The 57,671-nt window shown below is 71.4% G+C and carries 50 protein-coding genes (1 of these 50 only partly in view); 30 read left to right on the top strand and 20 right to left on the bottom strand.

Annotated elements, in window-relative coordinates; translation table 11 throughout:
* The 3 genes from ACIRFL_RS06295 to ACIRFL_RS06305 all read right to left on the bottom strand — a co-directional run.
* Positions 1–1,139, bottom strand: the 5' portion of a protein-coding gene (locus ACIRFL_RS06295) for a fumarate reductase/succinate dehydrogenase flavoprotein subunit (RefSeq protein ID WP_404024496.1). 814 nt of this gene lie to the left of the window's left edge; the window shows 1,139 of its 1,953 coding nt (coding positions 1–1,139); it begins with the start codon at positions 1,137–1,139; its stop codon lies beyond the left edge, outside the window.
* Positions 1,140–1,158: 19 nt separating this feature from the next.
* On the bottom strand, positions 1,159–1,980 hold the full coding sequence (locus ACIRFL_RS06300; protein WP_404024498.1) for a hypothetical protein: 822 nt from the start codon (positions 1,978–1,980) through the stop codon (positions 1,159–1,161).
* 92 nt (positions 1,981–2,072) lie between these two features.
* Entirely contained in the window at positions 2,073–2,366 is a 294-nt protein-coding gene (locus ACIRFL_RS06305; protein ID WP_404024500.1) for a hypothetical protein, read from the bottom strand.
* Positions 2,367–2,689: 323 nt separating this feature from the next.
* Here ACIRFL_RS06305 and ACIRFL_RS06310 point away from each other — a divergent pair, with 323 nt between their 5' ends.
* From ACIRFL_RS06310 to ACIRFL_RS06340, 7 genes are all read left to right on the top strand, one after another.
* Positions 2,690–4,885 (top strand): ABC transporter family substrate-binding protein, encoded by a 2,196-nt coding sequence (locus ACIRFL_RS06310; protein WP_404024502.1) that lies wholly within the window; start codon positions 2,690–2,692, stop codon positions 4,883–4,885.
* Between the two features lie 138 nt (positions 4,886–5,023).
* Entirely contained in the window at positions 5,024–6,940 is a 1,917-nt protein-coding gene (typA, locus tag ACIRFL_RS06315; RefSeq protein ID WP_404024505.1) for a translational GTPase TypA, read from the top strand.
* A 604-nt stretch (positions 6,941–7,544) separates the two neighbouring features.
* On the top strand, positions 7,545–9,173 hold the full coding sequence (locus tag ACIRFL_RS06320) for an ABC transporter substrate-binding protein (RefSeq protein ID WP_404024507.1): 1,629 nt from the start codon (positions 7,545–7,547) through the stop codon (positions 9,171–9,173).
* Between the two features lie 140 nt (positions 9,174–9,313).
* Positions 9,314–10,246 (top strand): ABC transporter permease, encoded by a 933-nt coding sequence (locus tag ACIRFL_RS06325; protein WP_404024509.1) that lies wholly within the window; start codon positions 9,314–9,316, stop codon positions 10,244–10,246.
* Complete coding sequence (locus ACIRFL_RS06330) at positions 10,239–11,189, top strand: ABC transporter permease (RefSeq protein WP_404024511.1); 951 nt, start codon at positions 10,239–10,241, stop codon at positions 11,187–11,189. The genes ACIRFL_RS06325 and ACIRFL_RS06330 overlap by 8 nt, the downstream gene beginning before the upstream one ends.
* 11 nt (positions 11,190–11,200) lie before the next feature.
* Positions 11,201–12,259, top strand: coding sequence for an ABC transporter ATP-binding protein (locus tag ACIRFL_RS06335; protein WP_404024514.1), 1,059 nt, complete (start codon positions 11,201–11,203; stop codon positions 12,257–12,259).
* A complete protein-coding gene (locus tag ACIRFL_RS06340; protein ID WP_404024516.1) occupies positions 12,252–13,400 on the top strand; it encodes an ABC transporter ATP-binding protein in 1,149 nt (382 codons plus the stop codon). The genes ACIRFL_RS06335 and ACIRFL_RS06340 overlap by 8 nt, the downstream gene beginning before the upstream one ends.
* A 228-nt stretch (positions 13,401–13,628) precedes the next feature.
* Here ACIRFL_RS06340 and ACIRFL_RS06345 read toward each other — a convergent pair whose 3' ends face one another.
* The 5 genes from ACIRFL_RS06345 to ACIRFL_RS06365 are packed head-to-tail and all read right to left on the bottom strand — an operon-like array spanning position 13,629 to position 19,503.
* Positions 13,629–14,621 (bottom strand): oligopeptide/dipeptide ABC transporter ATP-binding protein, encoded by a 993-nt coding sequence (locus ACIRFL_RS06345; protein WP_404024519.1) that lies wholly within the window; start codon positions 14,619–14,621, stop codon positions 13,629–13,631.
* A complete protein-coding gene (locus ACIRFL_RS06350) occupies positions 14,618–15,616 on the bottom strand; it encodes an ABC transporter ATP-binding protein (protein ID WP_404024521.1) in 999 nt (332 codons plus the stop codon). Before ACIRFL_RS06350 ends, ACIRFL_RS06345 begins: the two co-directional genes overlap by 4 nt.
* Positions 15,613–16,524: an ABC transporter permease gene (locus ACIRFL_RS06355; RefSeq protein ID WP_404024523.1), complete on the bottom strand. Its 912-nt coding sequence runs from the start codon at positions 16,522–16,524 to the stop codon at positions 15,613–15,615. Before ACIRFL_RS06355 ends, ACIRFL_RS06350 begins: the two co-directional genes overlap by 4 nt.
* Positions 16,521–17,585 carry an ABC transporter permease gene (locus tag ACIRFL_RS06360; protein WP_404024526.1) on the bottom strand — a complete coding sequence of 355 codons (1,065 nt, stop codon included), beginning with the start codon at positions 17,583–17,585 and terminating at the stop codon, positions 16,521–16,523. Before ACIRFL_RS06360 ends, ACIRFL_RS06355 begins: the two co-directional genes overlap by 4 nt.
* 43 nt (positions 17,586–17,628) lie before the next feature.
* Positions 17,629–19,503, bottom strand: coding sequence for an ABC transporter substrate-binding protein (locus ACIRFL_RS06365; protein ID WP_404024528.1), 1,875 nt, complete (start codon positions 19,501–19,503; stop codon positions 17,629–17,631).
* Between the two features lie 404 nt (positions 19,504–19,907).
* Here ACIRFL_RS06365 and ACIRFL_RS06370 point away from each other — a divergent pair, with 404 nt between their 5' ends.
* The 5 genes from ACIRFL_RS06370 to ACIRFL_RS06390 are packed head-to-tail and all read left to right on the top strand — an operon-like array spanning position 19,908 to position 25,452.
* Complete coding sequence (locus ACIRFL_RS06370; protein ID WP_404024530.1) at positions 19,908–21,530, top strand: ABC transporter substrate-binding protein; 1,623 nt, start codon at positions 19,908–19,910, stop codon at positions 21,528–21,530.
* Positions 21,531–21,536: 6 nt separating this feature from the next.
* Positions 21,537–22,460, top strand: a complete 924-nt coding sequence (locus ACIRFL_RS06375) for an ABC transporter permease (protein ID WP_404024532.1) — start codon at positions 21,537–21,539, stop codon at positions 22,458–22,460.
* Positions 22,453–23,430, top strand: coding sequence for an ABC transporter permease (locus ACIRFL_RS06380; RefSeq protein ID WP_404024534.1), 978 nt, complete (start codon positions 22,453–22,455; stop codon positions 23,428–23,430). The genes ACIRFL_RS06375 and ACIRFL_RS06380 overlap by 8 nt, the downstream gene beginning before the upstream one ends.
* Positions 23,431–23,435: 5 nt before the next feature.
* Positions 23,436–24,410: an ABC transporter ATP-binding protein gene (locus ACIRFL_RS06385; protein WP_404024537.1), complete on the top strand. Its 975-nt coding sequence runs from the start codon at positions 23,436–23,438 to the stop codon at positions 24,408–24,410.
* Positions 24,403–25,452: an ABC transporter ATP-binding protein gene (locus ACIRFL_RS06390; RefSeq protein WP_404024538.1), complete on the top strand. Its 1,050-nt coding sequence runs from the start codon at positions 24,403–24,405 to the stop codon at positions 25,450–25,452. Before ACIRFL_RS06385 ends, ACIRFL_RS06390 begins: the two co-directional genes overlap by 8 nt.
* A 128-nt stretch (positions 25,453–25,580) precedes the next feature.
* Here ACIRFL_RS06390 and ACIRFL_RS06395 read toward each other — a convergent pair whose 3' ends face one another.
* Positions 25,581–27,701, bottom strand: coding sequence for a prolyl oligopeptidase family serine peptidase (locus ACIRFL_RS06395; protein ID WP_404024539.1), 2,121 nt, complete (start codon positions 27,699–27,701; stop codon positions 25,581–25,583).
* A 201-nt stretch (positions 27,702–27,902) separates the two neighbouring features.
* Here ACIRFL_RS06395 and ACIRFL_RS06400 point away from each other — a divergent pair, with 201 nt between their 5' ends.
* The 4 genes from ACIRFL_RS06400 (at position 27,903) to ACIRFL_RS06415 (ending at position 31,862) form a co-directional block, all read left to right on the top strand.
* A complete protein-coding gene (locus tag ACIRFL_RS06400; RefSeq protein WP_404024542.1) occupies positions 27,903–28,097 on the top strand; it encodes a hypothetical protein in 195 nt (64 codons plus the stop codon).
* A gap of 55 nt (positions 28,098–28,152) precedes the next feature.
* Positions 28,153–29,016, top strand: coding sequence for an N-acetyl-1-D-myo-inositol-2-amino-2-deoxy-alpha-D-glucopyranoside deacetylase (gene mshB, locus ACIRFL_RS06405; RefSeq protein ID WP_404024544.1), 864 nt, complete (start codon positions 28,153–28,155; stop codon positions 29,014–29,016).
* Positions 29,013–29,438 (top strand): DUF6113 family protein, encoded by a 426-nt coding sequence (locus ACIRFL_RS06410; RefSeq protein ID WP_404024547.1) that lies wholly within the window; start codon positions 29,013–29,015, stop codon positions 29,436–29,438. The genes mshB and ACIRFL_RS06410 overlap by 4 nt, the downstream gene beginning before the upstream one ends.
* A gap of 195 nt (positions 29,439–29,633) precedes the next feature.
* Positions 29,634–31,862: a hypothetical protein gene (locus tag ACIRFL_RS06415; RefSeq protein WP_404024549.1), complete on the top strand. Its 2,229-nt coding sequence runs from the start codon at positions 29,634–29,636 to the stop codon at positions 31,860–31,862.
* A 350-nt stretch (positions 31,863–32,212) separates the two neighbouring features.
* Here the strand turns inward: ACIRFL_RS06415 and ACIRFL_RS06420 are convergent, their stop codons facing one another.
* Together ACIRFL_RS06420 and ACIRFL_RS06425 are read right to left on the bottom strand one after the other, a co-directional pair.
* A complete protein-coding gene (locus ACIRFL_RS06420) occupies positions 32,213–33,085 on the bottom strand; it encodes a tetratricopeptide repeat protein (RefSeq protein ID WP_404024551.1) in 873 nt (290 codons plus the stop codon).
* A complete protein-coding gene (locus ACIRFL_RS06425) occupies positions 33,082–34,113 on the bottom strand; it encodes a GNAT family N-acetyltransferase (protein ID WP_404024553.1) in 1,032 nt (343 codons plus the stop codon). The genes ACIRFL_RS06420 and ACIRFL_RS06425 overlap by 4 nt, the downstream gene beginning before the upstream one ends.
* Before the next feature lie 140 nt (positions 34,114–34,253).
* Here ACIRFL_RS06425 and fdxA point away from each other — a divergent pair, with 140 nt between their 5' ends.
* Complete coding sequence (gene fdxA / locus ACIRFL_RS06430; RefSeq protein ID WP_030929316.1) at positions 34,254–34,574, top strand: ferredoxin; 321 nt, start codon at positions 34,254–34,256, stop codon at positions 34,572–34,574.
* A 138-nt stretch (positions 34,575–34,712) separates the two neighbouring features.
* The gene (locus ACIRFL_RS06435) at positions 34,713–35,810 is read left to right on the top strand and encodes a bifunctional succinyldiaminopimelate transaminase/glutamate-prephenate aminotransferase (RefSeq protein WP_404024556.1); all 1,098 of its coding nucleotides are present in this window, start codon (positions 34,713–34,715) and stop codon (positions 35,808–35,810) included.
* Between the two features lie 194 nt (positions 35,811–36,004).
* Here the strand turns inward: ACIRFL_RS06435 and ACIRFL_RS06440 are convergent, their stop codons facing one another.
* Together ACIRFL_RS06440 and ACIRFL_RS06445 are read right to left on the bottom strand one after the other, a co-directional pair.
* Entirely contained in the window at positions 36,005–36,448 is a 444-nt protein-coding gene (locus ACIRFL_RS06440; protein WP_404024559.1) for an ATP-binding protein, read from the bottom strand.
* A gap of 323 nt (positions 36,449–36,771) precedes the next feature.
* Positions 36,772–37,773, bottom strand: coding sequence for a heavy metal transporter (locus ACIRFL_RS06445; protein ID WP_404024561.1), 1,002 nt, complete (start codon positions 37,771–37,773; stop codon positions 36,772–36,774).
* A 96-nt stretch (positions 37,774–37,869) separates the two neighbouring features.
* Here ACIRFL_RS06445 and dapE point away from each other — a divergent pair, with 96 nt between their 5' ends.
* Both dapE and ACIRFL_RS06455 read left to right on the top strand, forming a co-directional pair.
* A complete protein-coding gene (gene dapE, locus ACIRFL_RS06450) occupies positions 37,870–38,949 on the top strand; it encodes a succinyl-diaminopimelate desuccinylase (RefSeq protein WP_404024563.1) in 1,080 nt (359 codons plus the stop codon).
* Positions 38,950–39,093: 144 nt separating this feature from the next.
* Positions 39,094–39,852 carry a TIGR00730 family Rossman fold protein gene (locus tag ACIRFL_RS06455; protein WP_404024566.1) on the top strand — a complete coding sequence of 253 codons (759 nt, stop codon included), beginning with the start codon at positions 39,094–39,096 and terminating at the stop codon, positions 39,850–39,852.
* 566 nt (positions 39,853–40,418) lie between these two features.
* Here the strand turns inward: ACIRFL_RS06455 and folP are convergent.
* Positions 40,419–41,279 (bottom strand): dihydropteroate synthase, encoded by an 861-nt coding sequence (gene folP / locus ACIRFL_RS06460; protein ID WP_404024844.1) that lies wholly within the window; start codon positions 41,277–41,279, stop codon positions 40,419–40,421.
* Positions 41,280–41,432: 153 nt separating this feature from the next.
* Between folP and ACIRFL_RS06465 the strand changes: the two genes are divergently transcribed.
* Both ACIRFL_RS06465 and ACIRFL_RS06470 read left to right on the top strand, forming a co-directional pair.
* Complete coding sequence (locus ACIRFL_RS06465; RefSeq protein WP_404024568.1) at positions 41,433–41,786, top strand: DivIVA domain-containing protein; 354 nt, start codon at positions 41,433–41,435, stop codon at positions 41,784–41,786.
* Positions 41,783–42,370: a DNA-3-methyladenine glycosylase I gene (locus ACIRFL_RS06470; RefSeq protein ID WP_404024570.1), complete on the top strand. Its 588-nt coding sequence runs from the start codon at positions 41,783–41,785 to the stop codon at positions 42,368–42,370. Before ACIRFL_RS06465 ends, ACIRFL_RS06470 begins: the two co-directional genes overlap by 4 nt.
* 449 nt (positions 42,371–42,819) lie before the next feature.
* Here ACIRFL_RS06470 and ACIRFL_RS06475 read toward each other — a convergent pair whose 3' ends face one another.
* Positions 42,820–43,623, bottom strand: coding sequence for an enoyl-CoA hydratase/isomerase family protein (locus ACIRFL_RS06475; RefSeq protein WP_404024573.1), 804 nt, complete (start codon positions 43,621–43,623; stop codon positions 42,820–42,822).
* Between the two features lie 373 nt (positions 43,624–43,996).
* On the opposite strand from ACIRFL_RS06475, the gene ACIRFL_RS06480 reads away from it, so the two are divergent.
* A complete protein-coding gene (locus ACIRFL_RS06480; RefSeq protein WP_018544333.1) occupies positions 43,997–44,164 on the top strand; it encodes a DUF3117 domain-containing protein in 168 nt (55 codons plus the stop codon).
* Positions 44,165–44,481: 317 nt separating this feature from the next.
* Here the strand turns inward: ACIRFL_RS06480 and ACIRFL_RS06485 are convergent, their stop codons facing one another.
* A complete protein-coding gene (locus ACIRFL_RS06485; protein WP_404024846.1) occupies positions 44,482–45,180 on the bottom strand; it encodes an O-methyltransferase in 699 nt (232 codons plus the stop codon).
* Positions 45,181–45,413: 233 nt separating this feature from the next.
* Here ACIRFL_RS06485 and sigE point away from each other — a divergent pair, with 233 nt between their 5' ends.
* From sigE to ACIRFL_RS06510, 5 genes are all read left to right on the top strand, one after another.
* Entirely contained in the window at positions 45,414–46,127 is a 714-nt protein-coding gene (sigE, locus tag ACIRFL_RS06490; RefSeq protein ID WP_388703696.1) for an RNA polymerase sigma factor SigE, read from the top strand.
* Positions 46,124–47,080 carry an anti-sigma factor family protein gene (locus tag ACIRFL_RS06495; RefSeq protein ID WP_404024576.1) on the top strand — a complete coding sequence of 319 codons (957 nt, stop codon included), beginning with the start codon at positions 46,124–46,126 and terminating at the stop codon, positions 47,078–47,080. The genes sigE and ACIRFL_RS06495 overlap by 4 nt, the downstream gene beginning before the upstream one ends.
* A 554-nt stretch (positions 47,081–47,634) precedes the next feature.
* A complete protein-coding gene (locus ACIRFL_RS06500) occupies positions 47,635–49,317 on the top strand; it encodes a trypsin-like peptidase domain-containing protein (RefSeq protein ID WP_404024848.1) in 1,683 nt (560 codons plus the stop codon).
* A 126-nt stretch (positions 49,318–49,443) separates the two neighbouring features.
* Positions 49,444–49,902 carry a sec-independent translocase gene (locus tag ACIRFL_RS06505; RefSeq protein ID WP_404024579.1) on the top strand — a complete coding sequence of 153 codons (459 nt, stop codon included), beginning with the start codon at positions 49,444–49,446 and terminating at the stop codon, positions 49,900–49,902.
* 251 nt (positions 49,903–50,153) lie between these two features.
* Positions 50,154–50,825 (top strand): hypothetical protein, encoded by a 672-nt coding sequence (locus ACIRFL_RS06510; protein WP_404024580.1) that lies wholly within the window; start codon positions 50,154–50,156, stop codon positions 50,823–50,825.
* Positions 50,826–51,222: 397 nt separating this feature from the next.
* Here ACIRFL_RS06510 and ACIRFL_RS06515 read toward each other — a convergent pair whose 3' ends face one another.
* The 3 genes from ACIRFL_RS06515 to ACIRFL_RS06525 are packed head-to-tail and all read right to left on the bottom strand — an operon-like array spanning position 51,223 to position 54,326.
* The gene (locus tag ACIRFL_RS06515; RefSeq protein ID WP_404024583.1) at positions 51,223–52,356 is read right to left on the bottom strand and encodes an Mrp/NBP35 family ATP-binding protein; all 1,134 of its coding nucleotides are present in this window, start codon (positions 52,354–52,356) and stop codon (positions 51,223–51,225) included.
* 45 nt (positions 52,357–52,401) lie between these two features.
* Positions 52,402–53,004, bottom strand: coding sequence for a DUF1003 domain-containing protein (locus tag ACIRFL_RS06520; RefSeq protein ID WP_404024584.1), 603 nt, complete (start codon positions 53,002–53,004; stop codon positions 52,402–52,404).
* Entirely contained in the window at positions 53,001–54,326 is a 1,326-nt protein-coding gene (locus tag ACIRFL_RS06525; protein ID WP_404024587.1) for a magnesium transporter MgtE N-terminal domain-containing protein, read from the bottom strand. The genes ACIRFL_RS06520 and ACIRFL_RS06525 overlap by 4 nt, the downstream gene beginning before the upstream one ends.
* 237 nt (positions 54,327–54,563) lie before the next feature.
* Between ACIRFL_RS06525 and ACIRFL_RS06530 the strand changes: the two genes are divergently transcribed.
* Positions 54,564–55,319, top strand: a complete 756-nt coding sequence (locus tag ACIRFL_RS06530; RefSeq protein ID WP_404024590.1) for a hypothetical protein — start codon at positions 54,564–54,566, stop codon at positions 55,317–55,319.
* 19 nt (positions 55,320–55,338) lie between these two features.
* On the opposite strand, the gene ACIRFL_RS06535 is transcribed toward ACIRFL_RS06530, so the two are convergent.
* Positions 55,339–55,980, bottom strand: a complete 642-nt coding sequence (locus tag ACIRFL_RS06535; RefSeq protein WP_404024592.1) for a TetR/AcrR family transcriptional regulator — start codon at positions 55,978–55,980, stop codon at positions 55,339–55,341.
* Positions 55,981–56,090: 110 nt separating this feature from the next.
* Here ACIRFL_RS06535 and ACIRFL_RS06540 point away from each other — a divergent pair, with 110 nt between their 5' ends.
* Positions 56,091–57,584: an FAD-dependent monooxygenase gene (locus ACIRFL_RS06540; protein ID WP_404024851.1), complete on the top strand. Its 1,494-nt coding sequence runs from the start codon at positions 56,091–56,093 to the stop codon at positions 57,582–57,584.
* Positions 57,585–57,671: the final 87 nt, after the last annotated feature.

The raw sequence follows: 57,671 nt of genomic DNA on the forward strand, positions 1-57,671 counted from the left end.
GCCTCCGCGGTGATGTCGACGTCGGCCAGCTCCTTGAACTGGTGGTACATGGAGGGCAGCCGGCGCCGGATCACCTCGGCGGGCATACGGGTCGACACGTCCAGGAACACCCCGCCGTGCGGGGAGCCACGGCCCGCCTTGACCTCGGCGTTGATGGCGCGGGCGACCTCGTCGCGGGGGAGCAGTTCGGGGGGACGCCGGTTGTGGTCCGGGTCGTCGTACCAGCGGTCGCCCTCTTCCTCGGACTCGGCGTACTTCTCCTTGAACACGTCGGGGATGTAGTCGAACATGAACCGCTTGCCGTCGGAGTTGCGCAGCACACCGCCGTCGCCGCGCACCGACTCGGTGACGAGGATGCCCTTCACGGACGGCGGCCAGACCATGCCCGTCGGATGGAACTGCACGAACTCCATGTTCAGCAGCGGTGCCCCGGCGAGCAGCGCGAGCGCGTGCCCGTCGCCGGTGTACTCCCACGAGTTCGACGTGACCTTGAAGGACTTGCCGATGCCGCCGGTGGCGATCACCACCGCGGGCGCCTTCAGGACGAAGAAGCGGCCGGTCTCGCGGTCGTAGGCGAAGACGCCGCAGACGTGGCTGCCGTCCTTGAGGATCCTGGTGACCGTGCACTCCTGGAAGACCTTCAGCCGGGACTCGTAGTCGCCGGTCGCCCGGTGGTCCTCCTGCTGGAGGGCGACGATCTTCTGCTGGAGGGTGCGGATCAGCTCAAGGCCGGTGCGGTCGCCGACGTGGGCGAGGCGCGGGTACTCGTGGCCGCCGAAGTTGCGCTGCGAGATCTTGCCGTCCTTCGTCCGGTCGAACAGCGCGCCCCAGGTCTCCAGCTCCCACACCCGGTCAGGGGCCTCCTGCGCGTGCAGTTCGGCCATCCGCCACTGGTTGAGGAACTTGCCGCCGCGCATGGTGTCGCGGAAGTGCACCTGCCAGTTGTCGTGCTCGTTGACGTTGGCCATGGCCGCCGCGATGCCGCCCTCGGCCATCACCGTGTGCGCCTTGCCGAACAGCGACTTGCAGATCACCGCCGTACGGGCGCCGCGCTCGCGTGCCTCGATCGCGGCGCGCAGCCCGGCACCGCCGGCGCCGACCACGACGACGTCCCACTCCTGTCGGTCGACCACGGACATCAGTAGGCCCTACCCCAATCTAGAAGAAGCGCGGATCGTCGAAGACGCCGGAGGCGAGCAGGTACACATAGAAGTCGGCGAGCGCCACGCTCACCAGCGACGCCCAGGCCAGCTGCATGTGCCGGGCGTTGAGCCGGCCGACGAACTGCCACGCCCGGTAGCGCACGGGGTGCTTGGAGAAGTGTTTGAGCTTGCCACCGACGATGTGCCGGCAGGAGTGGCAGGACAGGGTGTACGCCCAGATCAGCACGATGTTGGCGAGGAACACCAGGGTGCCGAGACCCATGTGGCCCCACCGGTAGTGCGGGTCGCGGAAGGACAGCACGGTGTCGTAGGTGAGGACCCCGGCGACCAGCAGCGCGGCGTAGAAGAAGTACCGGTGGAGGTTCTGCAGGAGCAGCGGGAAGCGGGTCTCGCCGGTGTACTTCTTGTGCGGTTCGGCGACCGCGCAGGCCGGCGGGGACGCCCAGAAGCTGCGGTAGTAGGCCTTGCGGTAGTAGTAGCAGGTCAGGCGGAAGCCGAGCGGGAAGATCAGGATGATGATCGCGGGGGAGATCGCCCACCAGCTGCCGAAGAGGCCGGCGTTCGGTCCGGCGTGCATCGTCGCGCAGTTCTCCGCCAGGCAGGGCGAGTAGAAGGGCGAGACGTACGGCGCCGAGTAGTAGTCGGCGTTGGCGAAGGCCCGCCAGGTGGAGTACACGACGAAGGCGAACAGGCCGGCCGCGGTGACGGCGGGGGCCAGCCACCAGCGGTCGGTCCGCAGGTGGGGTGCGGCGATCGCGGCGCGCGTACGGGTGCGTACGCCGCCGCCGGTGCTCTGGGGTTCCGTACCAGTGGCCAATGGATGACTCCGGTCGGGTTCGGGTGGCGGGGCCTGCGGTGCCGTCCCGGGGCGGGCCGGCGGTCGCGCCCCGGGGGTGGCGGTCGCGGGCGCTAGGGGGCGTGGCGGTCGCGGGCGCCGAGACCCTCGTCGTCCGAGTCCGTCCACAGGCTGATGTCGTACGGCGCGTCGGAGATGGTGACGAGATCGGGGCGGCGCGGCGGGGTGCGCCCGGGGGCCGCCTCCCGCAGCAGCGCCACGCTCTCGCGCAGATGATCGGCGTCGGCGCGGACGCGGCGCATCTCCAGTCCGCCGCCGCTGCCGAGCTGCTGCTCCAGGCGGCCGACGGAACGCAGCAGATCGTCGAGGTGGCGCTGGACTGACGTCAGGTCGTCGTGCACGGACATGACGTGACCTCACTTCCGCGGACCTCACGGTCCAAGGCGGCAACGTTCATGCGCCTGCGAGTGTTGCGCGTCACACGTGCCGATGTGAAGGCATGTGCAGCGATTGGCGGATCGTGCCCCGCCGCCGCACGCCCGCACGCGCTCTGTGTGCGCCGGGGCGCGAGTTGCGCCGCACGGGTGGGCTTGCCAGCGCCCGCCGCCGTGTCGCCCCCGGCCGGCGAACCCTTTCCTTTTCAGTGGGTCCGTAGATCTGATCAGCACCAAAATACCGCCAAACGTGATCAGAACCCACCTTTGTCACCGGGCTCCCCGGAGGTAGCACGATGTCCCACGTCGGCGTCGGACCGCGCGCGATCATGCGCTCGGCCGCCTTCCTCACCGCGGGCGCGCTCGCGGTGTCCGTCCTGGCCGGCTGCAGCTCCGAAGACGAGGCGAGCCGCCCGCTGGCCGGGCAGGACATCGCCGCCGTCTCCCGCGACGAGGTCACCGACGGCGGCACCCTGCGCTGGGCCGTGGACGCGCTGCCCGAGACCCTGAACGCCTTCCAGGCCGACGCGGACACGGGCACCAACCGGGTCGCCCAGGCCGTGCTGCCCTCGATGTTCCGGCTCGACGAGAACGGGCGCCCGGTCCGCAACCCGGACTACCTGGAGTCCGCCAAGGTCATCGAGACCGAGCCCCGCCAGGTCGTCCTCTACAAGCTCAACCAGCAGGCCGTGTGGAGCGACGGCCGGGAGATCGGCGCCGCCGACTTCGCCGCCCAGTGGCGCGCCCTGTCCGGCAAGGACACCGCCTACTGGACCGCCCGCAACGCCGGCTACGACCGCATCGAGAAGATCGAGCGCGGCGCCAACGACCTGGAGGTCCGGGTCACCTTCAGCCGCCCGTACGCCGACTGGAGGTCGCTGTTCTCGCCGCTGTACCCGAAGGACGTCATGGGCACCCCCGACGCCTTCAACGACGGCGCGCGCCGCAAGCTCCAGGTCACCGCCGGGCCGTTCCGGCTCGACAAGATCGACACCAAGGCCCAGGACATCGTCCTGAACCGCAACCCGCGCTGGTGGGGGCGCCCCGCGAAGCTGTCCGAGCTGGTGCTGCACGCCGTGCCCCGCGATCAGCGGGCCACCGCGCTGGCCAACGGCACCGTGGACCTCACCGACATCGACCCCGCGGACGTCGAGCGGATCGCTCTCGCCGCGCGGGGCAGCGGCGGCGCCCCCCTCGTGGGCGCCGGGCGCACCTCCGCGAAGAAGCTGCGCTCCTGGGCCCTGGCGCACGGCCTCCCGTCCCACGAGCTGCCCGAGGACACCACGCGGCTGCGCCAGAAGATCACCACGTATCTGCGGGAGCAGGACGCACTGCGCGACGTCGAGATCCGCAAGTCCCTGGAGCCCGCCTACACCCAGCTCGCCCTCAACGGCTCCGAGGGCCCGCTCGCCGACGAGCGGGTGCGCCGCGCCGTCGCCCGCGCCCTCGACCGCAAGGCGCTCGCCAGGGTGGTCCTCCGCCCCCTCGGCCTGCCCGCGGTCCCGGTCGGCAGCCATCTCGCCCTGTCCGGCCAGTCCGCCTACGCCGACGGCAGCGGCTCCCTGGGCAGCCAGGACACCGCGGAGGCGCAGGCCCTGCTCGCCGACGCCGGCTGGGTGCCCGGCGGCCCGGTCACGGAGAAGAAGACGGACAAGGCGGCCGGCGCCCAGGCGGACAAGGAGTCGGAGGGCGGCAAGGAGGGCACCTACGTCGTCGGCGAGGACGACAAGCCGCCGCACCGGGCCGCCAAGGACGATCCGAAGGACTCCGCGGACGGCTCGGGTGAGCACAGCGTGGCCGAGCAGGGCGACGAGGCCGGCAGGCGCCTCACGCAGGACGGCCGGCAGCACACCGACAAGCACCCGCCGCAGGGCGGGGCGCCCGGCGCGTACGCCCCGCAGGGCACCGCCGCGCCGGCCCCCGCGGCCGGGCCGCTCGCCAAGGACGGCAAGGCGCTCACGCTCCGCTTCGTGGTCCCCTCGGGCCCCGGCTCGGAGTCCCTGCGGGCCGTCGCCGACCGGATCACGCAGATGCTGGACAAGGTCGGCATCGTCACGGAGATCAGCAAGGTCCCCGACGAGAGCTACTTCAAGGACCACATCGCCTCCGGCCAGTACGACCTCGCCCTGTACTCCTGGCCGTCCTCCGCCTTCCCCGCCACCGACGCCCGCCCGATCTACGCCAAGCCGGTGCCGGCCGCCGACGGCTCGGTGAACGTCGAGCAGAACTACACCCGGATCGGCACCGACCAGGTCGACCAGCTCTTCGACCAGGCCGTCGCCGCGCTCGACGAGGACGAGGCGCGCTCGCTGATCCGACAGGCCGACTCCCGCATCTGGGCCGCGGCCGGCTCCATCCCGCTCTACCAGCGCCCGCAGCTCACCGCCGCGCGCAAGAACCTGGTCAACGCGGGCTCCTTCGGGTTCCAGACGCCCCTGTACGAGGACATGGGATTCCTGAAGAAGGGGGCGCCGGGCCCGTCCGCGGGCTGAGACGCCGAGGGCTGAGGAGGTCACCTCCCGCGGCGCCCCGTAACATGGGGTGAGGCCGTGGCGTGTCAAGCCCGGCAGGGCCCGCGTCACACGGACCGACGCGAGGGCCTTCCTCACACCCCGGGAGTACGCCGCACTATGGCTGTGACCGCTACGCGTCACGACATCCGCAACGTCGCCATCGTCGCCCACGTCGACCACGGCAAGACCACCATCGTCGACGGCATGCTGAAGCAGGCCGGCGCCTTCGCCGCCCACCAGCTCGACCAGGTCGACGACCGCGTCATGGACTCGAACGACCTGGAGCGTGAGAAGGGCATCACGATCCTCGCCAAGAACACGGCGGTGAAGTACCACCCCAAGCACGGCGGGGACCCGATCACCATCAACATCATCGACACCCCCGGCCACGCCGACTTCGGCGGCGAGGTCGAGCGCGGTCTGTCGATGGTCGACGGTGTCGTGCTGCTCGTGGACGCCTCCGAGGGCCCGCTGCCGCAGACCCGTTTCGTGCTGCGCAAGGCGCTCCAGGCCCGGCTGCCCGTCATCCTGTGCATCAACAAGACGGACCGGCCCGACGCCCGTATCGACGAGGTCGTCAACGAGACCTACGACCTGTTCCTCGACCTGGACGCCGACGAGGAGCAGATCGAGTTCCCGATCGTCTACGCCTGCGGCCGCGACGGCATCGCCTCGCTGACCAAGCCGGACAACGGCACCGTCCCGGCCGACTCCACCAGCCTGGAGCCGTTCTTCTCCACCATCCTGGAGCACATCCCGGCGCCCACCTACGACGCCGAGGCCCCGCTCCAGGCCCATGTCACCAACCTGGACGCCGACAACTTCCTCGGCCGTATCGCGCTGCTCCGGGTCGAGCAGGGCGAGCTGCGCAAGGGCCAGACGGTCGCGTGGATCAAGCGCGACGGGTCCGTGCAGAACGTGCGGATCTCCGAGCTGATGATGACCGAGGCGCTCACCCGCAAGCCCGCCGAGAAGGCCGGGCCGGGTGACATCTGCGCCGTCGCGGGCATCCCCGACATCATGATCGGCGAGACCCTGGCGGACCCGGAGAACCCGGTCGCGCTGCCGCTGATCACGGTCGACGAGCCCGCGATCTCCATGACCATCGGCACCAACACCTCCCCGCTGGTCGGCCGCGGCGGCACCGGCAAGGGCGCCGAAAACAAGGCGGCCGTCAAGGACCGCAAGGTCACCGCACGGCAGGTCAAGGACCGCCTGGACCGCGAGCTGATCGGCAATGTCTCGCTGCGCGTCCTGGACACCGAGCGTCCGGACGCCTGGGAGGTGCAGGGCCGTGGTGAGCTGGCGCTCGCCATCCTGGTCGAGACCATGCGCCGGGAGGGCTACGAGCTGACGGTCGGCAAGCCCCAGGTGGTCACCAAGGACGTCGACGGCAAGGTCCACGAGCCGGTCGAGCGCATGACGATCGACGTGCCCGAGGAGCACATGGGCGCGGTCACCCAGCTGATGGGCGTCCGCAAGGGCCGGATGGACAACATGTCCAACCACGGCTCGGGCTGGGTGCGCATGGAGTTCGTGGTGCCCTCGCGCGGCCTGATCGGCTTCCGCACCGAGTTCCTGACCAGCACCCGCGGCACGGGCATCGCCCACTCCATCCACGAGGGGCACGAGCCCTGGTTCGGCCCGCTGCAGACCCGTAACAACGGCTCCCTGGTCGCCGACCGGTCCGGTGCCGTCACCGCGTTCGCGATGACCAACCTCCAGGAGCGCGGCGTGCTCTTCGTGGAGCCGGGCACCGAGGTGTACGAAGGGATGATTGTCGGGGAGAACTCACGCTCCGACGACATGGACGTGAACATCACCAAGGAGAAGAAGCTCACCAACATGCGGTCGTCGACGGCCGACGTGGCCGAGTCGATCGTGCCGCCGCGCAAGCTGTCGCTCGAACAGTCGCTGGAGTTCTGCCGCGACGACGAGTGCGTCGAGGTGACCCCGGAGGCGGTCCGCATCCGCAAGGTGAACCTGGACGCCCGCGAGCGGGCCCGCGCCGCGAGCCGCGCCAAGCACGGCTGAGGCGGACCCGGTCCCCGGACCACGACGGGCCGGGCCTCCCTGGGGAGGCCCGGCCCGCTCGTCATGTCCCTCTAGGGAAAACCCTCGGTTCCGCCCGGGGGACGGCGCGGCGCCACCGTCTCCCATTAGTCTGTGCCCGCGGTCTGCGGCGGCTGTGCCTCCGTGCGCGCGGGACGGGCCCGGAACCCCGGCGCGACGCCCGGCATCCGGATGCGCACGAGCGTGCGGGTACGCCGAATGGGCCCCGCATGAATCGGAGTCTAACCGCAACCGGATTTCCGATCCTGGGCGTCCGGAATACGGACGCCCAGGGCCGATAGATGTGTAACAAGTCCGTTTCGCAGGGATCTTTCGGCAAACGCTTTGTCCGGATTTTGGAAGATGTTCGCGCCAGGTGTGATCGAACCGAGACCTTAGGAATGTGGTTTCGGTCTTCGCTCATGGCAGATAGTTAGGCGCGTAGAGCTCGGATCAACGGGTCATGCGCTTTCAGGTGGCGCCGACTCACGAGCAGGGGGGCACTCGACTCTCTCCGGCACCGGTGACGGTGCCGTGTCGCGTGCCTCTCCATGCGGTGAACCATTGGACTCATGAGGAGGAACCCATGCGCGGTGCCAAGAGCGCCAAGTGGGTCGCGATAGCCGCGGTTGTGGCGCTGGGCGCGACCGCCTGCGGTGGTGGAGACGGGGACAAGGGCAGCGAGGGCAAGGGCGCGGTCGACCCGAACGGCAAGTTCTCGGTCGAGGTCGGCGAGCCGCAGAACCCGCTGCAGCCCGCCAACACCATGGAGTCCAACGGCAGCATCGTCATCAAGTCGCTCTTCGCCGGACTTGTCGACTACGACCAGAGCGGTAAGATCGTCTACGTCAACGCGCAGTCGGTCGACTCCAAGGACAACAAGACCTTCACGGTCAAGCTGAAGCAGGGCTGGAAGTTCCACGACGGCACCCCGGTGACCGCCGAGTCCTACGTCAAGGCGTGGAACTGGGCCGCCAACCCGGACAACAAGCAGACCAACAGCTTCTGGTTCTCCGACATCAAGGGCTACGACGAGGTCGCGCCGGCCAAGGGCAAGGCGACGGCCACCGAGATGTCCGGCCTGAAGGTCGTCGACGACAACACCTTCACCATCACGCTGAGCAAGCCGATCCCGTACTACGTGTACAAGCTCGGCTACGAGGTCTTCGACCCGCTGCCGGAGTCCTTCTACAAGGACCCGAAGGCGGCCGGCGAGCACCCGATCGGCAACGGCCCCTACAAGTTCGTCAGCTGGGACCACAAGAAGCAGATCGAGGTCACCCGCAACGACGACTACCAGGGTCCGAACAAGGCCAAGAACGGTGGTGTGGTCTTCAAGAACTACACCAACCTGGAGACGGCCTACGAGGACCTGAAGTCCGGCAACGTCGACGTCCTGCGTCAGATCGCGCCCAAGGACCTCCCGGTCTACAAGTCGGACCTCGGCGACCGCGCCGTGGACCAGGCCTACTCCGCGATCCAGACCATCGCCGTCGCCTTCTACACCAAGCAGTGGAAGGACATCGACCCGAAGGTCCTGCAGGGCCTGTCGATGGCGATCGACCGCGACACCATCACCAAGACCGTGCTCCAGGGCACCCGTGAGCCGGCCACCGGCTGGGTCGCCAAGGGCGTCCTCGGCTACCAGCCGAACGCCGCCGGTGACATCACCAAGTACGACCCGGCCAAGGCCAAGCAGCTGATCCAGGACGGCGGCGGCGTTCCGGGCAACGCCATCTCCATCCAGTACAACGCGGACGGCGGCCACAAGGAGTGGGTGGAGGCGGTCTGCAACTCCATCACCAAGGCCACCGGTGTGAAGTGCACGGGCGACTCGAAGGCCGACTTCCAGGCCGACCTGAACGCGCGTGACGCCAAGGAGGTCAAGTCCCTCTACCGCTCCGGCTGGGTGCTGGACTACCCCTTCAACGCCAACTTCATCCGCGACCTGTTCGGCACCAAGTCGGACGGCAACCAGGGCGGCTTCTCCAACAAGACGATCGACCAGGAGATCGCGGCCGCCGACGCCGCCAGCTCGCTGGAGGAGTCGGAGAAGAAGTACCAGGAGATCGAGAAGCAGCTCCCGAACTACATGCCGAGCATTCCGCTCTGGTACTACAAGGTCAACGCGGGCTACTCGGAGAACGTCAGCGGCGTGAAGTACGCCCAGGACGGCGACCCGATCCTGACCGGCGTTCAGGTCAACAAGAAGTAACCACAAGCCCGTAGTCCCGGGGCGCGGCGCCCGCGCCCCGGGGTGACGGCAGTGGCTGGGGGGCCCTTTCCGCGCGCATCGTCCAACGGTGCGCGGGGAAAGGGCCCGTCGGCTGCCGCTGTGATTGACATGGAGGCACGATGGGGCGCTACGTCGCACGACGACTGCTCCAGATGATCCCGGTGTTCATCGGGACAACCCTGCTGATCTTCCTCATGGTCTATGCCCTGCCCGGTGACCCCGTGCGCGGGCTCTTCGGCGACAAGGCGGGCAGTCCGCAGGTCATCGCGTCGCTGAGACATGAGTACGGCCTGGACCAGCCGATCCTGGTGCAGTACTTCGACTACATGAAGGGCATGATTCTGCACGCCGACTTCGGCACGCAGATCGCGAGTGGCCGCCCCGTCACCGACGTGCTCGGCGACGCCTTCCCGGTGACGCTCCGCCTCGCCTCGCTGGCCTTCGCCATCGAGGTCGTCCTGGGCATCACCCTCGGTGTCGTGGCGGGCCTGCGGGCCGGCCGGGCGACGGACAACGTCGTCCTCGTCATCACGCTGCTCTTCATCTCGGTGCCCGTCTTCGTCCTCGGCTTCATCCTGAAGATGGTCTTCGCCGACCAGTTGCACTGGCTCGAACCCAACGTCAACGACTCGACGAACTACGGCCAGCTCCTGATGCCCGCGATCGTCCTGGCCACCGCGTCACTCGCCTATGTGACCCGGCTCACCCGGACCTCGATCGCCGAGAACGTGCGCGCCGACTACATCCGCACCGCCATCGCCAAGGGCCTGCCCAGGCGCCGCGTGGTGGGTGTCCACCTGATGCGGAACTCGCTGATCCCCGTCGTCACCTACCTGGGCACCGACCTGGGTGCCCTGATGGGCGGCGCGGTCGTCACCGAGGGTCTGTTCAACATCAAGGGTGTCGGAGGCACCATCTACGAGTCCATCGTGCGCCGCGAGGGGACCACCGTCGTGGGTCTGGTGACGATCCTGGTCCTCGTCTACCTCGTCGCCAATCTGCTCGTGGACCTGCTGTACGCGGTCCTGGACCCGAGGATTCGCTATGCCTGACGTGACCAAGACGGTTCCCGAGGCCGCCGCCGAGGAGGCGGCGGTCGCGGCGGCGGGCGGACCGCTGCCGGAGACCAAACCGGAGAAGTCCCGCAGCCTGTGGGGCGACGCCTGGGCCGATCTGCGCCGCAGCTGGATCTTCATCGTCTCCAGCGTGCTGATCCTGATCCTGCTGCTCATCACCTTCTTCCCGGGCTGGTTCACCAGCGCGGACCCGGTCCTCGGCGACCTGTCCAAGCACTACCTGCAAAAGCCCCGCCTCGGGGACGTCGGCGCGGCCGACTGGCTGGGCTACGACCAGCAGGGCCGCAGCGTCTTCGCGCGAGTGATCTACGGCACCCGCGCCTCGGTGGCCGTCGGCTTCGGCACCACCATCGTCGTCACCCTGATCGGCGGCCTGGTCGGCATGATCGCGGGCTACTTCGGCGGGACCATGGACGCGATCCTGTCCCGGCTGACGGACGTGTTCTTCGGCATCCCCTTCCTGCTGGGCACGATGGTCGTGCTGAACTCCTTCACCGACCGCACCGCCTGGGTCGTCATCGGCGCGCTCGGCTTCTTCGGCTGGACCCAGATCGCCCGTGTGATGCGCGGCGCGGTCATCACCACCAAGCAGGCCGACTACGTCCAGGCGGCCAAGGCGCTGGGCGCGAGCACGCCCCGGATCATGTTCCGGCACATCCTGCCGAACACCCTGGCCCCGGTGATCGTGGTCGCGACCATCTCGCTCGGCGTCTACATCGGCGCCGAGGCCACGCTGTCCTTCCTGGGCCTGGGTCTCAACGGCGTATCGTGGGGCAACGACATCTCCGACGGCGGTGCCCAGATCCGCGTCGCCCAGTGGATCATGCTCTACCCGTCGATCATGCTCAGCATCACGGTGCTGGCGTTCATCATGCTCGGTGAGGCCGTACGCAACGCCCTCGACCCGAAGATGCGCTGAGGGAGGCGTACGTGACCACCATCGAAGAAGTCGTTCCCGCGCCGTCGTCCCGCGGCGACGGCGGGGACGGCGCACCGCTGCTCGAAGTGCGTGACCTGCACGTCGAGTTCCACACCCGTGAGGGCGTCGTCCGGGCCGTCAACGGCGTCAACTACAGCGTCGACGCCGGTGAGACGCTGGCCGTGCTCGGCGAGTCCGGCTCCGGCAAGTCCGTCACCGCGCAGGCCATCATGGGCATCCTCGACATGCCGCCGGCGAAGATCCCGCAGGGCGAGATCCTCTTCCGCGGCCAGGACATGCTGAAGATGACCGCCGAGGAGCGCCGCACCCTGCGCGGCAGCCGGATCGCGATGATCTTCCAGGACGCGCTCAGCTCGCTCAACCCGGTGCTGAGCGTCGGCTACCAGCTCGGCGAGATGTTCCGGGTCCACCAGGGCCTGTCCAAGAAGGACGCCAAGGCCAAGGCCATCGAGCTGATGGACCGGGTCAAGATCCCGGCCGCGGCGGCCCGCGTCGGTGACTACCCGCACCAGTTCTCGGGCGGTATGCGCCAGCGCATCATGATCGCCATGGCGCTGGCGCTCGAACCGGACCTGATCATCGCCGACGAGCCGACCACGGCCCTCGACGTGACGGTCCAGGCCCAGGTGATGGACCTGCTCGCGGAACTCCAGCGCGAGTACAACATGGGCCTGATCCTCATCACCCACGACCTGGGCGTGGTCGCCGACGTCGCCGACAAGATCGCGGTGATGTACGCGGGCCGGATCGTGGAGCGGGCCCCGGTCCACGAGCTGTACAAGCGTCCCGCGCACCCCTACACCCGGGGCCTGCTGGACTCGATCCCGCGCCTGGACCAGAAGGGCCGGGAGCTGTACGCGATCAAGGGACTGCCGCCCAACCTGCTGCGCGTCCCGACCGGTTGCGCCTTCAACCCGCGCTGCCCCAAGGCCCAGGACGTGTGCCGCACCGAGGTGCCGGAGCTGCTGCCGGTCGCCGAGCAGGACGGCACCGAACTGGTGGGCCGGGCCTCGGCATGCCACTTCTGGAAGGAGACGATCCATGGCTGAGCTCAGCAAGAACGACGAGCCGCAGGACGCCACGCCGAACGTCTCCGAGGTGGACGTCGTCGAGGCCCGCAGCGAGGACGAGGCGGTCACCGCCATCGAGGCGCCCGTCGAACGCGGCGAACCGATCCTCCAGGTACGCGACCTGGTGAAGCACTTCCCGCTCACCCAGGGCATCCTGTTCAAGCGTCAGATCGGTGCGGTCAAGGCCGTCGACGGCGTCTCGTTCGACCTGCACCAGGGCGAGACCCTGGGCATCGTCGGCGAGTCCGGCTGCGGCAAGTCGACCGTCGCCAAGCTCCTGATGCACCTGGAGCGGGCGACCGCCGGCGAGATCTTCTACAAGGGCCAGGACATCACCAAGCTGTCCGGACGTGCCCTGAAGGCCGTGCGCCGCAACATCCAGATGGTCTTCCAGGACCCGTACACCTCGCTCAACCCGCGGATGACGGTCGGCGACATCATCGGCGAGCCCTTCGACATCCACCCCGAGGCCGCCCCCAAGGGCGACCGGCGCCGCAAGGTGCAGGAACTCCTGGACGTCGTCGGCCTCAACCCCGAGTACATCAACCGGTACCCGCACCAGTTCTCCGGCGGTCAGCGCCAGCGCATCGGCATCGCCCGCGGCCTCGCGCTCAACCCGGAGATCATCATCTGCGACGAGCCGGTGTCGGCCCTGGACGTGTCCGTCCAGGCACAGGTCATCAACCTGATGGAGCGCCTGCAGGACGAGTTCAACCTGTCCTACATCTTCATCGCGCACGACCTGTCGATCGTCCGGCACATCTCCGACCGGGTCGGGGTGATGTACCTCGGCAGGATCGCCGAGATCGGCACCGACGAGCAGATCTACGACCACCCGACGCACCCCTACACCCAGGCGCTGCTGTCGGCGGTCCCGGTGCCGGACCCGGATGCCCGGGAGAACCGCGAGCGGATCATCCTCACCGGTGACGTGCCGTCCCCGGCCAACCCGCCGTCGGGCTGCCGCTTCCGCACCCGCTGCTGGAAGGCTCAGGACAAGTGCTCCCAGGAGGTCCCGCTGCTGGCGGTCCCCGAGCGCTTCAAGACCACGGACGCCCCGGCGGCCCACGAGTCGGCCTGCCACTTCGCCGAGGAGAAGGACATAGTCCACGCGGCCTGACCCCCGTCACCCCGGTTCCCGGCACCTACCCAGGCGCCGGGAACCGGCGTTTTCGGGGAAGTTCGCTTCACCGTGCCCACGCCGTACTCGCCGTCCTCGAAGTGGACCTGCCCGCGGCCCTTGTCATCGCGCGCGAGGGAACCTGGGCTCCGGCGCAGGTCGAGTACGCGGACCGGCCGACGCCCGGACGACCTGACGGGGCGGTCGTCGCCACGATGGCCGCCGCCGTCAGGCACCGACCCGTTGCGCGGCCCAGTGGCAGGCGGCCTGCGACTCCCGGCCGGCGTTCAGGACGCCGGGGTCCTCGGTGCGGCAGCGGTCGGCGATGCCCGCTTGTTCGGCCTCGCCGTTCGCGAGCACCGGGCAGCGGGCCCGGAAGCGGCAGCCGGACGGGATGCGGGAGGGGTCCGGGGGCTCACCGGCCAGCACGACCGGTTCGCCCGGCGCCTCCGGCAGCACCGACAACAGGGCCTGCGTGTACGGGTGTCGGGGCGCGGTCAGCACCTCTTCGACCGGGCCCGTCTCCACGATCCGGCCCAGGTACATCACCGCGACCCGGTCGGCGATGTTCCAGGCCAGGCCCAGGTCATGGGTCACGACCAGGGCGGCGAGCCCCAGTTCGGTGCGCAGCCGCAGCAGCAGGGCCAGGATCTCACCGCGCACGGAGGCGTCCAGCGAGGCCACCGGCTCGTCGGCGACGAGGAGTTCGGGTTCCAGGACGAGCGCGCCCGCGATCACCACGCGCTGCCGCTGGCCCCCGGACAACTCGTGCGGGTAGCGCAGGAAGAACCGCTCCGGTGGCCGCAGCCCCGCCCGGGAGAGGGCGCCTGCGACCGCCGCCCGTTCGTCCCCCGCGTGCCCGTGGATGCGCAGCCCCTCGGCCACCGCGTCGTACACCGTGTGCCGTGGGTTGAGCGATCCGCTGGGGTCCTGGAGCACCAGCTGGACCCGGCGCCGGTAGGCCCGCAGGGCCCGCGAGGAGTACGTCAGCGGCTTCCCGTCGAAGCGCACGCTTCCGGAGGCGGGCCGTTCCAGTCCGAGCAGGGTGCGGGCCAGCGTCGTCTTGCCGCAGCCCGACTCGCCGACCAGGGCCACGATCTCACCGGGCCTGATGTCCAGTTCGACGCCGTCGACGGCCCGTGCCGCGGGGGCACCGTGTCGTCCGGGGAAGGTCACATGCAGCCCCTGGGCCCTGAGCAGGGGAGACGCTGGTGTCGTCATGCGGTGCTCCTGGTGTCCTCTGCCGCCGTGGCCGGCCCCGGGACGGCCGCCGGGACGTGTACGCACGCGGCCCGCCGTTCCCCGGTCACCTCGCGCAGCACCTGGTCCTCGGTGGCGCAGACGTCCAGGGCGAGAGGGCAGCGCGGATGGAACGCGCACCCGGAGGGCAGCGCGAACGGGTTGGGCGGGTCGCCGGGCAGCCCCTGGGGGGCGAACCGGGAGGCGGGGTCGCCGATGTGCGGGAACGCCGCCGACAGCGCCTTGCCGTACGGGTGCCGGGCGTCCTCGTGGACCGCCCGCGCCGGGCCCTCCTCGACCACCCGGCCCGCGTACATCACCGCCAGCCGGTCGCAGGTGTCGGCGAGCACCGCCAGATCGTGGCTGATCATGATCAGCCCCAGGTCCTGTTCGCTGACGAGCTGTTCGATCAGCCGGAGGATCTGCGCCTGGATCATCACGTCCAGGGCGGTGGTCGGCTCGTCGGCGACCACCAGCCGCGGGTCGCAGGCGAGCGCCATGGCGATCATGACGCGCTGCCGCTGGCCGCCGGAGAGTTCGTGCGGGTACGCCGTCGCCCGCGCCGTGGGCAGGCCGACCTGTTCCAGGAGTTCACCGGTCCGCTTCCGCGCCGCCGCCGGGGTCGCCCTGCCGTGCAGCAGGATCGGCTCGGCGATCTGGTCGCCGATCCGGTGCACGGGATTGAGCGAGTGCATGGCGCCCTGGAAGACGATCGACGCGCCCGCCCAGCGCACCGCCCGCACCCGCCCCCAGCGCATCGCGAGGATGTCCTCGCCGTCGAGCAGGATCTCCCCGCTCACCCGGGCGTCGGCGGGCAGCAGCCGCAGCAGGGCGAGCGCCAGCGTGGACTTGCCGCAGCCCGACTCGCCGGCGATCCCGAGTTTCCGTCCTGCCGCGAGGGAGAGGTCCACACCGCGTACGGCGGCGGCCCCGCCGGCGTACGTCACCGTCAGGTTCCGCACTTCGAGGAGCGTCAACGGGTCACCCCCAGCCTGGGATTGAGCACGGACTCCACCGCGCGGCCGCACAGCGTGAACGCCAGCGCGACCAGGGCGATCGCGATGCCGGGCGGCACCAGGTACCACCAGTCGCCGGCGGAGACCGCGCCCGCCTCGCGCGCGTCCTGGAGCAGTCCGCCCCACGAGACGACCGTCGGATCGCCGAGACCGAGGAACGCCAGGGTCGCCTCGGCGAGGATGGAGGAGGAGACCATCAGCGTGGTCTGCGCCAGCACGAGCGGCATCACGTTGGGCAGCACGTGCCGGGTCATGACGTGCCAGTGGCCGCCGCCGAGCGCCCTGGCCCGTTCGATGTACGGACGGGACTCCACCGCCAGCGTCTGCGCCCGCACCAGCCGGGCGGTGGTCGGCCAGGAGGTGACACCGATGGCGAGGACGACCGTGCCCAGGGAGCGGGACATGACGGTGGCCAGCGCGATCGCGAGCACCAGCGTCGGCATCACCAGGAACCAGTCCGTGATCCGCATCAGCACGGTCCCGTACGCGCCCCGGAAGTGTCCGGCGCAGATCCCGACCACCGCGCCGATCGCCACCGACAGCACGGCGGCGAGCAGCCCGACCAGCAGGGAGATGCGTGAGCCCCAGATCACGAGGCCCAGCAGATCGCGTCCGAACCGGTCCGTGCCGAGCGGGAACCGTCCGCTCGGCGCCTCAAGAGGGCTGCCGGGTGCGTCGGTCACGTCGGAGACGTCGGAGCCGACCGTCAGCGGCGCGGTCAGCGCCGCGAGCGCGAACAGGACGAGCGCGGCCAGGCCCAGCAGTCCGGCGCGATGGGCGCGGTACCGCTGCCAGAAGCGTGCGGCGGTGCGGCGGCGGCGCTGCCGGGCCAGGGCCCTCGGCCCCGGCTGTGCCGCCTCGGTGCTCATCGGCCCACCCGCGGATCGAGCAGCGGATAGAGCAGATCGGCCAACGTGTTCATGACGATCACCGCCGAGGCGAAGAAGAGGAACAGGCCCTGCACCAGGGGCAGGTCGGGCACGCTCAGTGCCTGGTAGAAGAGTCCGCCGAGGCCCGGCCAGGAGAACACCGTCTCGACCAGGATCACGCCGGCCACGGTCCGGCCGAGGTTGACGAAGACGAGGGTGACGGTGGGCAGCAGCGCGTTCGGTACGGCGTGCCGGCGCCGTACCAGGTCGTCCCGCAGGCCCTTGGCGCGCGCGGTCGTCAGATAGTCGCTGCCCATCTCGTCGAGCAGCGCCGAGCGGGTGACCAGCAGGGTCTGCCCGTACTCGACGGCGACCAGGGTGATCACCGGCAGCACGAGGTGGTGGGCGACGTCGAGGACGTGGGCGAAGCCCTCCTCGCCGGCGGACTCCATGCCGCCGGTCGGGAACAGCCCGGGCACGGGGCCGAGGCCCACCGAGAAGACGATGATGAGCAGCAGGCCGAGCCAGAACGACGGGACGGAGTACAGGGTCAGCGCCAGGCCGGTGTTCAGCCGGTCGCCGAGGCGGCCGTGCCGCCACGCCGAGCGGGTGCCGAGGTACATGCCGAGCGCGGTGTACAGCACGAACGCGGTGCCGGTCAGCAGCAGGGTGTTCGGCAGGGCCTCGGTGATCTTGTCGATGACCGGGGTGCGGAACTGGTAGGACGTGCCCAGATCGCCGGTGAGCGCCTTGCCGCAGTAGTCCGTGAACTGTTCCCACAGCGGCAGGTCGAGTCCGAACTCCCGCCGGTACTGGGCGAGTTGTTCTGCGGAGACGGGCCGGCCGCCGGTCAGGGTCTTGACCGGGTCGCCGGGGATCAGCCGGAACAGGAAGAAGCCGGTGACGAGGACGGCGAGCAGGGAGACGACGGCGCCGCCCAGCTTTGCGGCCCCGTAGCGCAGGTATCCGGTCCAGGAGCGGGTGCGCGGCCCGCGGACCGCCGGCCCGGTGGGAACCGGACCGGCGGCCTCGGCCGGCGTCGACGCGGTGTCAGCGGCCATGGCGGGCCGCCCGCTGTGTGGGTGCGAGCATCGGGTGCATCGGCTATTCGCGGTCGTCGGCGGTGGCGCGGCGACGGCTCGCGAGGAAGAGCCCGGCGCCGGCGAGGACCACGACGCCCGCGACGACGCCGATGACGATGCCGGTGGAACCGCCGCCGCCGGACGAGCCGGAGTCTTCGGCCGGGACCGCCGACCACCAGCTCCAGTAGCCGTCCTGGCCGTAGATGTTGCCGGCGGCCTTGGGCATCGTCGTGATCGACTCGATCTGGTCGGTGCGGTAGGCCTCGACAGCGTTCGGGTACGCCATGACGTTCATGTACCCCAGGTCGTACAGCCTCGACTCGGCCTGTTTGACGAGTGTGGCCCGCTTGGCGGAGTCGTACTCGGCCAGCTGCCGCGCGTACAGGTCGTCGTACGCCTTGTCGCAGATGAAGTTGTCGGTGGCCCCGGTGTCCTTGGGCGTGGCGGGCAGGGCCGCGCAGGTGTGGATGGACAGGACGAAGTCCGGGTCCGGGTTGACGGACCAGCCGTCGAAGGCGAGGTCGTACTTGCCGGCGAGCCAGGGGTCGGTGACGTTGTCGAGGCAGTCGAGCCGCATGCCGATGCCCAGCTCGCCCCACCACTCCTTGAGGTACTGGCCGACCGCCTTGTCGTTCGGGTCGGTGGCGTGGCACAGGACGCGGTAGTTCAGCGGCTTGCCGTCCTTGCCGACGCGCTTGCCGTCGCTGTTCTTCTTGTAGCCGGCCTCGTCGAGGAGCCGGCCGGCCTTCGCGGGGTCGTAGGCGAGTTCCTGGCTCGCGGACGGTTTCCAGAAGTAGTCGGCGAAGCGGGGCGGGATGTAGCCCTGGCCCTCGACCGCGTGGCCCTGGAAGACCTTGTCCACGAGGGTCTTGCGGTCGACCGCCATGAACAGGGCGTTGCGCACCCGCTGGTCGAGCAGGGAGGGATCGCCGTCACCGAACTTCTCGCCGTTCCTGGCCCGGGCGCCGGGGTTGGTGGCGAGGGCGTAGAAGCGGCGGCCGGGGGCGTCGTTGACGCGGACGTTCTTCTCGCCCTTGAGCGAGGCGGCCTGGGCGGGCGTCAGGGAGGGCGAGCCGGCGACGAAGGAGACCTCGCCCTTGCGCAGCGCGGCCACCGCCGCGTCCTGGTCCTTGTAGTACTTGAAGACCAGCTCGTCGAACTTCGGTGCCCCGCGCCAGAACGTCTTGTTGGCCTTCAGCCGCACATAGCTGTCGGGCCGGTAGTCGGTGAGCACGAACGGTCCGTCGCCGACGACGGGGAAGGTCTTGTCGTTGGTGAACTTCGAGAAGTCGCCGACCTTCTCCCAGACGTGCTGGGGCACGATCGGCACGTCCAGCGCGGTCATCGTGGCCTGGGGCTTCTTCAGCTCGATGACCAGCTTGGTGGGGCTCGGGGCCGTCACCTCGCGGAAGTTGGTGACGAAGCTGCCGTTCGCGGTGGCGGCCGCCTCGTCGGTCATCATCTTGTTGAACGTCCAGGCCGCGTCCTGAGCGGTCACCCGCTGTCCGTCCGACCACTTGGCGTCGGAGCGGATCGTGTAGGTCCAGGTGAGCTTGTCGGCGGACGGCGCCCAGCTGGTGGCCAGGCCGGGGACCGGGTGGGCGTCGGCGGGGTCGTAGTCGGTCAGGTACTCGTAGGTCAGCCGCAGGATGCTCGTGCTGACCAGACGTACCGCCAGGAAGGGGCTGAGCGAGTCGACGCTCTGCGCGACGGCGACGGTGAGGACCTTGTCGGCCGGGGCGGCCTCGGCCCGGCGGGGCGCCGGGTCGAGCGGGGTGGCGAGGCCCGCGGTGAGCGTCACGGCGAGGGCGCCGGCGGCGGCGACGAGCCGGGCCGTACGGGATCGCGGGCTTCTCGGTAGTGAACGCCTTCTGCCGTACCGGTCTTGCGTGCTCATGAATCGTGACCTCGCGTCATCGCTCGCACAGGCTCAGCCTGTTGGGACTTCAGCCGGATGTGGCCTGGTGGCGCCGGGCGGGTGATGAGTGTGTCTATCAGCGGCGGTCTGCGCGCGTCAACGGCCCGTGTCCAGCACCTTTGGCCTGCGGAAACGATGAGTTGATGTTCGATGAAGCAAACATTGGTGTAGACCTGTGAAGGGCGCCTGGTGGCACGCTGGCGCCGATGCGGCCGGCGTTGAACCGAACGGGAGGGGTCGGCCCTCGTACGGGTGGAGTGCTGTGTCGGCGAGTGTCCTTCGTGTGTTTTATGTGCGCCTTGCGGTGATATGAGCGGGTGATCGATCGCTGCTCAGGGGTGGGCGTCACGGTGCGTACCCGCATGGTCCGGAGGAGGTACTGCATGCGCCGAGCCAGACACCTCGCATGGGCCACCCTGCCGGCCGCGGCGGTGCTCGCGGCAGCGTCCTGCGGCGGCAGCGGCACCGGCGCGCAGCGCGGCTCGGTGTTCAGCGCGTCCTGGGGCGACCCGCAGAACCCGCTGGAGCCGGCGAACACCAACGAGGTCCAGGGCGGCAAGGTGCTCGACCTGATCTTCCGGGGCCTGAAGCGCTACGACCCGAGGACCGGCCGCGCCATGGACATGCTGGCCGAGAAGATCGACACCACGGACTCGCGGAACTTCCGGATCACGCTCAGGGACGGCTGGACCTTCTCCAACGGCGAGAAGGTGACCGCCAGGTCCTTCGTCGACGCCTGGAACTACGGCGCGAGCCTGCGGAACAACCAGAAGAACGCCTACTTCTTCGGCTACATCGACGGCTACGACAGGGTTCACCCGGACAGCGGCGCCCAGAGCGCCGACACGCTCTCCGGACTGAGGGTCGTCGACGACCGCACCTTCACGGTCCGGCTCAACCAGAAGTTCTCCAGCTTCCCGGACACCCTCGGCTACGTGGCCTTCGCCCCGCTGCCCCGGGCGTTCTTCACCGACCACGCGGCCTGGCTGGCCAGGCCCGTGGGCAACGGGCCCTACCGGATCGACACCTACACCAGGGGCTTCCAGCTGTCCCTGAAGAAGTGGGACGCCTACCCCGGCGCCGACAAGGCCCGCAACGACGGCGTGAACCTCACGGTCTACACGGACAACAACACCGCCTACACCGACCTGCTGGCCGGCAACCTCGACCTCGTCGACGACGTACCGGCCGCGCAGCTCAAGAACGTCAGGAGCGACCTCGAAGGCCGCTACATCAACAGCCCCGCCGGCATCATCCAGACCCTCGCCTTCCCGTACTACGACAAGAACTGGAGCAGACCCGGCGCCGAGAAGGTCCGCACCGGCCTGTCCATGGCGATCAACCGCAGGCAGATCACCGAGACGATCTTCCGGAACACCCGGACTCCGGCCACCGACTGGACCTCGCCCGTGCTCGGCGCCGAGGGCGGCCACCAGGCCGGCCTGTGCGGCCGGGCCTGCGACTACGACCCCGCCCAGGCCAGAAAGCTGATCCAGGAGGGCGGCGGCATCCCCGGCGGCCAGGTCACGATCACCTACAACGCGGACACCGGTTCGCACCGGGAGTGGGTGGACGCCGTCTGCAACTCCATCAACAACGCGCTCGGCAACGACAGGGCCTGCATCGGCAGCCCGGTCGGCACCTTCGCCGACTTCCGCGACCGGATCGGCCGGCACCGGATGACGGGCCCGTTCCGGTCCGGCTGGCAGATGGACTACCCGCTCATCCAGAACTTCCTCCAGCCGCTCTACTACACGGGCGCCTCCTCCAACGACGGCAAGTGGTCCAACAAGGACTTCGACCGGCTCGTCGACCGGGCCAACGCCGAGACCGACACCCGCAGATCCATCGCCACCTTCCAGCAGGCCGAGCGGGTCGTCCGGGACAACATGGCCGCCATCCCGCTCTGGTACCAGAACGGCAGCGCGGGCTACTCGCAGCGGCTGTCCGACGTGGCACTCAACCCCTTCAGCGTCCCCGTCTACAACGAGATCAAGGTCGGCTGAGCCGTCATGGGGCGCTATGTCGTGCGGCGGCTGCTCCAGATGATCCCGGTGTTCGTGGGGGCCACGCTGCTGATCTTCCTGATGGTGAACGTGATGGGCGACCCCGTCGCCGGCCTGTGCGGCGAGCGGCAGTGCGACCCGGCGACGGCCGCCCAGCTGAAACGGGACCTCGGCCTCGACCGGCCGGTGTGGCAGCAGTACCTGACCTACATGGGGAAGGTCTTCACCGGGGACTTCGGCACCGCGTTCAACGGTCAGCCGGTCACCGAGCTGATGTCGACGGCGTTCCCCGTCACCGTCCGGCTGACGATCGTGGCGATCCTCTTCGAGATCGTCGTCGGCGTCGCGCTGGGCGTGCTGACCGGACTGCGCCGCGGACGGCCCGTCGACACGGGCGTGCTGCTGGCCACCCTGGTCGTCATCTCCGTACCGACCTTCGTCACCGGTCTGCTGCTCCAACTGCTGCTCGGCGTCGAGTGGGGCTGGATCAGACCGTCGGTCCCGCCGGAGGCCGCCTTCGGCCAGCTGATCGTGCCGGGCCTCGTCCTGGCCTCCGTCTCGCTCGCCTACGTCACCCGGCTCACCCGTACCTCCCTCGCGGAGAACCGGCGCGCCGACTATGTGCGCACGGCCGTCGCCAAGGGGCTGCCCCGGCACCGGGTGATCATCCGGCATCTGCTGCGCAACTCCCTGATCCCCGTGGTCACCTTCATCGGCGCCGACATCGGCGCCCTGATGGGCGGCGCCATCGTCACCGAGCGGATCTTCAACATCCACGGCGTCGGCTACCAGCTCTACCAGGGGATCGTGCGGCAGAACACGCAGACCGTGGTCGGCTTCGTCACCGTCCTCGTGCTGGTCTTCCTGATCGCCAACCTGCTTGTCGACCTGCTGTACGCCGTGCTCGACCCGAGGATCCGCTATGCCTGAGCGGCACGAGCCCGACGGCGCCGTCTCCGCCGCCGGCATGGGCGGCGCGATGGACCTCGCGGCCAGCGAGGCGGCCACCCTGGAGCGGACGCCCGGCGGACCCCGGGGCACCGGCCCCCGGGACAGGCCGCGCAGCCTGTGGTCCGACGCCTGGCACGATCTGTGCCGCAACCCGGTCTTCGTCGGCTCCGGCCTGGTGATCCTCTTCCTCGTGCTGATCTCCCTGTGGCCCTCGCTGATCGCCTCAGGCAACCCCCTGGCCTGCGACCTCTCCAAGGCCCAGGAGGGGCCCATGCCCGGCCACCCCTTCGGCTACGACGGCCAGGGCTGCGACGTCTACACACGGACCGTCTACGGCGCCCGGGCGTCCGTCACGGTCGGCGTCTGCGCCACGCTGGGGGTGGCCGTCCTCGGCTCGGTCCTCGGCGGTCTCGCCGGATTCTTCGGCGGGATGTGGGACGCGGTGCTCTCCCGCCTCACCGATGTGTTCTTCGCGATCCCCGTCGTGCTCGGCGGTCTGGTGCTGCTCTCCGTGGTGACCAGCAACACGGTCTGGCCGGTCGTCGGGTTCATGGTGCTGCTGGGCTGGCCGCAGATCTCCCGCATCGCGCGCGGCTCGGTGATCACCGCCCGGCAGAACGACTATGTGCAGGCCGCGCGGGCGCTCGGCGCCTCCCCGGCCCGCATCCTGCTGCGGCACATCGCACCCAACGCGGTCGCGCCGGTGATCGTGGTGGCGACCATCGCGCTCGGCACCTACATCGCGCTGGAGGCGACCCTGTCGTACCTCGGCGTCGGACTGAAACCGCCCAGCGTGTCCTGGGGGATCGACATCTCCGCCGCCTCCCCGTACATCCGCAACGCCCCGCACGCGCTGCTGTGGCCCTCCGGCGCCCTGGCGATCACCGTCCTGGCGTTCATCATGCTCGGCGACGCGGTGCGCGACGCCCTCGACCCGAGGCTGAGGTGAGCCGCGTGCTGCTCGACGTACGCGATCTGCACGTGGAGTTCACGACGCGGGACGGCGTCGCCAGGGCCGTCAACGGCGTCACCTGCCGGGTGGCCGCGGGGGAGACGCTGGCCGTGCTCGGCGAGTCGGGCTCCGGCAAGTCGGTGACGGCGCAGGCCGTGATGGGCATCCTGGACACCCCGCCCGGCCGGATCACCGGCGGGCAGATCCTCTTCCGCGGCCGTGACCTGCTGAAACTGAAGGAGGACGGGCGGCGCAGGATCCGCGGCGCCGAACTGGCCATGATCTTCCAGGACGCGCTGTCCGCCCTCAACCCCGTGCTCAGCGTGGGCGACCAGCTCGGCGAGATGTTCGTGGTGCACCGCGGCATGTCGAAGAGGGACGCCCGGGCCAGGGCGGTCGAGCTGATGGACCGGGTGCGCATCCCGGGCGCGGCGCAGCGCGTGCGCGACTATCCGCACCAGTTCTCCGGCGGCATGCGCCAGCGCATCATGATCGCGATGGCGCTGGCCCTGGAACCGGCCCTGGTGATCGCCGACGAGCCCACCACCGCGCTCGACGTCACGGTCCAGGCCCAGGTCATGGACCTGCTCGCGGAGTTGCAGCGCGAGTACACCATGGGGCTCGTCCTGATCACCCACGACCTGGGCGTGGTCGCGGACGTCGCCGACCGGATCGCCGTCATGTACGCGGGCCGGATCGTCGAGTCGGCCCCGGTGCACGACCTCTACAAGGCCCCCGCCCACCCCTACACCCGGGGCCTGCTGGACTCCATCCCGCGCCTGGACCGCAAGGGCCGGGAGCTGTACGCGATCAAGGGCCTGCCGCCGAACCTCATGCACATCCCGCCCGGCTGCGCCTTCCATCCCCGCTGTCCGATGGCGCGGGACGTGTGCCGGACGGACGAACCCCCGCTGTACACCGTGGACGAGAACCGCGGCAGCGCCTGTCACTTCTGGCGGGAGTGCCTGGATGGCTGAGCCGATCCTGGCGGTCAGCGGGCTGGTCAAGCACTACCCGCTCACCCGCGGCATCCTCTTCAGGAAGCAGGTCGGCGCCGTGAAGGCGGTCGACGGCGTCGACTTCACACTGGCCAGGGGCGAAACCCTCGGCCTGGTCGGCGAGTCGGGCTGCGGCAAGTCGACGGTCGCGCGGCTGCTGTGCAGCCTCGAACGGCCGACGGCCGGTTCGATCCGGTTCAGGGGCGAGGAGATCACCACGCTCTCCGGCCGCGCCCTGAAGGCCGTACGGCGCGACATCCAGATGGTCTTCCAGGACCCGTACACCTCCCTCAACCCGCGGATGACGGTGGGCGACATCATCGGGGAGCCGTTCGAGATCCACCCGGAGGCGGCCCCCAAGGGCGACCGGCGCAGGCGGGTCCGGGAGCTGCTGGACGTCGTCGGCCTCGACCCGGAGTACGCCAACCGCTATCCGCACCAGTTCTCCGGGGGCCAGCGCCAGCGCATCGGCATCGCGCGTGCTCTGGCGCTGCGTCCGGCGATCATCGTCGCCGACGAGCCGGTGTCGGCGCTGGACGTGTCGGTGCAGGCGCAGGTGGTCAACCTGATGGAGCGGCTTCAGGCGGAGTTCGACCTCAGCTACGTCTTCATCGCGCACGACCTGTCGATCGTGCGGCACATCGCGGACCGGGTCGGGGTGATGTACCTCGGGCGGATCATGGAGACCGGCACCGACACGGAGATCTACGACCACCCGACCCACCCCTACACCCAGGCGCTGCTCTCCGCGGTGCCCGTGCCCGACCCCGGGGCCCGCGCGCACCGTGAGCGGATCATCCTGACGGGCGACGTGCCCTCGCCGACCGACATCCCCTCCGGCTGCCGGTTCCGCACCCGCTGCTGGAAGGCGCGGGAGCGGTGCGCGCGGGAGGTGCCGGCCCTCGCGGTGCCGGAGGAGTTCCGGCACACCTCCGGTCCCGCGGCCCATGACTCGGCCTGCCACTTCGCGGAGGAGAAGCAGGTGGTGCCGGTGGAGGAGCACGGCAACGGGCCGGGATGACATGGCGCATCCCGGCCCGTTTACGGCACCCGCACGGCCGTACGCTGTTCAGCGTCCCGCGTCCGTATATCGGTACCGCTTCCGTGAAGTTGCCTGTGTGTTACGGCGGTTCGCGGATATTTGCCCCGCTATGCCAGGGAGCGCTTGAGGAAGTCCACCTGAAGCAGCAGCAGGTTCTCGGCGACCTGCTCCTGCGGGGTCATATGGGTGACACCGGACAGCGGCAGCACCTCGTGCGGGCGGCCGGCGGCCAGCATCGCGGAGGACAGCCGCAGCGCGTGCGCCACCACCACGTTGTCGTCGGCGAGCCCGTGCACGATCATCAGCGGCCGGTGCGGTGCGGCCGGTGCCGACAGGCCGTCGTCGGTGACGAGGGAACTGCGGGCGTACGCCTGCGCGTCCCGCTCCGGGTCGCCGAGGTAGCGCTCGGTGTAGTGGGTGTCGTACAGCCGCCAGTCGGTGACCGGGGCGCCCGCGATGCCCGCGTGGAAGACGTCCGGGCGGCGCAGCACGGCGAGGGCGGCCAGCCAGCCGCCGTAGGACCAGCCGCGGATCGCCACCCGGCCCAGGTCGAGCGGATGGGTCTTGGCGAGGTCCTGGAGCGCTTCGATCTGGTCGTCCAGGGCGACGGTGAAGTCGCCGTGCACCGCCTTCTCCCAGGCCGGCGAGCGGCCGGGGGTGCCGCGGCCGTCGGCGACGACCACCGCGAAGCCCTGGTCGGCGAACCACTGCGAGGTCAGGTGCGCGTTGTGCGCGGCGACCACGCGCGGTCCGTGCGGCCCGCCATAGGGGTCGAGGAGTACGGGCAGGAGTGTGTCGGAGGGGTAGTCCCGCGGCATAAGCACGGCGCACGGAATTCGGCGTGCGCCCCCCTGGGTGAGGGTCACGCGCGGGGACAAACCGGGGTCTTCGGCGTGCGACCGGACAGTCGCCAGCGGATTTCCGTCACGCAGCACCCGGCACCGGGCGCCCGGCCGGTCGAGCGCGGCCGAGATCAGCACCGTCACACCACCGGCGCGCACCGCCGTGTGCACACCGGGCTCCTGTGACACCCGCTGCACGCCCAGCTCGTTCACCCGGTAGACATGCACCTCCCCGATTTCGGCCGACTCGGCGATGCCGGCCTCCTCGCCGGCCGAGGCCGAGACCAGCACGTCGTCGGCGCCCACGTCGAGCACCGCACGGATGTGCAACTGTGCTCCCGTCAGCGGACGTTCACCCACCGCGAGGACCCGCGCGCCCCCTTCGTCGGCGATCCGGACGAGCTGTCCCGACGGGCTCCAGCACGGCACCCCGGGGAAAAGTTCAAGCCATGTTGGATCTTCATCCGCGTGCACCATCCGGGTCGCCCCCGACTCCGGTTCGACCGCCAGGAACAGCTGGCTGCGCTGGTCGCGCGGCTGTACGAGGAGCAGCGGCGCACCCGCCTCTGACCAGTGCACACGAGCCAGATACGGATAGCGCGCCCGGTCCCAGACCACCTCCGTGCGCGAGCCGTCCAGACCGATCACGAACAGCCGTACGTCCGCGTTCGCGGTGCCCGCCGCCGGATAGGCGACGTGGTGTGGCTCACGCTCCGGCCGGGCGGGGTCCGCGATCCACCACCGCTGCACCGGCGTGTCGTCCACCCGCGCCACCAGCAGCCGGTCCGCCTGCGGCGCCCACCAAAAGCCCCGCGCCCGTCCCATCTCCTCGGCCGCCACGAACTCGGCCAGCCCGTAGGTGATCCCGTCCGACTCCGGCTCCGCCAGCGCCCGGTCGTGCTCGCCCGCGGCGTCCACCACCCGCAGCGCGCCCCGCGTCACATAGGCGACATGCCGCCCGTCGGGGGCCGGACGGGGATCGATCACCGGCCCGGGCACCGGGAGTTCACGCGCCGTGCCGGCCCGCAGCTCCGCCGTGAAAAGCCGCCCTGACAAGGCGAAAGAGGCCAACTCCACGGCCGCGTCGGTGGCGTAGCCGACAATGCCGGCGCCGCCCTCACGGCTGCGCTCCCGGCGGGCCCGCTCCTCGGGCGACAGATGCTCCACGGCACCGCCCAACAGGGCCCGCGGATCGGCCGCAAGGCGCTCCTGGCCGTCCTCCGTGTCGAGTACCCACAGGGAGTTGGCCCGGTCCGTACCGGATGCGGAACGCAGGAACGCGACACGCGACCCGTCGGGGGCCACGCTGAACGCGCGCGGCGCGCCGAGGGTGAACCGCTGGGTGCGGGCGTGCCGTCGGGGGAAGGAGTCAGGCTCGGTCGTCATGCCTTGACCATATTGGCCATGCGCCCCCTTGTGCGGCCGTGCGCCGACCGATGCGCGAGCACGGATAGTTATGATCACTACCGCTGAGTGGGTATGAACCTGCTGGCTTCCGCATGGATGTGCTGTTCTGCTCTACAACCGATCCACAACCCCCATAGTCCGAACCCCCCGCGTCCCTGGGATCCTTGGAGGTGAGCCGCCGTGGCACTTTCGATTTCGGCGGTGGTGCTGCTGGCGATCATCGTCTTCCTGCTGATCAAGAAGTCAGGTCTGAAGGGCGGCCACGCGGTCGTCTGCATCCTGCTCGGCTTCTATCTCGCCTCCTCCACCATCGCGCCCACGATCAGCGAGCTGACCACGAACGTCGCCAGCATGATCGGCGGCATCAAGTTCTGACCCCCCTCCCACCGTCCGCCCGGCACCGCCGGCGCGGCTGCGTAGGGTGGGGTCCATGACGGAACAGCCATCCCGCCGTCTGCTGCTGGTGCACGCGCACCCGGACGACGAGTCGATCAACAACGGCGCGACCATGGCCCGGTACGCCGCCCAGGGAGCGCAGGTGACGCTGGTCACCTGCACCCTGGGGGAGCGCGGTGAGGTCATTCCGCCGCGGCTGCGGCAGCTGACCGGAGCCGCACTCGGCGCGCACCGGCTGACCGAGCTGCGGGCCGCCCTCGGCGAGCTGGGCGTCACCGACGTCCGGCTGCTCGGCGGCGCCGGCCGCTACGGCGACTCCGGGATGATGGGCCTGCCCGACAACGACGACCCCGACTGCTTCTGGCAGGCCGACCTCGACGAGGCCGCCGGCCGGCTCGCCCGCATCCTCCGCGAGGTGCGGCCCCAGGTCCTCGTCACCTACGACGACAACGGCGGATACGGACACCCGGACCACATCCAGGCCCACCGCGTCGCCCTGCGCGCCGTCGAACTGGCCGCCGGCACCGGCTGGAGCGTCCCCAAGGTCTACGTCAACCGCATCCCGCGCTCCGTCGCCGAGGCCGCCTTCGCCCGGCTCCGGGACGAGCTGCCCGGCCTCCCCTTCGCCCAGGGCGGCTGTGTCGAGGACCTGCCGGGAGTGGTGGACGACGACCGGATCACCACCGCGGTCGACGGCACCGCGTACGCCGCGGCCAAGGCCGCCGCGATGCGCGCCCACGCCACCCAGATCGAGGTCGCCGAACCCTGGTTCGCGCTGTCCAACGAACGCGCGCAGCCGCTGTTCACCACGGAGTACTACGAGTTGGTGCGGGGCCCGCGGCCGGACGCCCGCGAGAGCGACCTGTTCGCCGGGCTCACCCCCGAGGAGGCGTCATGAGCGGGGCGGTCCCAGAACGCCGCGGACCGGTGCTCGCCCAGCCGCTGCACCGGCCCTCCGCCGGGCGGATCGCGGCCTGCGCCGGGCTGTTCCTGCTCGGCGCCGTGGTGGCGCTGGCCGGGGCGCTGGTGCAGAGCGGCTGGTTCCCCGGCGGGCTGCTGCTCGCGCTGGCGGGCGCGGCCGGACTGTTCCTCGGCGGGGCCCGCGCCCTCGGCTCCCGCGCCGGTGCGGTCGCGCCCGCCGGCGGCTGGGTCGTCGCCGTCATGCTGCTCACCGCGAGCCGCCCGGAAGGTGACTTTCTGTTCGGCGCCGGAATCGGCTCGTATCTCTACCTGCTCGGCGGGATGGCCGTCGCTGTGATCTGCGCCACCCTTGGGCCGGGACGGCAACCGAACGGGGGCGCCGTCCGACTTGGCAAGTGACGTACCACTTCGCCGTACGACGCACGTGCGAGTCCGGTGTGGATTTCCCCAGTGGTCATGGGATACACGCCCTAAGCGGACAGTATGGTGGTGCGCGCCGCCGAGCCTCCCCCAAGCACTCGACTCCGCTCGTGCCGGGGGGACCCCCCACACTGAGGTCGTCATGGGCGGCGGAGCCAACCGGGAGAACCTGCCTTGAGTCGTGAAACTGACACTCCGTCCTCCGGGCCCAACGGGCGCGGCGGAGCCGCATACCCGTCGGGGACGCCGCCGTACGGGACCCCCATGGCAGCCGACGGCGACGCGGGCGCGGGTCGTTCGGCCGCCCAGCCGGAGGAGCGTAAGACCGAGACCACGCTGACGACCCGGATCCGGATCAACATCCCCGGATCGCGGCCCATCCCGCCGGTCGTCGTGCGCACGCCCGTCGCGGACGCGGAGAGTCCCGACGAGAGCGCCGACGCGCGGCCCGCTCCCGCCCAGCCGGCCACCGGCCAGGGCCAGGCCCCGGCCGAACCCGCGGCCCCGGCCGCCGAGAAGGAGAAGACGAGCGACTGGTTCGCCCCCCGCAAGTCCGGCCCGGCCAAGGGCGGTCCGGGCGGCGCCGACGGCAACGCGGCCCCGGCGCCCGGCGCTTCGGCGGCCGGCGGCGCGGCGGCCCCGGGCGCACCCGGCGCCGCGCGGCCCGGTGGCGGACGGCCCGGCGGGATCGTCGGCGCGATGAGCGTGTCCGGCGGGGCCAGGCCGGGCGGTGGCGGCACCAACGGCGGCGGGCTGCCCGGCGCCACCGGCGGTCCCGTCGCCCCCGGACACGGCGGCGGCACCGGCTCCTTCGACGTGACCGAGGCGCTTGCCGCGGGCCCCCTGGGCGGCGGCCGACGGCTCGGCCCGGACGGCGCGGGCGACGCGCGCCGCGACGACCTGCCGTACTTCTCGGAGAACGGGCACGGCGGCAACGGGCCCGGTGCGGGCGGCCAGGGCGGCGCCCACGGCCACGGCGGCCAGGGCGGACCCGGCGGCCCCGGGGGCCTGCCCGGCCGCGGCGGACCCGCGGGACCCACCAGCGGACCGGTCACCGGGGACGGGCCGATGGCGCCGCCCGCCGGCCCGGCCGTCCGCGGCGACCACGGACTGGCCGCGGGCGAGCCCTTCGACGGCCCGAACCCCGGCGGCCACCCCGGGCCGGGCGGACCCGGCACGCACCAGGGGCCCGCCGCGCACCACGGACCCGGCGGCGGACTGAGCGACGACACCGCGATCCTCACCCCGCAGAAGCAGGTCCCGGAACCGGCCGATCCCGGTTACGGCGTCCCGCCCGACAACGTCTCCGGACACACCCTCACCAGCGGCATCCCGGTCGTACCGCCCGGCCCCGACGCCGCGTTCGCGCCGGGCCGGCCCGCCGAAGGGCCGGTGCCGCACACCGCCCCGAAGCTGCCCGAACCGGTCGCGCAGAACGTGCCGGAGGCCAAGCCGAAGAAGAAGGGCCGCAGCAAACTGGTGCTGCTCGGCGGTGTCGTCGTCTTCCTCGGCGCCGGCGTCTACGGCGCCGGGCTGCTGATGAACCACTCCGACGTCCCCAAGGGCACCACCGTGCTCGGCGTCGACATCGGCGGCGGCACCCGCGACGACGCCGTCAAGAAGCTCGACGACGCGTTCGGCAGCCGGGTCGGCAAGCCGCTGAAGCTGTCGGTGGACGGCAAGACCGTCTCGCTGGCACCCGACAAGGCGGGCCTCCAGTTCGACTTCCAGACCACGGTGAGCCAGGCCGCGCGCAGCGACTACAACCCGGTGTCCGTGGTCGGCTCCCTGTTCGGCCAGAAGCGCGAGGTCGAACCGGACATGCCGGTCGACGAGGAGAAGCTTCAGGCCGCCCTGAAGGAGGCCGGCGGCGCGTCCGGATCGGTCACCGAGGGCACGATCAAGTTCGAGTCGGGCAAGGCCGTCGCCGTCTACGGCAAGGCGGGCAAGGGCGTCGACGCCGGCCGGTCCGTGCAGGCCGTCGAGCGGGCCTACCGCACCCTGGTGGAGACCGGCACGGCCTCCACGGTGACCGTGCCCACCACGACCCAGCAGCCGGCGATCTCCAACGCCGAGGTCGACCGGATGATGAAGACGTTCGCCGAACCCGCGATGTCCGACATCGTCCAGGTGCAGACCGACCCGGCGCACAGCATCCCGTTCGGCCCCCTGTCCCTGCCGAAGATCCTCGGCGTCAAGGCCGTCGACGGCAAGCTCGTCGAGACGTACGACCTTGAGGCCCTGAAGCAGGCGTACGGCAGCACGTACGACGGCGTACAGATCGTGACCGCGACCGGGAAGCGTGCCGTCCAGCCGCAGGACGTCGTCGCCGCGCTGCGCAAGGCCCTGCGCGGCAAGACACCGGCCGAGCGCGTCGGAATCATCGACACCAACCCGAACTGACGCCGACTCGCCCGTCCGGGCGCGCGAGGCCCGCCCTGGGACAACCCCAGGCCGGGCCAAACCCATCAGCGCGCGCCCCCGTAAGGGGCACGGGCAACAGCGCCCCCGCACCCGACGACGGACACCTGCGGCCCCGTAAGGGGCGCGGGGAACGGCGCGACCAGCCACAGCGCACCCGCACCCGACGACGCACGGCTGTGGCCCCGTGAGGGGCGCGGGGAACGGCGCGACCAGCCACAGCGCACCCGCACCCGACGACGCACGGCTGTGGCCCCGTGAGGGGCGCGGGGAACGGCGCGACCGGCCACAACGCACCCGCACTCGACGCCCGCCCGAACAAGAACGGCGCCCTAATTCAACAGCGCCCGCGCCGCATTGGCCTGCCGCCGCACCCGCCGCGCCCCCGACTCGTCCGCCGCCCCCAACACCTCCGCATACGCATCAAGCTCCGCCGCCCCGGCGACGAACTCCCCCCGCTGAACAAGCAGTTGCGCCCGCTCATAACGCAACCGCGCCGGATGCGACGGCAGCAGCAGGGACAGCTCCACGGCCCACAGCGCCACATCCGACCGCTCAGGCCGCGCCGCCGCCCACGCCCGGATGTTGTTCAGGATCCGCACGACGACATCGAGCGGCGCCGCGGGCACCAGCATGGACGGCTCCAGCGGAGCCCCCGTCGCCCCGGCGACCAGCAACTCCGCGTCCGTCCCGGTGAGCACACGGCCGCCGTCGAACGGATCCGCCAGCACCTGTTCCCCGGCCGTGCCGAACCCCACCACGAAGTGACCGGGCAGCGCCACCCCGTACACGTGCGCCCCCGCCCGCCGGGCCACCTCCATCCAGATCACCGACAGCAGGATCGGCAGCCCGCGCCGCCGCCGCAGCACCGCGTGCAGGAGCGAGGACTCCAGCCGCCGGTAGTCGGCCCGGGAGCCGTGGAACCCGTGCCGCACCCCGAGCAGCTGGTGCAGCGCCGCGGCCCAGGCCGGCGGCCCGCCCGGACGGTACGGCAGCTGCCCCGCGAGCCGGTCGAGTTCCAGCTGCGCGGCGTCCAGGCCCGCCTCGTCCAGCTCCCCGTCCGCCGCCGCGCCGAGCAGCAGACACAGCAGCGCCAGGTCGGGCCGCTCGGAGCGGGCCTCCGCGGCGAACCGGCCTCGCACCTCCGCGGAGCGCTCCGCGGACGGGGGATACGGGGGACGCCCGGCGGGCCCGTGCCCGGTCACGACGGTCCGCTCCGCGGGCCGGCGTCGCCGGTGTCGTCCGGCTCCCGGTAGTGGTGGTAGGCGTGGTGCGCGGCGAAGCCGAGACGGGCGTACAGCGCCCGCGCCCCCGTGTTGTCCGCCTCGACCTGGAGCCAGGCGGCGGAGGCGCCCTCGTCGAGGGCCCGCCGGGCCAGCGCGGCCATCACGGCCGTGGCCAGCCCCCGCCGGCGCTGCTCCGGGTCCACCTCGACGGCGGCGAACCCGGCCCACCGCCCGTCCACGACGCACCGGCCGATCGCGGCAGGGGCGCTGTCGTCCGCACCGGGCACGGTCGCGAACCACACCGACGGCCCGCTGCCCAGCACCCGCAGGGCCACCTCGCTCACCCCCTTGCGCTGGTATCTGGTCAGCCATGTCGCGTCCGCGGTCCGGGACAGCACGACCTCGCCGCCCTCGGCCCGGTCCGCGACCGGTGCGAGCGCCCCGGTCCACAGTTCGGCGGTCACCTCGCGCCGCCAGCCGCGCCGTTCCAGCTCCGCGCACAGCAGTTCCTGCGTGCCCGCGGCACCGGTCGCGGTCTGCACGTACGCGGGCAGCCCGCGCTCGCCGTACCAGCGTCGTACGGCCCGCAGTGCCGCGTCGAGCGGAAGCCCCGGGTCGCCGAGCGGCAGCGCGCTGTTGGCCCGCCTCGTGAATCCGCCGGCGGCGCGCAGTTCCCACGCGCCGAGCCGTTCGCTCTCCACCGGCTGCCAGGCCCGCGCGGACACCCGTGCGAGTTCTTCGTAGGTGGCGGCGGGACCCCGGCGACGCGCCGGGGCGGCGGGCACCGTCTTGCCCGCGACCAGCGCGGATTCCGGGATCCGGACGCTCTGCCCGTCCTTCCGTGTGATCAGCAGCACACCGTCGTCCCAGGATGTGAGAACACCCACCGTGTCGGTGAACTTCGGCGTGGGACTTCCGGGATCGCAAAGGCGCCGTACGGAGACCCGTTTACCCACGTCAGCAGCGGTGATACGGACCTCGAGTCGTCCAGCGGCAGAGATTTCCACAGGTCAGTTCACCCCTCCTGTTCGGATCATGCCCAAGAACGGAGATACTAGGTGCGGGCATCGACGACGCCGCGCTCCCGCGCGCCAGGCGGCGGAGCCTGAGGAGGCCCGCCAGCGCCCTATCGAGGAGGAACGACAGCGTGACCTACGTCATCGCGCAGCCTTGTGTCGACGTCAAGGACAAGGCGTGCATCGAGGAGTGCCCGGTCGACTGCATCTACGAGGGCCAGCGGTCCTTGTACATCCACCCGGACGAATGCGTCGACTGTGGTGCCTGTGAGCCGGTCTGCCCGGTCGAGGCGATCTTCTACGAGGACGACACTCCGGAGGAGTGGAAGGACTACTACAAGGCCAACGTCGAGTTCTTCGACGAACTGGGCTCTCCCGGCGGCGCCAGCAAGCTGGGTCTGATCGAGCGCGACCACCCCTTCATCGCCGCGCTGCCGCCGCAGGCCGAGTAACCCGCACGACGGCCCGCCACCCCGGTCCCGGCGACCGGGGGCCCGGCGTCGCCTCGGTCCCGCACGGCCCGGTCGCCCCAGGCGCCGCCGCGCGGGACCGAGGCGTTTGCCGTACCGACGAAAGTGAGCCACCGCATCGTGTCCGCAGTCTCCGACCGCCTTCCCGACTTTCCCTGGGACAAGCTGGAGCCGTACAAGAAGACGGCCGCCGCGCATCCCGACGGCATCGTCGACCTGTCCGTCGGCACCCCGGTCGACCCGGTCCCCGAGCTGATCCAGAAGGCGCTGATCGGCGCGGCCGACTCGCCGGGCTACCCGACCGTCTGGGGCACCCCCGAACTCCGTGACGCGATCACCGGCTGGGTGGCGCGCCGGCTCGGTGCCCGCGATGTCACCCACCGCCACGTCCTGCCCGTCGTCGGCTCCAAGGAACTGGTCGCCTGGCTCCCCACCCAGCTGGGCCTCGGCCCCGGCGACACGGTGGCCCTGCCACGCCTCGCCTACCCGACGTACGAGGTGGGCGCCCGCCTGGCCCGCGCCGACCACATCGTCTACGACGACCCCACGGACCTGGACCCCGCGAACCTCAGGCTGCTGTGGCTGAACTCCCCGTCGAACCCGACGGGCCGGGTGCTGGCCAAGGAGGAGCTGACCCGGATCGTGGCCTGGGCCCGCGCGCACGGCATCCTGGTCTTCTCCGACGAGTGCTACCTCGAACTGGGCTGGGAGGCCGACCCGGTCTCGGTGCTCCACCCGGACGTCAACGGAGGCTCGTACGACGGGATCGTCGCCGTCCACTCCCTGTCCAAGCGCTCCAACCTGGCCGGCTACCGAGCCGCCTTCCTGGCCGGTGACCCGGCCGTCCTCGGCCCCCTGCTGGAGATCCGCAAGCACGGCGGCATGATGACCTCCGCGCCGACGCAGGCGGCGGTGGTGGCTGCCCTGGGCGACGACACGCACGTCCGCGAGCAGCGCGAACGCTACGCGGCCCGCCGCACGGTGCTGCGCGAGGCGCTGCTCGCCCACGGCTTCCGCATCGAGCACAGCGAGGCGAGCCTGTATCTGTGGGCCACCCGCGACGAGTCCTGCTGGGCCACGGTCGCCCACCTCGCCGACCGGGGCATCCTGGTCGCGCCGGGCGACTTCTACGGCGCGGCGGGCGAGACGTTCGTACGCGTCGCACTGACGGCCACAGACGAACGCATCACGACGGCGGCACACCGACTGTCCAACTGACACGACGATCGGAGTGGCACGGCGGTCCGACTGACACGGCGGTCCCACCGGCACGGGGTCGGAGTGGCACGGCGGTCGCACCGGCACCGCTGCCGGAGTGACGCGGCGCACGGTCCGGTACACGGTGACGGGGCCCAGGAGGCGTCCTGGACCCCGTCACCGCTAGGTCTCGGTGGCCCGGGCCACCGTCGGCCTCAGCCGCCCAGCGGCAGCCCCTGCACCGGCAGCTGGGAGGTCGGCAGCTGGGACGTCGGCAGCCCACCCTTGGTCAGGCCGTCCGTCGGCAGCCCGCCCTTGGTGGCCGACCGGGCCGTCTCGCCGAGGACGCCCCTGGCGGTGCCGGCCGCGTCGCCCGCCGCCTTCTTCACGGCCTTGCCACCGGTCTTGCCCGCGGCCGGCACCGCCTTCTCGACGGCCTTGCCGCCCGTGTCACCGGCGACCCCGGTGACGTGCCGGGCCGCGCCGTCGACGGTGTTGCCGACGCTCGCCCCGTCCAGGGCGGTCAACCCGCCGAGGTTCGGGGTGGCCGGGAGGCTCGGCGCAGCGCTGGCGGAGCCGGCCACACCGACCCCGGCTGCCGCTCCCGCTGCGACGAGCAGCGCGGTACGGGCGATCCGGCGGGTCAGAGGGAGGGACATGATGCTCCATTCGACGGGAGAACTGTGAAGTATCCGACCGCACCCGGAAGTTGACCGACCGCTGTTGATCGTCCGGGCGCGGACGCAGTGACTACCGCTCGAAGCCCGCGAAGGTTGCGGCGGCCCCAGGTAAAGAATTGACGACGCATCGCATTATCGGGTGTGGATAAAAACGGGCAAAGGGCGCTCCATGGAAGCGCCCCCAGAACCCCTGCATCCCTGCATTCCCAAGGGTTTTCCCGATCTCGGAGGTGACGGCGCGGCCACCTGCGCGCCGTCCACTTCGAGCCGCGCCGTATAACCCCTGAGAGTGAGCCGCTGTACTACTGCCCGGTCACGATCCGCACGGACCCCGCGGCCCGCTCCGCGCCCGCGGCGCCCTGCGGGGCGACCGGACGCCACCGGCTGTCCGTGCTCCCGGCGGACCACTCGCGCCCGGCGTACGACACCCGCTGGATGTGCAGGGCCGAGGAGTTGGCCACCGCCCAGTGCGCGAGCTGCCAGCCACGCTCCAGCGCGGTACGGCCCGCCGCGTCGGTCCTGGCGCCCTCCGGCACCGGCACGGTCACCGTCCGGCCCTTCGCTCGGGCGGTCACCGTCGGCGCCGGCGCCGGCCGCTTCGAGCCGCCCACCTCCGCGCCGGCCTCCTCCAGGGTGTCCCGCGGGCCGAAGTCCCGTACCAGCGCCGCCCGTACCGCCTCGGCACCCGTGGCCCGGGCCGCCGCCGCCACGCCGGCCGGGGGGCGCCCCTGGCAGGTCAGCGTGGCCGCCGACCGCCCGGTCAGGGCCGCGGCCAGCAGCGTGGCGTCCGGCTCGTGCTTGGCGTACGCCTCCGGGTAGCCGCTGCGCTGCACGCGCTGTGCGGCCACGGTGAGCGGGAGCCGTTCGTAGTCGCGCACCTTGACCAGGTGGTCGTAGAACATGCCCGCCGCGTAGGACGGGTCCATGATCTGTTTGTCGGTGCCCCAGCCCTGCGAGGGACGCTGCTGGAACAGCCCGAGCGAGTCCCGGTCGCCGTGCTCCAGGTTGCGCAGCCCGGACTCCTGGAGTGCGGTCGCCAGCGCGATGGCCACGGCCCGCTCGGACACGCCGCGCCCCGTGCCGACGGCGGTGATCGTCGCCGCGTTCACCGCCTGCTCGGGCGTGAACCGGTACGACGTACGGTCGTTCCCGGTCGCGACCACCTTGCAGGCCGGGGTCCGCGTACCGCCGGTGACGTACTGCACGACGAGATAGCCCGCGAGCGCGCACAGGACGACAAGGGCCGCGCCGAAGCGGAAGAGGCGGCCACGACGCTTGGGGGAAGGAGGGGTCGGCTCTGGCACGCGTACAAGGTACTGGAGGCCACCGGGGCCCCGGTGCCGGGTGCGGCGCGCCCGTGCGCGACATCCCGCGCGCGGCGGCGCGTTAGGGTCGACATCATGGCCGACACCTCGCTTGACCTCACGCTGGACGCTGCCGCGCTCACCGCGGAACTCGTCGACCTCCCCTCGGAGAGCGGCACGGAGAAGCCGCTCGCGGACGCGATCGAGACCGCCCTGCGCGCCCTGCCGCACCTGACGGTGGACCGGTACGGCAACAACGTGGTCGCCCGGACGGACCTGGGCCGCCCGGAGCGGGTGATCCTGGCCGGCCACATCGACACGGTCCCGATCGCGGGCAACGTGCCCTCCCGGCTCGACGCCGACGGCGTCCTGTGGGGCTGCGGCACCTGCGACATGAAGTCGGGCGTCGCCGTGCAGTTGCGCATCGCGGCCACCGTTCCGGCCCCCAACCGGGACCTGACGTTCGTCTTCTACGACAACGAGGAGGTCCAGGCCGACCTCAACGGCCTCAAGCACGTGGCGGAGGCCCACCCGGAGTGGCTGCGGGGCGACTTCGCGGTGCTGCTGGAGCCCTCCGACGGCGAGGTCGAGGGCGGCTGCCAGGGCACCCTGCGCGTGCTGCTCAGGACGGCGGGCGAGCGGGCCCACTCGGCGCGCGGCTGGATGGGCGCCAACGCGATCCACGCGGCGGCCCCGATCCTGGCCCGGCTCGCGTCCTACGAGCCGCGCCGCCCGGTGATCGACGGCCTGGAATACCGCGAGGGCCTGAACGCGGTGGGCATCGGCGGCGGCGTGGCGGGCAACGTCATCCCCGACGAGTGCGTCGTCACCGTGAACTTCCGCTACGCGCCCGACCGCACGGAGGAGGAGGCGCTTGCGCACGTCCGTGAGGTCTTCGCGGACTGCGGCGTGGCGGAGTTCGTCGTCGACGACCACAGCGGGGGAGCCCTTCCGGGGCTGTCCCACCCCGCGGCGGCGGCCTTCATCGAGGCGGTGGGCGGCGAGCCGCGGCCCAAGTACGGCTGGACGGACGTGTCGCGGTTCTCGGCGCTCGGCATCCCCGCGGTCAACTACGGACCCGGCAATCCGCACTTGGCGCACAAAAGGGACGAACGGGTGGAAACCGGGAAGATTCTGGCGGCGGAGGTCCGTCTGCGGGCGTGGCTGACGGCATGACCGACGGCGTGGCCGGAGGCAATGGCCGGGCCGGGCGGCCGGGGCGAGGGCGCGGCGCTCGACGGCGGACATGCGCAGGTCCCCCGCGTGTAACCCGCGCCGATCTACGCTGAGGTGGAAAGACCGCAATCAGAGGGAGCGCACATGGCCACTGGGAACCCGGAGGGCACCAAGCAGCCGCCGGAGGAGCAGCGCCTCGGGCCGGTCCTCCGCCGCCGCGGCCAGGTCACGGCGAGCACCACGGACCAGCGCCTGCTCGACGCGGGCGGGCCCTCGGACTGGGTGCACACCGACCCCTGGCGGGTGCTGCGGATCCAGTCCGAGTTCATCGAGGGCTTCGGCACCCTGGCCGAACTGCCACCCGCCATCAGCGTGTTCGGCTCGGCGCGTACGGCGGTCGAGTCGTCCGAGTACGACGCCGGGGTGCGGCTCGGCCGGGGGCTGGTGCAGGCGGGCTGGTCGGTGATCACGGGCGGCGGCCCGGGCGCCATGGAAGCCGCCAACAAGGGCGCCTGCGAGGCGGGCGGCATCTCGGTGGGCCTCGGCATCGAACTGCCCTTCGAGCAGGGGCTGAACCCCTACGTCGACATCGGCCTGAACTTCCGCTACTTCTTCGTCCGCAAGATGATGTTCGTCAAGTACGCCCAGGGCTTCGTCGTCCTGCCCGGCGGCCTCGGCACCCTCGACGAACTCTTCGAGGCGCTGACCCTCGTCCAGACCCAGAAGGTCACCCGCTTCCCCATCGTCCTGTTCGGCAGCGCGTACTGGGGCGGCCTGGTCTCCTGGCTGGAGAACACCCTGGTGGCCCAGGGCAAGGCAGCGGAGAAGGACCTGCTCCTGTTCCACGTCACGGACGACGTGGAGGAAGCGGTAGCCCTGGTCTCCAAGGAAGCAGCCCGCTGACCCGCCGCGAAGCCTCCACCTGGCGGAGAACCGCACCGGGAGGAGCGTCGTGTGTGGCGGTGAGCTGCGATGGGCGGGGTGTTGTGTGGGCCTGTGACGTCGCGGTCGGCTGACCGCCACCCTGCCGGGGCGTCGTCTGTGGCGGTCAGGCCTGCGGGGCCTGATGCCTGGCCCTCGGCCACGCCTGGCGGGGTGCCGTGCCCGGCCGCTGATCCTGCATGGCGGGGTGCTGTGCGCGGTCGAGAGGCATGCCGTGGGGGATGTCACGCTCGGCCGCCGGCCATGCCCTGCGGGGCGGTCGGGGCTTTCGGCGGGGCGCCGGTCGTGGCGGTGCGGGTGGTGGGCGATGCCGGGCGTCGGCCGGGGGGCGCGGTGACGGGAATGGGCTCCGGGTGACCCGGGGCCCATTCCCCCGGGTCACCCGGAGCCCGAGCCGTTCGGCTGCGATCCCGTCTGCCGGACCGGGGGCTGCTCCGCCTGTCCGAGCGGCCCGTTCACCTTGCCGTGGGACCGGCGCGCCTGCCGGAGCGGGCCGGCGACGCCCGCGACGGTCACCGGCGGTGCGGTCAGGCCAGGCCCCTCCGGGCCACTGCGGGTGGGCGGTGGCCCGCGATGGACGCCACCATGTCCAGTACCTGCCGGGTCTCGGCCACCTCGTGCACCCGGTACACCTGCGCACCCAGCCACGCGGACACCGCGGTCGTCGCCAACGTACCGAGCACCCGTTCCTTCACCGGCCGGTCCAGCGTCTCCCCGACGAAGTCCTTGTTGGACAGCGACACCAGCACCGGCCACCCGGTGGCCACCATCTCGTCCAGCCGCCGCGTCGCCTCCAGGCTGTGCCGGGTGTTCTTGCCGAAGTCGTGTCCCGGATCGATCAGCACCGACTCCCGGGGCACCCCCAGCCCCACCGCACGCTCGGCCAGCCCCACGGTCACCCGCAGGATGTCGGCCATGACATCGTCGTACACCACCCGGTGCGGCCGGGTCCGGGGCCGCGCCCCGCCGGCGTGCGTGCACACCAGCCCCACCCCGTACCGCGCGGCGACCTCCGCGAGTCGCGGATCCACCCCGCCCCACGCGTCGTTCAGCAGGTCCGCCCCGGCCTCGCACACGGCCTCGCCGACGTCGGCCCGCCAGGTGTCCACACTGATGACCACGTCCGGATACCGGCGCCGCACCTCCGCCACGAACCCCACGGTGCGCCGCGCCTCCTCCTCCGCGGTGACCTCCTGCCCGGGCCCGGCCTTGACCCCGCCGACGTCGATGATCGCCGCGCCCTCGGCCACCGCCTGCTCCACACGCGCGAGCGCCGGCTCGTCACCGAACGTGGCCCCCTGGTCGTAGAAGGAGTCCGGGGTCCGGTTCACGATCGCCATGATCACCGGTTCGTGCGGCCCGAATTCCCGCCTGCCCAGCCTGAGCATCCCCTGTGACCTCTTCTCATCCATCCCCGGTACATCCCGCTGCACAGCCGCCTGTGACCCTAACTGTCAGACTCGCATGGCACGATCGGACCCTGACACTTTCGACACCGAGCACATCGGGTGCACCGAGCACACCGACGTGGGGAGCCGGCGATGGTTATGTTCTTGTTCCTGGTCGTCGCGCTCGCCGTGGTGGTCGCCGCGGTGACGCTCGCCGTGGTGGGCGGCGGCGAGAGCGGCCCGCTGCCGGAGGCGGCGCCGGAGCGGCTGCACGACCCGCTGCCGCCGGACCGTCCGGTGGGCCGCGCGGACGTGGAGCGGCTGCGCTTCCCGCTGTCCGCCCGCGGCTACCGCATGGCGGACGTGGACGACGCCCTCAGCCGCGTCGCCGCCGAACTCGCGGAGCGGGACGCCCGCATCGCCGACCTGGAGTCCGCCCTGGCCGGCGCCCAGGCCGCCGCGCACGTCCGGCTGGACAAGCCCGCACATCCGGAGGACCAGCAGTGACCGACGGCACCGTCCTGGCGGGCCCCGACGGCGCGCTGCGCTGCCCCTGGGCCCTGTCCACCGAGGACTACGTGACGTACCACGACGAGGAGTGGGGCCGCCCGGTCCACGGCGACGACGCCCTGTACGAGCGGCTCAGCCTGGAGGCGTTCCAGTCCGGCCTGTCCTGGATCACCATCCTGCGCCGCCGCCCGGGCTTCCGGGCCGCCTTCGCCGACTTCAGGATCCAGAAGGTCGCGGCCTTCACCGACGAGGACCGTGAACGCCTCCTCGCCGACCCCGGCATCATCCGCAACCGCGCCAAGATCGACGCGACCCTCGCCAACGCGCGCGTGCTCGCCGACTGGGCCCCGGGCGAGCTGGACGCCCTGATCTGGTCGTACGCCCCGGACGCGACCGCCCGCCCGATCCCGAAGACCCTCGCCGACGTCCCCCCGGTCACCCCGGAGTCGACGGCCCTGTCGAAGGACCTGAAGAAACGCGGCCTGCGCTTCATCGGCCCCACGACGGCATACGCCCTGATGCAGGCCTGCGGCCTGGTAAACGACCACCTAGAAACCTGCACCACCCGCCCCAGCCCCTGAAATACGGCGTCGATAGCGCCCTGAAGGGGCGCGGGGAACGGCGCGCCCAGCCACACCCCACCCGCACCCGCCCGACGACACAACCTGGCAGGTCCCGCGGCGCGCCAGGAAGACCAGGCGAAGTGGCTTGCGGCGTCGATAGCGCCCTGAAGGGGCGCGGGGAACGGCGCGCCCAGCCACACCCCACCCGCACCCGCCCGACGACACAACCTGGCAGGTCCCGCGGCGCGCCAGGAAGACCAGGCGAAGTGGCTTGCGGCGTCGATAGCGCCCTGAAGGGGCGCGGGGAACGGCGCGCCCAGCCACACCCCACCCGCACCCGCCCGACGACACAACCTGGCAGGCCCCGCGGCGCGCCAGGAAGACCAGGGAAAGTCGCTTACGGCATCGCCAGCACCCCGAGGCCAGCCACAACCACCCGGCACTGAAACCCGGCCAAACCAGCGGAGCTACCGGCCCAGATACCGAGGCTTCTCCTTGTTCACGAACGCCCGCACGGCGATGGCATGGTCCTCGGACCGACCCGCCCGGGTCTGCAGCTCGTCCTCCTTGTCCAGCGTCTCGTCGAGGGAGTGGGTGAGCCCATAAGCCACCGCCTCCTTGATCGCCGCGTACGCGACAGTCGGCCCCTCGGCCAGCGCACGGGCGACCCGCTCGGCCTCGGCCCGCAGCCGGTCCCCGGCCACCACCCGGTTCGCGATTCCCAGCTCGTACGCCTCCGCCGCCGTGATGCTGCGCGGGAAGAGCAGCAGGTCGGCGGCGCGGCCGGGGCCGACGACCCGGGGCAGCGTCCAGGAGATCCCGGAGTCGGCGGTCAGCGCGACCCCCGCGAACGACGTGTTGAAGGACGCCGTCTCGGCCACCACCCGGTAGTCCGCCGCGAGCGCGAAGCCGAGCCCGGCCCCGGCCGCGACCCCGTTCACGGCGGCGACGACCGGCTTGGGCGCGCCGGCCAGCGCCCGCACGATCGGGTTGTAGTGCTCCCGCACCGTGGTCATCGTCTGCCCCGTCCCGGCCTCCCGGTCGGCGGCCAGCAGCCCGATGTGCTCCTTGAGGTCCTGGCCCACGCAGAACGCCCGGTCCCCGGCCGCGGTCAGCAGCACGGCCCGTACGGCGGCGTCGTCGGCCGCGGTCCGCGCCGCGTCCCGGAGGCCGACCTTGGTCGCGACGTCCAGCGCGTTCATCGCCTCGGGGCGGTTGAGTGTGATCGTCGCGAGTCCGTCGCTCACCTCGTAGAGCACGGTGTCGGCCATGGGGCATCCCCTCCGATGTCGCGGCCCTGACGTACCGCTCGGTACGTCATTGTCTGGGGACAGCATGGCGGAGATCTCCGCCCGGGTGCCGTACCCGGCGTGTGACCTGCGTCAAAGAATTTCTGCCGGGATCCGGCCGGGGGACGTTGGTGCCGCGGCGAAGTATCGCAGCCACATCGCCGAATTGAGTGGTTTTGCTCGCGCGCGTTGCCCAAGCGATGCCGACCGATGTTGGTCATCGGGTCCTGAGATGCGGGATAATGGCTTGGAAGCAATGTGTTCGATGCCGGTGCCGCGGGCCTCGCACGGACCGCGCGTGCCCCTTCAGGGGACGTCGGCAGACGATGAGCTGGTTTCAGGAAGGGGAACGAGCATGGCGGCCATGAAGCCGCGGACGGGCGATGGCCCGCTCGAGGTGACCAAGGAGGGGCGGGGCATCGTCATGCGCGTTCCGCTCGAAGGCGGCGGTCGGCTCGTCGTCGAGCTGACCCCTGACGAGGCCGAGGCGCTTGGCGACGCCCTGAAGAAGGTCGTCGTCTGAGGCGCTGGCGACCATGACCTTTCGACTGCCCCGGCACCACACGGTGCCGGGGCAGCCGCATTACACATTGCCGACGTGCGAGGCACCCCCCATCAGGGGCGCGGGGGAACTCCGCGAGAACCCACGACGCTCCCGCACACGCCCACCGCCCTGTGCCCCGTCAGGGGCGCGGGGAACTGCGCGAAACCCCACGACGTTCCCGCACATGCCCGCCGACCCTGTGCCCCGTCAGGGGCGCGGGGAACTGCGCGACCAGCCACGACACCGCCGCACCTGCAAGGGGACGGTCCCCACCGCCAAGGCCGGCGCCGCCCCGGTTACCGCTTGACGGCGCACAGCAACCCGTCGCCCACCGGCAGCAGCGACGGCATCAGCTCCGGACTCTCCCGCACCGTGCGCAGCAGCTCCCGCAGCCGCAGCACCTCGGTGGGCTGCGGGCCCGAGTCCACGGTGCGGCCGTTGGCGAAGACGCCCTCGAAGACGACCAGGCCACCGGGCCGTAGCAGGCGCAACGATTCAGCTAGATAGTCGAGGTATTCCAGCCGGTCGCCGTCGCAGAAGACGAGGTCGTACCCCGCGTCCGCGAGCCGCGGCAGCACATCCAGCGCGCGGCCCGGGATGAAGCGGGCCCGGTTGCTGGCGAAGCCGCAGGCCCGGAACGCCTGCCGGGCGAACTGCTGGTGCTCGGGCTCCGGGTCGACGGTGGTCAGCACGCCGTCCGGCCGCATGCCGTGCAGCAGGTGCATGCCGGACACCCCGCAGCCGGTGCCGATCTCCGCCACCGCCTTGGCGTCCACGGTGGCGGCGAGCATCCGCAGCGCGGCGCCCGTGCTGGGCGTCACCGAGCGCAGCCCTGCCTCGCGGGCCCGGTCGCGGGCCCAGCGCAGCGCGTCGTCCTCGGCGACAAAGGCGTCGGCGAACGCCCAGCTCGTCTGCCGGTTGCCGGTAATGACCCTCTCCTGTCCCCGTGGTTGCCTGGGCGTGACTGTATCCGCTGGGCCCGGGAACCCGCAGATGGGACCGCGCGTTTAAGGGGATGAGCGAGTAGTGGGGGACCGGCGGGGGGTATGAGGTGGACCAGGATGACGAGCAAGTGCTGACGCAGCCGCATGAGCCGTGTCAGCCCAGATCAAATTCTCGTAAAACCGCTTATCCGGAGCTAACGGGCGAGGTGGCTATGGTAGGGGCTCCACTGGACACCACCAGAGCCGACAGGGGAGGTGCGGCTGCGCCCGAGGACCGGGGAGGAGTGCTGCGGCGCTTCCTCGGGTCGGCGGGCAGGCCGAAATCCGTGAACGACACCGCTGACCACAGCCACGCCACCGGTACCGCCGCAGGCGGAACCCAGACCGCGACCTTCGCCACCGACGCGGACGGGCAGGCGTGGACTCCGCCCACGTGGGAGGAGATCGTCAGCACGCACAGCGGCCGGGTCTACCGCCTGGCCTACCGTCTCACCGGCAATCAGCACGACGCCGAGGACCTCACCCAGGAGGTCTTCGTCCGCGTCTTCCGTTCCCTGTCGACCTACACCCCCGGCACGTTCGAGGGCTGGCTGCACCGCATCACCACGAACCTCTTCCTGGACATGGTGCGGCGCAAGCAGCGCATCCGCTTCGACGCGCTCGGAGAGGACGCGGCCGAGCGGCTGCCCAGCCGCGAGCCCACGCCCCAGCAGATCTTCAACGACGCGCACTTCGACGCGGACGTACAGCAGGCCCTCGACACCCTCGCGCCCGAGTTCCGCGCCGCGGTCGTCCTGTGCGACATCGAAGGACTGTCGTACGAGGAGATCGCCGCGACCCTCGGCGTGAAGCTCGGCACGGTCCGCTCCCGTATCCACCGTGGCCGCTCGCAGCTGCGCAAGGCCCTCGCGCACCGCTCGCCGGAGGCACGGGCCGCCGAGCGCCGCTCCTTCGTGCCCCGCGTTCCCGCACTGGGGGGAGGGGGCGCGACCGCGTGAGTGGATCACGGCCGAAACCTGCGCAGGGGCACCTCGCAGAAGAGCATCTGGGAGACCGGCTCTCCGCCCTGGTGGACGGAGAGCTCGGTCATGACGCGCGTGAGCGGGTCCTGGCCCACCTGGCGACCTGCGCCAGGTGCAAGGCGGAGGCGGACGCCCAGCGGCAGCTGAAGAACGTCTTCGCGGAGTCGGCGCCCCCGCCGCCCTCCGAGAGCTTCCTCGCGCGCCTCCAAGGGCTGCCCGGCGGCGGTCCGGACGGCGGCTCGCCGCTGGAGGGCGGGCTGCCCGGCGGCTCCACGCCCGGCGTCTTCGGGGTCGGGCGCGAGGACCGGTTCGAGTTCGGCTACGTCCCCGCGCGCCCGCACTCCCCGGGTTCGCACGCGGACCGCGGCTTCCGCATCCACCCCGTCGGCCGCCCGGACACCACGGACCGGCATGCCTCGCGCGGAATGCGGTTCGCGTTCGTCGCCGCAGGGGCGGTGTCGCTGGCCGCGGTCGCGCTGGGCGGCGTCACCACCGGCATTCCCCGCGACACCGCGGCGGACGCCCGTGGTGGTGTCGGCAGCGTGACGCCGACGCGCACGGCGGGCACGGGAGCGGCCACCACGTCCGAGGCCCAGCGCCGCCGCCCGGTCGGGCCGCTGCTCATGCAGGGCACGCTGCTGGGCGAGACCCCGGTCGCGTCGACCTCGGTCTCCGCGCCGCTGCAGCCCGGGGCGCAGACCCCCGCCACCGGGCAGACCCTCGCGCCCATGCTGACCACACCGATGGAAGCCGGTGCGGCCGCCGTTTCGCCGTTGATACGTCCGTTCGGTGCGACCCCGCCGATCTCGCTGATCTCGTGGTCCACCGCCCCCGGGCTGACCCCGCCCGGTGTGCTCGCCGCACCCGTCCCCGACTCGACCCCCACTCCCTCCCCGTCGCCGTCCTCCTCCGCACGGACCGCTCGCTGAACGGCTCCTGCGCGGCTGCCCGCGAACCTGGTTGAATCCTGTGAGGCCGCGCCCGCGGCACCTTTTCGGGCACGGGGTCGACGATGCGCGGTCAGCCGCCGGAACGCCCGGCCATGGCCAGCTGTGGGGAGAACATGAACGAGGGGAAGCCGGTTCTGCCGGGGGAGGCCGTGGAGGACACATCGACCACGAGCGACGGCGACTTCGAGTTGGCCCACCCGACCACCACGCCCGACAGGGACAACGGGGCTGAGGGCGCCGTTTCCGGTGCGGGTGCCGAGGGCACCGGTGGCGCGGGCGCGGGCATCGGTTCCGGTTCGGGCGCCGGTGGCACGGGTGCCGGTGGCGCGGGCGTGGCTGCCGGCGCCGGTTCGGGTGTTGAGGCCGTGGGCGGCGAGGTGAACGCCGTCGGTGCCGGGGCCGGGGAGTCCGGTGGGCGGGGCAAGCCCCTGCACGACCCTGATCCGTACAGCACGCCACCGTACGGGGAGCCCGGCCCCTGGGCACCGGCCCCGCCGGTCCAGCACCCGGCGACGACACCCACCCACGGCACGATGCTCCCGGCTCCGCCGCCCGCCCACGGCACCACGCCTCCTGGCCCGCTGCCCGCTGACGGCATGCCGATCCCGGCCGGCCCGCCCCCCGCTCCGGGTGTGACGATTCCCGCCTCCGCTCCGGCACCCGGTCACGGCACGGCGACCCCAGCCCCGCCGCCCGGTCACAGCGGGACGATTCCCGCCGCCCCGGTCTCGCCGCCCGGCCACGGTGGGACGATTCCCCCTTCGGTTCCGGTGCCCGGCCATGGCACGGCGATTCCGGATGGCTCGGCGCACGCTCGCAGTGGGGCGTTTCCGGCTTCGGGGGACGGTGCGTCGCAGTCGGACGCGACGCTCTACCCCCTGCCGGGCATGGCGCCGCAGCCGGACTCGACGCTTCACTCCGCGCCGGGCGCGGTGCCACAGGCGGACCCGGCGCTCTTCCCCGCGCCGGGCGCGGGTCCGCAGCTCGGGGCTTACCCCGTGTCCGGTGCGGTTCCGCAGTCCGGTCCCTGGCAGCGGTACGACCCCTGGGCCCCCGCTCCGCTTCAGCAGAACGGTGCCGCCGTTCCCACCGTGGGGCAGCGGCGTCGACGGGTGCGCAAGGCGCTCGTCGGGGGTGCCCTGGTGCTGGCCCTGGTCTCCGGGGGCGTCGGCGGCATCGTAGGGGTGTACCTGGAGCGCAACGGCGGAGTGTCGGACGTCCATCTGCCCCAGGCGGGCAAGGAGCCCACCGGCCGGCCCGCGGACAGCGTGGCCGGGATCGCCGCACGTGCCCTGCCCAGCGTCGTCACGCTGCATGTGGCCGGCAGCAGCGAACAGGGCACCGGCACCGGCTTCGTCCTGGACACGCGCGGCCACATCCTGACCAACAACCACGTCGTCGAGCCCGCCGGGCCGAGCGGCGACATAACGGTGACGTTCAGCGGCGGCGAGACCGCGAAGGCCCAGGTCGTCGGCCGGGACAGCGGCTACGACCTGGCCGTCGTCCGGGTCAAGGGCGTACACGGACTCAAGCCGCTGCCCCTCGGCAACTCCGACAACGTCCGGGTCGGCGACCCCGTCGTCGCCATCGGCGCCCCCTTCGACCTCTCCAACACCGTCACCTCCGGCATCATCAGTGCCAAGGAGCGGCCCATCACGGCGGGCGGCGAGAGCGGGGACGGCAGCGACGTGTCGTACGTCGACGCGCTGCAGACCGACGCGCCCATCAACCCGGGCAACTCCGGCGGCCCGCTCCTCGACGCACAGGCCAGGGTCGTCGGCATCAACTCCGCCATCCGTTCGGCCGACAGCGGCTCCGACACCCAGGGCGGTCAGTCCGGCTCCATCGGCCTCGGCTTCGCCATACCGGTCAACCAGGCCAGACGCGTCGCCGAGGAACTGATCAACGACGGCCGGGCGACCCACCCGGTGATCGGCATCACCCTCGACATGGCCTACACCGGCGACGGCGCCCGCATCGGCACCAAGGGCGGTGACGGCGGCCCCGCCGTCACCACGGGCGGCCCCGGGGACCTGGCCGGGCTCAGGTCCGGCGACATCATCACCGAGGTCGACGGACAACGCGTCCACTCCGGCGACGAGCTGATCGTCAAGACCCGCGCCCACCGCCCCGGCGACCGTCTGGACCTCACCGTCGAACGCGACGGCACGGAGAAACACGTTTCGTTGGTGCTCGGTTCCTCAGGCCACAACTGACAGAAACCTCACCTCGGGACAGTACCGGTCGGACAGGTCCGCCGGGTACCGTGGACCCGGCCCGGACCACGGAAACACAACGGACAACCGAGGGCCGAGGACTGAGGACATCGCAAGGAGCTTCAGGTGTTCAATGACATAGGACCGCTAGAGCTGGTGACGATCGTTGTGCTCGCCGTGCTCGTCTTCGGTCCGGACAAGCTCCCCAAAGTCATTCAGGACGTGATGCGGACGATCCGCAAGGTGCGGGAGTTCTCGGAGAGCGCCAAGCAGGACATCCGCAAGGAACTGGGCCCGGAGTTCAAGGACTTCGAGTTCGAGGACCTCAACCCCAAGACGTTCATCCGCAAACAGATGGAGAACGACGACCTCGGTCTGAAGGAGATCCGCAACGGCTTCGACCTGAAGAAGGAGATGGCCGAGGTCACCGACGCGGTCCACGGCCGGGAGAGCGAGGCACCGCCTTCGGCCTCCCCGTCGTCCTCGTCCTCTTCCGGTGGGTCCGGCGGCCGGGTCGACATGACCAAGAAGCCCGAGCCGCCCGGCAAGGACGACCGCCCGCCCTTCGACGCGGACGCCACCTGACCGTACGGCCGAACCCGCTCACCCACACGTCCCGATGCGACCCCGCGTCGGGACGTGACGCGTTTCATATCCCGTGCACGTCGCGCGCGCCGCGAACCGGCCTGCCGCGCGACCCACGCACCGGGCGGTTTCCCCTGCTGCCCGCGGCGGTGTGGATATGCTGCCGAGTTGTTGTGCGGACCGGACGAGTACGCCCGAAGGGGGGCGGGCCCCGTCCCGGTCCGACGAGAGCGAGGGAGGCGTCGGGGCACATGGACACGACAGGTGGAGCGGTCACGCAGGCGTCGGCCGCGGCGGGCCGACAGCAGCCCCCCTCCGCGCGGCGCACGGTCGACGGCTATCTGCTGGCGCACTTCCCGTGGTACGGGCTCGACGAGGCGTTCACGGGGCCGCGCTGGCTGATGCAGGTCGGTACGGCGGCGGACGGCGCCGTAGAGCACGGGTCGATCGGGCACGGCGACGAACCCTCCGTCAGGAACGAGTACGCGGTCGGCTCCTCGGGCGAGCCCCGGGACAAGTTCGCGGTCGTGGTGACCGTCGCCGCGAATCCGTCCCGGCACAGCGCCGACGGCACCGGGCTGCTGGAGGCCACGTCGGTGTCCTCGGCGGCGTGGCTGGCCGGTGTCGGGCTGCTGTCGCTCACCTGGCCCGGGCATATGGACCACACCCTGCGGGACGAATGGCTGGAGCAGCAGACGGAGATCGCGTGGGCCCTGGCCGACGATCTGTCCGGTCCGGCGTGGTCGACGCTGTCGCTGCCCGTGGACGGCGTGCCCGCGCCCTTCCACTACCAGGAGTCGGAGTTCGGCTGGGTGCTTGCCGGTTCCACGCGGGAGGGGGTGCACCTGGGGGCGTATGGGCGGGGGATGAGTGCGTACGGGCTCGGGTTCGCCATGATCAAGGACATCGGCGCCTACGGGTAGCCTGCGGCGCCTTTGCCGGTTTGCGTGGTTCCTCGCGCCCCTGTACGCATTCTCGCCGTGGGGGTTGGGCCGGGTGGCGGGTGCGGGTTGGTTGTGGCTGGTTGCGCAGTTCCCCGCGCCCCTGTGCGCTTGCTCGCCGTGGGGGTTTGGGTTGGGTGGCGGGTGCGGGTTGGTTGTGGCTGGTCGCGCAGTTCCTCGCGCCCCTGGGCGCCTTCTCGCCGTGGGGGTTGGGTCGGATGGCGTCTGCGGGTTGTATTGGGCTGGGCGCGCAGTTCCCCGCGCCCCTGTGCGCCTTCTCGTCGTGGGGGTTGGGTTGGGTGGCGTCTGTGGGTTGTTTTGGGCTGGTTGGGCAGTTCCCCGCGTCCCTTGTGGGGCGCGGGGTTCTGGGGTGGTGGGGTTAGAACTTGTTGCGGGGGGTGATTCCCAGGGAGAGGCCGGCCAGGCCGCGTTGGCGGCCGCCCAGTTTGCCGGCGATGGCGCGGAGTGCCGAGCCCGCCGGGGAGTCGGGGTCGCTCAGTACCACCGGCTTGCCCTCGTCGCCGCCCTCGCGCAGGCGGACGTCGATGGGGATGCCGCCGAGCACCGGGACCGTCGTACCGGTCGTACGGGTCAGGCCCTCGGCTACCGCCTGGCCGCCGCCCGTGCCGAAGACGTCGATCATCTCGCCGCAGTGCGGGCAGGGCAGCCCGGACATGTTCTCGACCACGCCGACGATCTTCTGGTGGGTCTGTACGGCGATGGAGCCGGCGCGCTCGGCGACCTCGGCCGCGGCCTGCTGCGGGGTGGTCACGACCAGGATCTCGGCGTTCGGGATCAGCTGGGCGACGGAGATCGCGATGTCACCGGTGCCGGGCGGGAGGTCCAGGAGGAGGACGTCCAGGTCGCCCCAGTACACGTCCGCGAGGAACTGCTGGAGCGCGCGGTGCAGCATCGGGCCGCGCCAGACGACCGGGGCGTTGCCCGGGGTGAACATGCCGATGGAGATGACCTTCACGCCGTGCGCGGCCGGCGGCATGATCATGTTCTCGACCTGGGTGGGGCGTCCGTCGGCGCCCAGCATGCGCGGCACGCTGTGGCCGTAGATGTCGGCGTCGACGACACCGACCTTCAGCCCGTCGGCCGCCATCGCCGCCGCCAGGTTCACCGTCACCGAGGACTTGCCGACGCCACCCTTGCCGGACGCGACCGCGTACACCCGGGTGAGGCTGCCCGGCTTGGCGAACGGGACCTCGCGCTCGGCCTGCCCGCCGCGCAGCGCCGTCGCCAGTTCCCTGCGCTGCTCGTCGCTCATCACGTCGAGCGTCACCTCCACGCGCGTGACGCCGTCGACGCGGGAGACCGCCTCCGTCACGCGCTGGGTGATCGTGTCGCGCATCGGGCAGCCGGAGACCGTCAGGTACACGGTGACCGCGACCGCTCCGTCCGCGCCGATCTGCACCGATTTGACCATCCCGAGTTCGGTGATGGGCCGGTTGATCTCGGGGTCGTTCACCGTCGCCAGTGCCTGGCGCACCGCGTCTTCCGTAGCCATAAGGTCGATGGTACGGCGCCCGGCGGGGCCCCCGGTAAGCCCCCGTCAGCGGTCGTCCGCGTCACGTCCCGGCGGCCGTTCCGGCCGTTCCGCCGGGAACACGAACTGCCCGTCACGGCGGCGCGGCGTATCCAGGTCCCTGACGAGGTCCTGAAGCTCGGAGCGGATCCAGTCCCGGGTCGGCACCTCGCCCAGACCCATCCGCAGCGCGGCGATCTCGCGGGTCAGATACTCGGTGTCCGCGATGGACCGCTCGTTCTGTTTGCGGTCCTGTTCCAGGTTGACGCGGTCGCGGTCGTCCTGCCGGTTCTGCGCGAGCAGGATCAGCGGGGCGGCGTAGGAGGCCTGGAGCGAGAGCATCAGCGTCAGGAAGATGAACGGGTACTGGTCGAAGCGCAGGAAGGGCGGCGCGGCGACGTTCCACAGCACCCACAGCACGATGACGACCGTCATCCAGACGATGAAGCGTCCGGTGCCGAGGAAGCGGGCGATCTTCTCCGACAGCCGGCCGAACGCCTCCGGGTCCCACTCCGGCAGGATCCGCCGCCGGCGCGGCCCCGGCTGGTCGAGCCGGGTGGTGCGGGGCCGGGCGGCGGCGGTGGCCCCGGCGGGGCTGCGCTCGCGGGTGCTCTCGCGCTCGGGCGTCATGGCGCGCTCGTCCCCTCGTCCAGGTGGAACTCCGTCTCCCGCCAGTCGTCGGGCAGCATGTGGTCCAGGACGTCGTCCACGGTCACCGCGCCGAGCAGCGCCCCGGCCTCGTCCACGACCGGCGCCGCGACCATGTCGTACGTGGCGAAGAACCCGGCGACGACCGGCAGCGCGGCGTCCGGGGCGAGGGTCTGCAGATCGTCGTCGACGAGCGAGCTGCACAGGGTGTACGGCGGGTCGCGCAGCAGCCGCTGGAAGTGCACGGTGCCCAGGTACTTGCCGGTCGGGGTGTCGTCGGGCGGCCGGCAGACATAGACCTGGGCCGCGAGGGCCGGGGACAGATCGGGGTTGCGGACACGGGCGAGGGCGTCGGCGACGGTGGCGTCCGGCCGTACCACGATCGGCTCGGTCGTCATGAGCCCGCCGGCCGTGTGCTCCTCGTACGACATCAGCCGCCGCATGTCGGCCGCGTCGGCGGGCCGCATCAGGCTCAGCAGCCGTTCCTTGTCCTGCTCGGGCAGCTCACCGAGCAGGTCGGCCGCGTCGTCCGGGTCCATGGCCTCCAGGATGTCGGCGGCCCGCTCCTCCTTCAGCTTGCCGAGGATCTCGATCTGGTCGTCCTCGGGCAGTTCCTCCAGGACGTCGGCGAGGCGGTCGTCGTCGAGGGCGGCGGCGACCTCGGCGCGCCGCTTGGCGGACAGGTGGTGCAGCACATTGGCGAGGTCGGCGGGGCGCAGCTGCTCGAAGGTGGCGAGCAGGCTCTCGGCGCCCTGCCCGTGCTCCTCCAGCGAGAAGCCGCTGACCGCCGACCATTCGACGGTCAGTGTCTCGCCGGCCCGTCGCCCGCCGCCCTTCCAGGGCAGGGCCAAGCGCCTTTCCTCCCCGGTACGCCGGAAGGCGCCGCCCTTCCTGCCCTTGCGCACGAAGACCCGGTCGACCTCCCAGTCCCGACGGGCCGGCAACTGCTGCACGGCCACGTCCAGGACGGTGACCTCCTCGCCGGTCTCGGTCAGGGTGACGCGGCGGTCGAGGAGTTCCCCGAGGACGAGCCGTTCGGTGGGGCGCTGCTCGAAGCGGCGGACGTTGAGCACCCCGGTGGTGATGATCTGGCCGGACTCGATGCTGGTCACCCGGGTCATGGGCAGGAAGATGCGGCGCCGGGTGGGCAGTTCGACGACGAGGCCGAGCAGGCGCGGGGGACGCCGTCCGACGCGCAGCATGACGACGAGGTCCCGCACCCGGCCCACCTGGTCGCCGTTCGGGTCGAAGACGGGGACCCCGGCCAGGTGCGAGACGAAGATCCGGGGGACGCCGGCTGCCATGACTGTGCTTCCTTCAGCTTCCTTGGCTTCCTCTGCGTACGGCAGGCCGCTGGCCGCGCCCTTGCGTGTCCAGCCGTGTCCCCCTTTCCGAATTGCCCGCTCGGTGGGGTTCAGGCTAGCCCGTCCCGGTCGGATACGCCCTGGTGAGCGGTCCGGACGGACTGGCTCCGCCGAGGCCCGACGGCCCCGGTACGCTGCCGTACGCCGCTTGGTTCCAGCAGAAAGGCAGCCCCACCTGTGACCGTGATTGCGCAGGGCCGTATCCGCCGGGCCGCGTTGGTGACCGCGATGTGCGCACTGGCCGTGACGGGCGCGACGGGACTCACGGGGTGCAGCGAGGATCCGGACGCGGGCACCAACGGGGTGGGCAAGCTGCCCGCCGCCAAGATCCAGTCACAGACCCGGGCGGCGGCGGACTCGGCCTCCGCGGTGCGGCTGTCGGGGACCGTGGTGACCAGCGGGAGCACATACAAGCTCGACATGCGTCTGAAGGCCGACGGCGGCACGGGGTCGGTGACCTCGGAGGGTGCGACCTTCCGGCTGCTGCGGGTCGGCGAGCAGCTGTATCTGAAGGCCGACGCGGACTTCTGGAGCCACGCGGACGCCGGCGGCGCCAAGGGCGGCGAGACGGCGGCCGTGGAGAAGCTGGGCGGCAAATATGTGAAGGTGCCGCAGGGCGACCCCGCGTACAAGAAGTTCAGCGGCTTCACGGACAAGGACGTGCTCCTCGACGGGCTGCTGACCCTGCACGGCGACCTGGAGACCGCCGGCCACCACGAACAGTCCGGCGTCCGCACCATCCGCATCACCGGCGACAAGGGCGCCGGCGGCAGCCTCGACGTCTCCCTGGAGGGGCGTCCGTACCCGCTCAGCCTGACCCGCGCGGGCGACGCCGGGACGCTCCGCTTCTCCGACTGGGGCAAGAGCTTCACCCTCACCGGACCGGCGAAGGACGAGACGGTGGACTACGGCAAACAACTGCCGACATCGTGACCGGCCGGCCGCTCACGGGTCACTGATCGTCTGCCAGCTGCCGCAGACCGTTCGCCAGCAGCGCGAACCCGTGTTCCGCATCGGCCACCGCATCCGCGAAGCGCGCGTCGGCCGGCTCCCCGTACGCCAGGCGCGCGGCGTTGTCCTGCGCCAGCGCCCAGTGCACCGCGACGATCTGTACGGCGCCCAACCGCGCCGTCAGCTCCGCGGTGTTCGCGGTTTCCCGCAGTGCCCGGGCGAGCGCGTGTTCGGCGCCGCTCTTGAACCGTTCCATCCGGGCCACCAGTGAGGGCGTGTCCAGGATCATCCGGGTGATCCGCAGCACCTGGGGATGGTCGTTGAGCCCGGTGATCGGGTCCCGCTCGCGCAGCCCCTCGAGGAAGTGCTCCCGCACCGCGGCCAGCGGAGCGGTGCCGGGCGGACGGGCCCGCACGACGCGGGCGATCTCGGGCTCGTGGTCGGCGAGGCGATGCACCACGAGGTCTTCCTTCGCCGGGAAATAGGCGAAGAGCGTGCGCTTGGAGACCTCGGCGGCCTCGGCCACCTGTGCGACGGAGACCTGCTGGAAGCCGTGTTCGAGGAACAGGCTGATCGCCGCGTCGGAGATCGCCGCGCGGGTCCGCTGCTTCTTCCGCTCCCGCAGCCCTGGCTTGTCGTCCACGCCGCACACCGTAACAGATTGGTTCCCCGAGAGTATTTCTGCACCTGGTATACATTTACCCCGAGGTGGAGATTGACCGAAGCAGGAAGGAAGAAGGGGACGTGAAGGTGTTGGACGAGAACGAGACCGAGATCGAGGTCGTCGTCGCGGGCGCCGGCCCGACCGGACTGATGCTGGCGTACGAACTGGCACTGGCCGGGGTCGAGACCCTGGTGCTGGAGAAGCTGCCCCGGCCCGTCGAGCAGGTGAAGGGCGGCGGGATCCAGCCCCGTACCGCGGAGATGCTGGAACTGCGCGGGCTGCTGGAACCCCTGCTGAAGCGTGCCGTGTCCCGTGAACCGGTGGGCGGCCACTTCGCGACCCTGCCCGTCCCGCTGGACTGCGCACCCTGGGGGACCAGGCACCCCTACCCGATCGCGATCCCCCAGTGGGAGATCGAGGAAGTGCTCGAAGAGCGGGCGATCGCCGCGGGCGCGCGGGTGCTGCGCGGCGCCGCCGTCTCAGGGGTCGAGCAGGACGGTGACGGCGTGGTCGTGACGGCGGCCGGCCGGGCGGTGCGGGCCCGCTACCTGGCGGCCTGCGACGGCGGCCACAGTACGGTACGGAAACTGCTCGGACTGCCGTTCCCCGGCCGGCCCGGCACACACCAGGCGGCGCTGGCCGACATCCGCCTGACCGCCGCCTCCTCACTGGTGCCGCGACAGATGGGGCACATGAGCGGTCTGACCCGGCACGCGGGCGGCTACTGGGCCATGCTGGTCCCTCTCGGCGACGACCGGTACCGGTTCACCTTCGGGCACGCGGAACCGGCGGACGTCGACCGCGACACCGCCGTCACCCACGAGGAGATCACCGCCGCGCTCCACGCCGTCTACGGCCGTGAGACCACCCTCGGCCGCGTCGACAACTCCTCGCGGTTCACCGACGCCACCCGACAGCTGGAGCAGTACCGCGCGGGTCGCGTCCTGTTCGCGGGCGACGCCGCGCACATCCATCCGCCGCTCGGCGGACAGGGGCTCAACCTCGGCATACAGGACGCGTTCAACCTCGGCTGGAAACTGGCAGCGGCCGTCCAGGACCGGGCGCCGAGCGGCCTGCTGGACAGCTACCACGCCGAACGGCATCCGGTCGCGGCCCAGGTCCTGCGCCACACGTCGGCCCAGCGCGTCCTGGCCGACCAGGACCCGAGCGAGGACGTGGCCGCGCTGCGTGACATCGTCATCGACCTGCTGCGCCTGCCCGACACCAACCGCCACCTCGCGGGACTGATGTCCGGCCTCTCACTGCGCTACCCGCTGCCCGGCGATCATCCGCTCACCGGACAGCGCGTGCCGGACGCCGACCTGATCACCGAGGGCGGCCCCACCCGGCTGTCGACGCTGTTCCGCTCCGGGCACGCCGTCCTGCTCGACCTGGCCGGAACCGTACCGGCCGGCCTCCGGCTCCCGCCGCAGGTCGACCTCGTCCACGCCACATGCCCCGACATCCCCGCCACTAGCCTGCTCATCCGCCCCGACGGCTACACCAGCTGGGCCACGGACGGCTCCGCCGCCCCTGCCGATTCCCTGCGCACCACCATCAACAACCTCACCAACACCCCCTGACCCCAACGCACCTACTTCAACACCGGCCCCGCCCCTCTCTTTCCCGCCGCGACGGCGCTCAGCCACGACGTCGTCACCCGGCGGTGC

It is taken from the genome of Streptomyces sp. NPDC102462 (assembly GCF_044765425.1).
Taxonomy (GTDB): domain Bacteria; phylum Actinomycetota; class Actinomycetes; order Streptomycetales; family Streptomycetaceae; genus Streptomyces.

Coding starts and splice junctions, on each gene's coding strand:
- ACIRFL_RS06375 (WP_404024532.1), top strand. CDS start 21,537: ATGGGGCGCTATGTCGTGCGGCGGCTGCTCCAGATGATCCCGGTGTTC.
- ACIRFL_RS06520 (WP_404024584.1), bottom strand. CDS start 53,004: ATGACGCCCGAGCGCGAGAGCACCCGCGAGCGCAGCCCCGCCGGGGCC.
- folP (WP_404024844.1), bottom strand. CDS start 41,279: ATGCTCAGGCTGGGCAGGCGGGAATTCGGGCCGCACGAACCGGTGATC.
- dapE (WP_404024563.1), top strand. CDS start 37,870: ATGGCCGACACCTCGCTTGACCTCACGCTGGACGCTGCCGCGCTCACC.
- ACIRFL_RS06325 (WP_404024509.1), top strand. CDS start 9,314: ATGGGGCGCTACGTCGCACGACGACTGCTCCAGATGATCCCGGTGTTC.
- ACIRFL_RS06525 (WP_404024587.1), bottom strand. CDS start 54,326: ATGGCAGCCGGCGTCCCCCGGATCTTCGTCTCGCACCTGGCCGGGGTC.
- ACIRFL_RS06465 (WP_404024568.1), top strand. CDS start 41,433: ATGGTTATGTTCTTGTTCCTGGTCGTCGCGCTCGCCGTGGTGGTCGCC.
- ACIRFL_RS06360 (WP_404024526.1), bottom strand. CDS start 17,585: ATGGCCGCTGACACCGCGTCGACGCCGGCCGAGGCCGCCGGTCCGGTT.
- ACIRFL_RS06480 (WP_018544333.1), top strand. CDS start 43,997: ATGGCGGCCATGAAGCCGCGGACGGGCGATGGCCCGCTCGAGGTGACC.
- ACIRFL_RS06475 (WP_404024573.1), bottom strand. CDS start 43,623: ATGGCCGACACCGTGCTCTACGAGGTGAGCGACGGACTCGCGACGATC.
- ACIRFL_RS06355 (WP_404024523.1), bottom strand. CDS start 16,524: ATGAGCACCGAGGCGGCACAGCCGGGGCCGAGGGCCCTGGCCCGGCAG.
- ACIRFL_RS06390 (WP_404024538.1), top strand. CDS start 24,403: ATGGCTGAGCCGATCCTGGCGGTCAGCGGGCTGGTCAAGCACTACCCG.
- ACIRFL_RS06380 (WP_404024534.1), top strand. CDS start 22,453: ATGCCTGAGCGGCACGAGCCCGACGGCGCCGTCTCCGCCGCCGGCATG.
- ACIRFL_RS06440 (WP_404024559.1), bottom strand. CDS start 36,448: ATGTCCCTCCCTCTGACCCGCCGGATCGCCCGTACCGCGCTGCTCGTC.
- ACIRFL_RS06305 (WP_404024500.1), bottom strand. CDS start 2,366: ATGTCCGTGCACGACGACCTGACGTCAGTCCAGCGCCACCTCGACGAT.
- ACIRFL_RS06370 (WP_404024530.1), top strand. CDS start 19,908: ATGCGCCGAGCCAGACACCTCGCATGGGCCACCCTGCCGGCCGCGGCG.
- ACIRFL_RS06365 (WP_404024528.1), bottom strand. CDS start 19,503: ATGAGCACGCAAGACCGGTACGGCAGAAGGCGTTCACTACCGAGAAGC.
- ACIRFL_RS06500 (WP_404024848.1), top strand. CDS start 47,635: ATGCTCCCGGCTCCGCCGCCCGCCCACGGCACCACGCCTCCTGGCCCG.
- mshB (WP_404024544.1), top strand. CDS start 28,153: ATGACGGAACAGCCATCCCGCCGTCTGCTGCTGGTGCACGCGCACCCG.
- ACIRFL_RS06340 (WP_404024516.1), top strand. CDS start 12,252: ATGGCTGAGCTCAGCAAGAACGACGAGCCGCAGGACGCCACGCCGAAC.
- ACIRFL_RS06310 (WP_404024502.1), top strand. CDS start 2,690: ATGTCCCACGTCGGCGTCGGACCGCGCGCGATCATGCGCTCGGCCGCC.
- ACIRFL_RS06455 (WP_404024566.1), top strand. CDS start 39,094: ATGGCCACTGGGAACCCGGAGGGCACCAAGCAGCCGCCGGAGGAGCAG.
- ACIRFL_RS06515 (WP_404024583.1), bottom strand. CDS start 52,356: ATGGCTACGGAAGACGCGGTGCGCCAGGCACTGGCGACGGTGAACGAC.
- ACIRFL_RS06330 (WP_404024511.1), top strand. CDS start 10,239: ATGCCTGACGTGACCAAGACGGTTCCCGAGGCCGCCGCCGAGGAGGCG.
- ACIRFL_RS06395 (WP_404024539.1), bottom strand. CDS start 27,701: ATGACGACCGAGCCTGACTCCTTCCCCCGACGGCACGCCCGCACCCAG.
- ACIRFL_RS06410 (WP_404024547.1), top strand. CDS start 29,013: ATGAGCGGGGCGGTCCCAGAACGCCGCGGACCGGTGCTCGCCCAGCCG.
- ACIRFL_RS06510 (WP_404024580.1), top strand. CDS start 50,154: ATGGACACGACAGGTGGAGCGGTCACGCAGGCGTCGGCCGCGGCGGGC.
- ACIRFL_RS06320 (WP_404024507.1), top strand. CDS start 7,545: ATGCGCGGTGCCAAGAGCGCCAAGTGGGTCGCGATAGCCGCGGTTGTG.
- typA (WP_404024505.1), top strand. CDS start 5,024: ATGGCTGTGACCGCTACGCGTCACGACATCCGCAACGTCGCCATCGTC.
- ACIRFL_RS06345 (WP_404024519.1), bottom strand. CDS start 14,621: ATGACGACACCAGCGTCTCCCCTGCTCAGGGCCCAGGGGCTGCATGTG.